This is a genomic window from Streptomyces kronopolitis (assembly GCF_014646275.1).
Taxonomy (GTDB): Bacteria; Actinomycetota; Actinomycetes; order Streptomycetales; family Streptomycetaceae; genus Streptomyces; species Streptomyces kronopolitis.
In genome coordinates, this window is record NZ_BMND01000042.1 from 1 (window position 1) to 48638 (window position 48638).

Below are 48638 nucleotides of genomic sequence, written 5' to 3' on the forward strand. Positions count from 1 at the left end.
CCGGACCTTTTCTCCACCCCTCAACGGGAGGGGGCGGGCCGGAGGGGCCTGGTGTGTGGACGTAAAGCGAAGCAGTCCACACACCAGGCCCCGGAGGTCCGTCTCCGCACCCAACAGCCCCGCGCAGCGGCCCCCGCCCGCCGCAGGCGCAACGGCGAGAAGCCACCACGGCGGGCCAGCCGACAACGTGGGAAGCCAGCCAAGCGCAGCGGAGACGCACCGCGAAGCGGGCGACACACGGCGAGCAACCACCACGGCGGGGATGCCAAAAACGTGGGAAGAAATTCCTCGGTAAGAAAGATCCACGTGACCCCCTCCACGCACCGTCCGCCGAGAACAGCCGTATGCGTGTCGCCCTCGTCACCGAATCCTTCCCGCCCGATGTCAACGGCGTTGCCCACTGCGCCCTGGAGACCGCCCGGCACCTCGTCCGGCGCGGTCATGATCCGCTCGTCATCGCACCGCTCGGTGGCGCCGCGCCGGCCTCCGGTTCGCAGGAGAGCCCTTGTCCCGTCGTGCGGGTGCCGTCGATGCCGCTGCCCGGCTATCCGCAGGTGCGGATCGCGCTTCCGGGGCGGCGGCTGTCCGCCGCGCTCGCCGAGCACCGGCCCGATCTGGTGCACCTCGCCAGCCCCTTCGTCCTCGGTGCCCGCGCGATGGCGGCCGCCGCCCGGCTGCGGGTGCCCGCGGTCGCCGTCTACCAGACCGATCTGGGGCGTTATGCCCGTACCTACCTCGGTGGCGGCGGGGCCGCGGCCTGGCGGCGCATCAAGGCGGTGCACGCCGCGGCCGACCGCACCCTCGCGCCGTCCAGCGCCGCCCTGCGGGATCTGACCGAGCACGGGGTGCCGCGGGTCCATCTGTGGCCGCGCGGTGTCGACTCCGAACGGTTCCACCCCGGGCGGCGCGACTCGGTGCTGCGCAGCTCGCTGGTCGCGGGGCGGGAGCTGCTGGTGGGGTACGTGGGACGGCTCGCGCCCGAGAAGGACGTCCGGCTGCTGGCCGAGACCTCGCGGCTGCCGGGCGTCCGCACCGTCGTCGTCGGCGACGGCCCCAGCGCCGCCGGGCTGCGCACGGCGCTGCCGGAGGTCCGCTTCATGGGCCGCCGCACCGGCGACGAACTCGCCCGGATCTACGCCTCGTTGGACGTCTTCGTGCACACCGGGCCGTACGAGACCTTCTGCCAGACCGTGCAGGAGGCGATGGCCTCCGGGGTGCCGGTGGTCGCGCCGCGAGCGGGCGGGCCGGTGGACCTGGTGGACCACGGCCGTACGGGGCTGCTGGTGACGCCGGGCGACGGCGCCGCCTTCCGGGACGCGGTGCGCTTCCTGGGGGGCAGTGCCGAGCTGCGCGCCCGGTACGGTGCCGCGGCCCGCGGCGCCGTCGCGGAGCGCACCTGGGCGGCGGTGGGCGATCTGCTGCTCGGCCATTACGAGGCCGTGCTCGGCGACCGGACGGCGGTGGCGGCATGACCGCGCGGCACGGCACCACGACGGGCCTGCGCATCGTCCGGATCGCCAACTTCGTCACTCCGGCCTCCGGCGGGCTGCGCACCGCGCTGCGCGAACTCGGGGCGGGCTACCGGGCCGCCGGGCACGAGCCGGTCCTCATCGTGCCCGGGCCGCCGCGGCCGGACGGCTCGGCCGCGATCCGCGACGAGAGCACCCCGCAGGGCCGGGTGATCACCCTGCCGGGGCCCGAGCTGCCGGGCAGCGGCGGCTACCGCATGCTCACCGACCGCCCCCGGCTCCAGCGGCTGCTGCACGCGCTGGCGCCCGACCGGCTGGAGGTCTCCGACCGTACGACGCTGCGCTGGACCGGGGAGTGGGCGCGCCGGGCCCGGGTTCCCGCGGTGATGGTCTCGCACGAGAGCGTGGACGGGGTGCTGCGTACCTGGGGCGTCCCGCAGCCGCTCGCCCGTGCCGCCGCGGACCGGCTCAACACCCGTACGGCGCACGCCTACAGCCGGGTCGTGTGCACCACGGAGTGGGCGGCGGCGGAGTTCACCCGGGTCGGTGCGCGCAATGTGGTGCGCGCGCCGCTCGGTGTCGATCTCGACGCCTGGCACCCGGACTGCCGCAGCGCCGCGCTGCGCCGGCGCAGCGCGGGCCGGGCGGAGGTCCTGCTGCTGCTCTGCTCCCGGCTGTCGCAGGAGAAGCGGCCCGGACGGGCCCTGGACGCCCTGGACCGGCTGCGCCGGCGTGGGGTCGACGCGGCCCTGGTGGTGGTCGGCGACGGGCCGCTGCGCTCCCGTCTGGAGGCCCGGGCGCGCGACGAGCGGCTGCCCGCCGCGTTCCTCGGGCACCTCACCGACCGCTCCCGCCTCGCCGCGTTGCAGGCCGCAGCCGATGTGGCGCTGGCGCCCGGACCGGCCGAGACGTTCGGGCTGGCCGCCCTGGAGGCGCTCGCCTGCGGGACGCCGGTGGTCGCCAGCGCGGCCTCGGCGCTGGCCGGTCTGGTCGGCAGCGGCGGCGACACCGCCCTGGACGACGGGCCCTCGTTCGCCGACGCGGTCCAGCGGGTGCTGGCCCGGCCCGAACCCGCCCGGCGCGCGGCCGCCCGCCGCCGGGCCGAGGGCTTCGGCTGGCGGCCCGCGGTCGACGCCTTCCTGGCGGCGCACGACGTGCCCGCGCCGCCGGTCCGTCCGCTCGCCGCCCCGGCCGGGGCGCGCCGGGCCGGTCCGTGGGGCGGGTGATGACGGTGCGGTCCGAGGGGACGGCGGCACCGGCCGCGGGCGGCGGCAGCCTGCCGGCCCCGGTCCGCTTCGTGGCGCTCGGGGACTCGCTGACCGAGGGGCTCGGCGACCCCGTGGCGGGCGGCGGCTGGCGCGGCTGGGCCGCCCTGCTGGCTGGGGCCTTGGGGGAGCGGCCGGACGCGGTGGAGCTGGTGAACCTGGCGCGCAGCGGCGCGCAGACGGCGGACGTGGCCGAGCGGCAGCTGCCCGTGGCCCGGGAGCTGCGGCCGCGGTTCGCCTCACTGGTCGTCGGGGCCAACGACACCCTGCGTGCCGCCTTCGCCATCGAGCGGGTCGCGGCCGCGCTGGACGGGGCGCACGGCGCGCTGAGCGCCGACGGGGCCGTGGTGCTGACGGCCTGTCTGCCCGACCCCGGCCGGATGCTGGGGCTGCCCGGGCCGCTGGCCCGCCCGCTCGCCCGGCGGATGCGCGCGGTGAACACCGTGGTCCATGAGGTCTCCGCCCGCTACCGGGGCGTGCATCTGCACCTCGCCGACCACCCCTGGGTCACCGAGCGCGCCTCGTGGAGCGTGGACCGGCTGCATCCCGCAGAGCGCGGCCACCGGCTGCTGGCCCACGGCTTCCATGCGGCGCTCGCCGGCGCCGGGCTGCCCGTCGGGTCGCCGCCCGCGCTGACCCTGGACGGACCGCCGCCGACCCGCGCCGGATCGGCCGTGTGGATGGCGACCCGCGGCACCCGCTGGGTCGCCGACCGGTGCACGGATCTGCTGCCCGGCCTGCTCGCCCTGGCCCTCCAGGAGTGCCGGCACGGGATCACCGGCTCCGGCCGGCTGCTGGACGCCGCGGCCGAGCGCGCCACCCGCACCGCGCTGGCCGCCCTGCCCGAGCCGGGCGGCGGCGCGCTGTGGAAAACCTCCGGGTCGGCGAAGGGCGCTGTGACAATGGCGGGATGACCGGACGCTGGGAGTTCTGGATCGACCGCGGCGGCACGTTCACGGACGTCGTCGGCAGGCGGCCGGACGGTCGGCTGGTCACGGGCAAGCTGCTCTCGCACCACCCCGAGCGCTATCGGGACGCCGCGGTGGCCGGCATCCGGATGATGCTGGGGCTCGGTCCGGACGAGCCGGTGCCCGCCGAGAGGGTCGCCGTCGTCAAGATGGGCACCACCGTCGCCACCAACGCCCTGTTGGAGCGCACGGGCGAGCCGACCGTCCTGCTGACCACCGAGGGCTTCCGGGACGCTCTGCGGATCGCCTACCAGAACCGTCCGCGAATCTTCGACCGGCACATCGTGCTGCCCGAGGCGCTCTACGAGCGGGTGATCGAGGTACCGGAGCGGATCGGCGCGCACGGCGAACTCGTCCGGCCGCTGGACGCCGAGCCCGTCCGCCGGGCGCTGATCCGGGCCCGCGCGGACGGCCTGCGCAGCGCCGCCGTCGTGCTGCTGCACGGCTACCGCCACACCGACCACGAGCGGGCCGTCGCCGAACTCGCCAGGAGCGCCGGGTTCACCCAGGTCAGCTGCTCGCACGAGGTCAGCCCGCTGATGAAGCTGGTGCCGCGCGGGGACACCACCGTCGTCGACGCCTACCTCTCCCCGATCCTGGGCCGGTACGTCGACGAGATCGCCGCCGAACTCCCCGGCATCCGGCTGATGTTCCTGCAGTCCAACGGCGGGCTGCGGCAGGCCGCACACTTCCGCGGCAAGGACGCGGTGCTGTCCGGACCGGCCGGCGGTGTCGTCGGCATGGCCCGCAGCGCCGCCGAGGCCGGCGGGCACGACCGGGTGATCGGCTTCGACATGGGCGGCACCTCCACCGATGTCTCCCACTACGCGGGCGAGTTCGAGCGGGTCTTCGGCAACGAGGTCGCGGGCGTACGGATGCGCGCCCCGATGATGAACATCCACACCGTCGCGGCCGGCGGCGGCTCCGTCCTCCACTTCGACGGCCGCCGCTACCGTGTCGGCCCCGACTCCGCCGGCGCGGACCCGGGACCGGCCTGCTACCGCCGCGGCGGACCGCTCACCGTCACCGACGCCCAGGTGATGCTCGGGCGCATCCAGCCCGACCACTTCCCCGCCGTGTTCGGGCCGGACGGCGACCAGCCGCTGGACGCCGAGGTGGTCCGTACGCGCTTCGCCGAACTCGCCGCGCGGGCCGCCGCCGCGACCGGGGACGAGAGGGGCCCGGAGGAGGTCGCGGCCGGCTTCCTCGACATCGCCGTGCTCCACATGGCCAACGCCGTCAAGAAGATCTCCGTCCAGCGCGGCCGCGACATCACCCGCTACGTCCTCACCAGCTTCGGCGGCGCCGGCGGCCAGCACGCCTGCGCGGTCGCCGACGCCCTGGGCATCGACACGGTGCTGGTCCCCCCGCTGGCCGGGGTGCTCTCCGCGTACGGCATCGGGGTCGCCGACGCCACCGCGATGCGCGAACAGGCCGTCGAAGCGGAGCTGACGGACCCCGAAGGCCTGCGCCGCCTGCGCGAGGCCTGCGACGCGCTCGCCCGGCAGACCCGGGGCGAACTCCTCGACGACGGGGTCCCGGAGGCGTCGGTCAGCACGCACGCCCGGGTGCTGGTCCGCTACGCCGGGACCGACTCCACCCTGAGCGTCCCGCTCGCCGACGCCGACACCATGACCGCCGAGTTCGTCCGGGCGCACCGCGCGCGCTACGCCTTCACCATGGACCAGCCGCTGGTGGCCGAGGCGGTCTCGGTCGAGGCCCGCGGCACGGCCGGCGGCGCCCGGGGGTACGAGAGCGGATCCGGCGGCCGGGAGGGCGCGTTGCGGCCGGCCGCGACGGTCCGGATGTACACGGCCGGACGGTGGCGGGACACCGCCCTCCACCGCCGCGGCGACCTGCTCCCGGGCGATGTCCTCACCGGCCCGGCGATCGTCGCCGAGCAGGACGCGACCACGGTCCTGGACCCCGGCTGGCAGGCCGCGATGGGCGAGGGCGGCCACCTCCTGCTGACCCGGACCCGGCCCCGCACCGACCGGGTCGCGGCCGGCACACAGGCCGATCCGGTGATGCTGGAGGTCTTCAACAGCCTCTTCATGGCCATCGCCGAGCAGATGGGCGTCCGCCTGGAGAACACCGCCCACTCCGTCAACATCAAGGAGCGGCTCGACTTCTCCTGCGCCCTCTTCGACGCCGACGGCAATCTGATCGCCAACGCCCCGCACATCCCGGTGCATCTGGGGTCGATGGGGGAGTCCATCAAGGAGGTGCTCCGCCGCCGCGGCGGGGAGATGCGGCCGGGCGACGTGTACGCGGTCAACGACCCGTACCACGGGGGCACCCACCTCCCCGACATCACCGTCGTCACCCCCGTGTTCGCGCAGGACGCCCCGGACGGCCCCGTCGGCACCCCTCCCGAGCTGCTCTTCCTGGTCGCCTCCCGCGGCCATCATGCCGAGATCGGCGGCATCACCCCCGGTTCGATGCCCGCCTTCAGCAGCACCATCGAGGAGGAGGGCGTCCTCTTCGACAACTGGCTGCTGGTCCGCGACGGCGAACTGCGCGAACGCGCCACCCGCGAGCTGCTCACCTCCGGCCGCTACCCCTCCCGCGCCCCGGACGCCAACCTCGCCGACCTCCGCGCCCAGATCGCCGCCAACGAGAAGGGCATCGAGGAACTGCGGCGCATGACCGACCAGTTCGGGCTGGATGTCGTCCGGGCGTACATGGGGCACGTCCAGGACAACGCCGAGGAATCGGTGCGGCGGATCATCGCGCGGCTGTCGGACGGCAGCTGCCGCTACGAGACCGACAGCGGGGCGGAGATCCGCGTCGCGCTCACCGTCGACCGCGCCGCCCGCAGCGCCGTGCTCGACTTCGCCGGCACCTCACCCCAGCAGCCCGGCAACGCCAACGCGCCCACCTCGGTGGTGATGGCGGCCGTGCTGTACGTCTTCCGCACCCTGGTCGCCGACGACATCCCGCTCAACAGCGGCTGCCTCAAACCCGTACGGGTCCGCATCCCGGAGGGCTCGATGCTCGCCCCGGTCTTCCCGGCGGCCACCGTCGCGGGCAATGTGGAGACCTCCCAGGCGGTCACGGGCGCCCTCTACGCCGCCCTCGGCGTCCAGGCCGAGGGCTCGGGCACCATGAACAACCTCACCTTCGGCAACGACCGGGTGCAGTATTACGAGACCGTCGCCAGCGGATCGGGCGCCGGCGACGGCTTCCACGGCGCGGACGCGGTCCAGACCCATATGACCAACTCCCGGCTGACCGACCCCGAGGTCCTGGAGTGGCGCTACCCCGTACGCGTCGACGCCTTCACCATCCGCGCCGGCAGCGGCGGCCGCGGCCGCTGGCACGGCGGCTGCGGCGTCGAACGCCGACTGCGCTTCCTGGAACCGATGACCGTCGCGCTGCTGACCAACCACCGCCGAATCGCCCCGTACGGCATGGCCGGCGGCGCCCCAGGGGCACTGGGCGCCAACTCCGTCGAACGGGCCGACGGTTCACACGAGGACCTGGCGGGCTGCGACACGGCGGACGTCGGGGTGAACGACGTGCTGGTGATGCGCACACCGGGCGGGGGCGGGTACGGGGCGCCGGAGGAGGGGTGACCGCGGCGGGCCGGGCACGGACGGTGTCACCACCGACGGCGTTACGAGGACGAGGCAGGACCGGTCGCTGATCCCCGACCGCCTCGCCCAGCTTCTGCGCGCTCATGGATTGGCGGAGTCGCCCCGCCTGGTGCTGGAGCCGAAGCTCACTGACCTCTGTTTCAACCGCTGCTGCCGAAGGAGGATATATCAGGTCATCGAGGAGGTTCATTTGCCTTCAGTGACTTGTGTACATACTGTGCTCTTCGCAGCTACGGGGGGCTGACCAGGCGGTTTGGTAGTTGTGCTGACGCTTTTTCACCCCGCGTGGCGTAAGGCAGAGGGATTGGACCTCTGCGGCTATGTGAATGGAGTATCGGGGAAATGCGTACCAGCGCGAGACGTCTTGCCGCTATAGCCATCGGCGGAGCTTTCCTGGTCGGGATCGCACCTGCACAGGCGGCTCAGCTCTCGGCTTCCACCTATGGGTCTTCCGGCTGGGTGAACCAGAATCACGCCTATGCCTACGCGAAGGACACCAAGGCGGACGGTGATTCCGTCTACAGCCAGTACGGCCGAGAAAACGCCGGAGACTACTACCTGCACAACAAGAGCGGCAGCGGAACCACCACTCAGAGTGGTTCGGGGAAGTACATTTACACCCTGACCAGCTGCGTCTCGCTGGACTGGCAGCCCGACACGTGCTCGTCATCGCTCTAATCCTCCCCGTACGGTCCTGATGGGCCGTTGATCGGGAGCTCACCCTTCTGACGGCCCGGCGGCTCAGTAGTGCTGCCGGGCCGTTGCAGTATCTAGCGAGGCAGATCAGCATGGTTCATCCGAATGTCGACGCCCACCCGGTTCTGAGGCTCAACGGCCTGAGCTACAGCATCGGCGAGCGCCGGCTGCTCAACGGCGTCACCTTGGACTTGGCCTCGGGGGAGGCCGTTGCGGTGACGGGGCCGAGCGGCAGTGGGAAGAGCACCCTGCTGTCGTTGATTCTGGGCCTCATCACCCCCAACAGGGATCAGGTGTGGGTGGCCGGCAGCGACATGTCCGCGCTGCGGGGAAAGCGATTGGCGCGGCATCGCGCTCAGCACCTCAGCATGGTCTTCCAGTTCGGCGAGCTGCTTCCCGAACTGACACCCGTGGAGAATGTGGCACTTGCGGGCCTGCTGGCCGGGGAACCCGGTCGGTCGGCATATGAGCGGGCCGCCGGTCTGCTCCGTGAGGTCGGCGTTACCGGTACCACGGCCACCACAGGGGAGCTGTCGGGCGGTGAGCGGCAACGCACCGCCCTGGCACGTGCCTTGATGAACCGGCCCTCGCTGATCCTGGCCGATGAGCCCACCGGCTCACTCGACACCGCCGCTCGCAGCTCGGTGGCCGATCTGCTGTTCTCGCTGCCGCAGCGGTGGGGATGCGGGCTGCTGGTGGTCACCCACGATCCGAGCATCGCTGCTCGCGCCCACCGGCACTTCAGCCTCCGCGAGGGGCTTCTGCACGACGAGCAGGTGGCCGCATGACCAGGGCACCGCGCAGAGCTGGGCTTGGGGCCCGGTGGCACATGCTGCGGATCGGCCGGGCCGCCCGTCGGGGTACGGCAGGGAGCGGTACCCGCTGGATGGCCCTGCTGTTCGCCACAGCGGTCCTGTGCCTGGCCTTCACCGCGCTGGTGGCGGTATACGCCGGCTATGCGGGAACGCAGGAGCGCACGGGGGCTCGCAGTCCGGAGCGGGTGACAGACGGCCACACCACCACTCGGGCCCGCTACTTGCTCAAACACGACACCCTGGACGATGCACGCTCCTACACCGTCGCGTTCGTGGAGCCTGTGGATGCCGCGGTTGCCCCGCCCCCCGGCCTTACCTCGTGGCCCGCTCCTGGCCAAGCGGTGCTCTCGCCCGCCCTGCTCAAGGCGGGAGCTGGTCAACACATCGCCGACCGCTACGGCACGTTGGCAGGGACGATAGGCCCGCAGGGGCTGGCATCTCCCAGCGAGCGCTTCGCCTACGTCCGGCCCGCGCACACCATGCGGGGAATGACGGAGGCACGCCCCATCCACGGCTTTGGTGCCGCGCCGGAGTGGGGCAACGGGGACTTCACCAATCAGCGGCCCATCTGGAATCTGCTGCTCACCGTCTGTGGCTTTCTGCTGTTGCCGGCAGCAGCCTGTGTGGTGCTGGCAGCCCGCATCGGCGCTGACGAGCGGGACCGGCGTACCGCCCTCGTCTCGGCTCTGGGCGCACTGCCGTCGCACCGTCGGCTCATCGTCATCGGTGAAGCGGCCCTACCCGTGGTGGTGGGAGCGGTGGTCGGGGCAGTGCCGGCTGCCGTCGGCTGTCTGATCGACGTGCCCGTTCCCGTTGTGGACTTCACTCTCCATGCACCGGATCTGGCTGCGTACGCTCTGTGGCTTGTCGGCATGGCGGTGCTGTCAGTGGTCGTGATGCTCACAGCGGTCACCGTTCTGCACCGACGGCGACGCCCGGGCGCATCGACACGCCCCCGAGCCTCCCGACCGGCCCTGACCAGGTTCGCCTGCTGGGCTTGTCCGTTGTTCCTGCTGGCAGCCTCGTACGGACCGGGGCTCGCCCCGTCGCCCACCCTGCGCGTGCTGCTGCAGGTAGTGGGCACTCTCGGCGGATTTGCCACCCTGCCCTCGCTCCTCGCAGCAGCCTGCAAGGCGGCCGGTTCCGCCTTGGCCGAACTCTCTCGCCGTCGGGCCGGGCCGTCCGCTCTCATCGCGGGACGCTGGATGGCGGCTCATGCCGCGACCACCGCACGGCTGGTGTGTTCGGTGGTGATCGCCATCGGGCTCACGGGGGAGACGCAGTTGTGGATGTCTCGTATGGCCGAGCCGGTCCGACAGGCCACGGCCGTGCACGCGATGGTCGGTGAGAGCCTGCTGAGGGTGAGCAGCCCCCGGCGCATCACACCGGCGTTCGTGGAGTCGCTGCCTGAGCAGGCCGTCCTGCTGTCCCTGGAGGAGGACAAGGGAGCCATCACTGTCCTCGGTACGTGCTCCGACCTCAAGGCTGTCCGCCTCCCCTGCCGATCCACCGCTGTCACGCCTGCGGACGGGGCCGACGAACGCCTGCGATACGCCCTCGGGCGCGGCACCGACCTCAACACCGCTGTCATCGCGCAGGCGTCCGCCCACACCGGCAGGGCAGCGCTCGTGCTCTCCCGCGGTGGGACCGCGCTCGATGTCGCCGGGATCAAGCAGACAGCCAACCGCACACTCGCGCCCGGAACCGACGTCAGCACACTGGGCACCGAGTGGATCAGTGGCGGAATGGTGCTCAGGGACCAGTCAGGGTGGCTGCTCTTCTTCGGCCTCTTGGGTACCTCCGTCCTGGCGGTGGGGTTCGCGCTCAATACGCAGGCCGAGTTCTTGCGCCAGGGGCGGGCTGCCGCACCCCTGGCAGTGCTCTGCGGCCGTCGCAGGGTCTTTTACGGACTCAGCGGATGGAGCCTGCTCGCTCCGCTCCTCGCTTCCGGGGCCGTGGGAGTCCTCATCTACTCCTGGCTCGCCGGCCCCCTCATCGCGGACGGATACGCGCAGACCTCACCGACTTTGATGTCTGTCAGCCTGGGAGTGAGCGCTGCGCTGGGCCTCGTGCTCTGGGTGTGCGGCGGAACCAGCGCCGCCCGGATCTCCGGCCGCTGGCGCCCCAACGGTGACTGACCGCACGGGCCGTTGACCGCGGTCGAGTCCGCTCGGGCCCGTCGGCGAGCGGTGGAAGCCGCTACGACAGGACCACTGGCGGGCAGCCGCCACCTCGCATCGCCCCTGATGCGGGTGTGGCATGCGAAGACCGGACCTAGCGCATCCGCACGAACCGGACCGCCGTCCCCGGGGCCGCCTGGGCTGCCGGGGCCAGGAAGCGTTCGGGGACCACGCCGATGACCGGGTAGCCGCCGGTGGTCGGGTGGTCGTGGAGGAAGAGGACCGGCAGGCCGTTCGGGGGGACCTGGAGGGCGCCCAGCGGCATGCCCTCGCTGGGGAGTTCGCCGGGGCGGGCGCGCTCCAGGGGCGGGCCCTCGGTGTGCAGACCGATGCGGTTGCCGGCCGGGGAGACCCGGAACCGGCCGGTGACCAGGGTGCGCAGACCGGCGTCGGTGAACCAGTCGTCGCGCGGGCCGGGCAGGAACGGCAGCAGCAGTTCGGCCACCGGGCCCGGGTGCGGCACGGCGTCCGCGGTGGACGGCGGGCCGTGCGGAGTGCCCAGGGGGAGTACCGCGTCCTCGGCGAGCGGGTCGGGGCCGAGGCCGGAGAGGAGATCGGCGGCGCGGCTGCCGAGGACCGGCTCGGTAGTGATGCCGCCGGCGAAGGCGAGGTAGGAGCGCAGCCCGTGGGTGGCCGGGCCCGCGTCCAGGACGGCGCCGGCCGGGACGCGTACCGGGGCGCCCCAGGGGGCGGGGCGGCCGTCGACGGTCACCGGGCAGGGCGCGCCGGTGACCGCGGCGGTGGTGGCCGTGCGGACCCGTACGGCGCAGCCCGTGAGGGTGGTCTCCAGGGTGGCGGCGGAACCGGGGTTGCCGACCAGGCGGTTGGCCAGGCGGTGCGCGGGCGCGTCCAGGGCGCCGGCGCGCGGCACCCCGAGGTGGGCGTGGCCGGGCCTGCCGAGGTCCTGGACGGTGGTGAGCGCACCGGCCCGGACGACCGAGAAGGCGCGGTCGGTCATCGGGTGGTCTCCTGCGGGACGAAGCGGACGCGGGTGCCGGGGGCGAGCAGCGCGGCCGGCTCCCGGCGCGGGTCCCACAGCACGGTGTCGGTGGTGCCGATGAGCTGCCAGCCACCGGGGGAGGAGCGGGGGTAGACGCCGGTGTACGGGCCGGCGAGGGCGACCGAGCCGACCGGGACCTTGGTGCGGGGGGTGTCCCGGCGCGGGACGTGCAGCGGTTCGGGCAGCCCGGTCAGATAGCCGAAGCCGGGGGCGAAACCGCAGAAGGCGACGTGGAACTCGGTGGCGGAGTGCAGCCGGACGACCTCCTCGGGGGTGACGTCCCACAGGGCGGCGACGTCGGCGAGGTCGGGGCCGTCGTAGCGGACCGGGATCCGTATGGCCGGGCGGTCGGCCGCGGTCGGCGGCGGTATGTGCCAGGAGGCGATGTCGGCGAGCAGGCCGCGGGGGTCGTCGAGGCCGTCGAGGAAGACCGTGCGGGCGGCCGGCACGATCTCGCGCGGCGGCGGCAGGGCGCCGCCGGCGACCCGGCGCAGCAGCTCGGCGTGCAGTGCCTCGACCTCCTCCGCGGTGTCCAGCTCGATCAGCAGGCCGTGTTCACCGACCGGCAGGGGCTTCATACGAAGCTCCGTACCTGGACGCCGGACGCGGTGAGTTCGGACCGCACGCGCCGGGCGAGGCCGGCGGCGCCGGGGGTGTCGCCGTGCAGGCACAGGGAGCGGGCGGTCAGGGCGACGCGGGTGCCGTCGCGGGAGGTGACGGCGTGGTCGCGGGCCATGCCGAGGGCGCGCTTGACGACCTCGTCCGGGTCGTGGATCACCGCGTCCGGTTCACGGCGGGGCACGAGGGTGCCCTCGGCGGTGTAGGCGCGGTCGGCGAACGCCTCGCCGACGACGGGCAGTTGCGCCGCGCGGGCCGCCTCGTGCAGCCGGGAGCCGGGCAGGCCGAGGACCGGCAGGGCGCCGCCCGCGGCGCGGACGCCGGCGATGACGGCGTGGGCCTGCTCCGCGTCGTGGACGCAGCGGTTGTAGAGCGCACCGTGCGGTTTGACGTAGCCGACGCGGGCGCCGGCGGCGCGGGCGAAGACCTCCAGCGCGCCGATCTGGTAGGTGATCTCGTCGGCGAGTTCGTCCGGCGGCACGTCCATCGCCCGGCGGCCGAAGCCGGCCAGATCGCGGTAGGAGACCTGGGCGCCGATCACGACGCCGTTCGCGGCGGCGAGTTCGCACACCCGGCGCATCGTGGACGGATCGCCGGCGTGGAACCCGCAGGCCACGTTGGCGCTGGTGACGACGGAGAGCAGGGCCTCGTCGTCGGTGAGCTGCCAGCGGCCGAAGCCCTCACCGAGGTCGGCGTTGAGGTCGATCACGCAAGGAGCCGCCGGGTCGCTCATGTCTGTCCGTTCCAGGGTGGTCGATGCCGGTGGGACGCGGGCGCGGGCGGCTCGTCGGCGGGTGGCGGCGGGCGGTGCTGTTGCCCGGCCGGCCCGGATCCGCGGTGACTCTCCCTGAGGGCACGTGAGCCGACCGGCGTCGGGGACAACGTAGGGGATCGTTGAACGATCCGACAAGAGGTGTGCGGTATCCGAGGGCAGGTGCGTTGTTTCGTCCTCCGGTCTGGGATTGACTTCCGCTCATACGACCCCGGGGCGGCACGCAGGCCGCCCCGGTACGGCACGAGAGCGGGGAGCGGCATGACCGGCGAGGCGGCGAGGAACGATCAGGGGCGGCTCACCGAGGTCACGGGCCTGGAGCGGGACCGCGACCGGCTGGGGCGCGCCAGCACCGCCGAGCGGGTCGCCGACATCCTGCGCGACCGGATCGCCGAGGGGTACTTCCCGCCCGGCGCCCGGCTCTCGGAGGAGAGCATCGGCGGCGCGCTGGGCGTCTCGCGCAACACCCTGCGGGAGGCCTTCCGGCTGCTGACCCATGAGCGGCTGCTGGTGCACGAGCTGAACCGCGGGGTGTTCGTGCGGGTGGTGACGGTCGAGGACCTGAACGACATCTACCGGGTGCGCACCCTCGTGGAGTGCGCGGCGGTGCGGAGCCTGGGGAGGGGGCCCTACGGCGCCGCGGCGACCGCGGCCATCGCGGCGATCGAGGCCGCCGTGCGGGCCGGTGAGGCCGCCTCCGAGGCCCGGGCATGGCAGGACCTTTCGACCGCAAATATCCGTTTTCATCAGGGCATCGTGGCCCTGGCCGGCAGCCCGCGCACCGAGGAGCTGATGCGGGGGGTGCTGGCCGAGCTGCGCCTGGTCTTCCACGTCATGGCCGACCCCCGGCGCTTCTACGCGCCCTACCTGACCCGCAACCGCCAGATCGTCGAGGTCCTCCAGGCCGGCGACGCCCCGGAGGCCGAGCGGCTGCTGCACGCCTACCTGGAGGACGCGCGCAGCCAGCTCTCGGGCGCCTATGCCCAGCGCATCGCGGAGAGCTGAGGCCCGGCCGGGCGGGGCCCCGACGGGGGCGTCCGGGGGGCCCGCCGGAGATCCGTTGAACATTCGTTCCCGCAGACCCCTTGTCGGATCGTTGAACAATCGCCTAACGTCCGCTGCAATCTTCTCCTCATCAACGGACTCCCGGACTCCTGCAGTCCCCGTACGCGGAAGGCGGATCCATGATCGTGCTCCTCGGCGTGCTCGTGGTCGTGATCGGCTTCGCCACGAAGCGCAACCCCCTCCTGGTCGTGGGGGTGGCCGGCATCGCCACCGGCCTGCTCGGCGGACTCTCGCCGGGCAAGGTGCTCGCCGCCTTCGGCAACGGCTTCGCCGGCAGCCGGGCCGTGACCATCTTCGCGATCACCCTCCCGGTCATCGGCCTCCTGGAGCGCTACGGCCTCCAGGAGCAGGCCCGCAACCTCATCGCCCGCTTCGCCCGGCTCACCACCGGCCGCTTCCTCGCGCTCTACCTGGGCCTGCGCCAGATCGGCGCCGCGGTCGGGCTCACCAATGTCTTCGGGCACGCCCAGACCGTCCGCCCGCTGGCCGTCCCGATGGCCGAGGGCGCGGCGGAGCGCAAGTTCGGTGAACTCCCGGAGCGGACCCGGGAGAAGGTCAGGTCGTTCTCCGCCAGCGCGGACAACGTCGGACTGTTCTTCGGGGAGGACGTCTTTCTCGCCGTCGGCTCGATCCTGCTGATCACCGGCTTCGTCAACACCACCTACGGCACCCATCTGGAACCGCTTCAGCTCGCGCTGTGGGCGATCCCCACCGCGGTGTGCGCCTTCGTGGTCCACGGCTGGCGGCTGCTGCGCCTGGACCGGCAGCTGGAACGCGAGCTGCTCACCGCCAACGTCCCGGACACCGCAGTAGTGGAGGCCGCCAAGTGATCAAGGCAGAGTGGTTCTACTGGCTGGTGGGCCTCAGCTTCCTGGTGATGGCCGCCCGGATGGTCACCGACCGCAGCAACCCCAAGCGCCTGGGCACCGGCGCCTTCTGGGGACTGATCGGCGCCGGCTTCATCTACAGCAGCTGGGTCGTCACCAAGCAGGCGCCGGCCGAGCCGCTGGGCGTCGCGGTGCTGGTGATGGCCGTGCTGGCCGGCTTCGGCTTCACCGGGCGCGGCACCCCGCGCACCACCACCCCCGAGGAGCGCACCGCCTCCGCCGCCCGCCTCGGCAACAAGCTCTTCGTCCCCGCGCTCACCATCCCGTTCGTGGCCATGGCCTGTGCGATCGGCGTCAAGCACCTCTCGTTCGGAGGGGAGCCGGTGCTCCAGGAGGGCAGCGAGACGATCCTGGGCCTGGGCATCGCCGCCGTCGTCGCGCTCGCCGTCGGCATGGTCATGCTCCGGGAGAAGCGGATCTCCGTGCCCGTGGAGTCCGGGCGCTCGATGCTGGAGACGATGGGCTGGGCCATGCTGCTGCCGCAGATGCTGGCCACGCTGGGCGCCATCTTCCAGGTCTCCGGCGTCGGCGACCAGGTCGGCAAGCTCACCACCTCGATACTGCCCAAGGACTCGCTCTACATCGCCGTCGTCGTCTACTGCGTGGGCATGTTCGTGTTCACCATGATCATGGGCAACGCGTTCGCCGCCTTCCCCGTGATGACCGCCGCGGTCGGCTGGCCGGTCCTGATCGGCCACTTCGACGGCAACCCCGCCGCCGTCCTGGCGCTCGGCATGCTCGCCGGATTCAGCGGGACGCTGGTGACGCCGATGGCCGCCAACTTCAACATCGTTCCCGCGGCCCTGCTGGAACTGAAGGACCAATACGGGCCCATCAAGGCGCAGCTGCCCACCGCGGGCATGCTGCTCGGCTGCAACATCCTGATCATGGCGCTGTTCGCCTTCTGAGCCGCCGCCCGCCCCCGCCGCACCCTCCCGCACGGTGGCCCCGGCCACCGCACCGCCCCCGCCGCCGGACGCACCGCCGGACGCACCGCACCGAGGAAGACCGCATGACCCGGGTACTGCTGACCGGATTCGCCCCGTTCGACGGCGAATCCACCAATCCCTCCTGGCAGGCGGTGCGCGCCGCCGCGGCGGCACCGCCGGACGGCATCGAGATGTCCGCCGTCGAGCTGCCCTGCGTCTACGGAGCCTCGATCGCGGTGCTGCGCGCCGCGATCGAGGAGACCCGGCCCGAGATCGTGGTGTGCGCCGGCCAGGCGGGCGGCCGCCCCGACATCACCGTCGAACGCGTCGCGCTCAACCTCGACGACGCCCGCATCCCCGACGCCTCGGGCGCCGAACCCATCGACGAGCCGATCGTGCCCGGCGGCCCCGCCGCGTACTTCTCCACGCTGCCGGTCAAGGCCTGCGTGGCCGCGGTCCGCGCCGCCGGGCTGCCCGCCTCGGTCTCCCACACCGCCGGCACCTTCGTCTGCAACCACGTCTTCTACGGCCTCGCCCACCTCATCGCCACCGAACTGCCCCACTTGCGCGGCGGCTTCGTCCACGTCCCCTACGCGCCGGAGCAGGTCGTCGACCGCGCCCTGCCCTCGCTCCCGGTCACCGCCGCCGCCCGGGCGCTGAGCGAGATCGCCGTCACCGCCGCCCGCACCCGCACCGACATCCGCGCCGCCGGCGGCACCACCCACTGAGTCGCGGCCCGGGGCGCAGGACCTGGCGGCGGGCCGCGGCGGGGCGCGTCGTAAACTTGCGCGTCGGCTGCGTCGGCTGGCGGGTGCCCCGTCAACGGATCCACCAGCGGTTCCACCCATGCACGGATCCGCGCCGTTTCGTCCGTTGTCAGTGCGAGCGCCTACTCTGTGCGACGTGACTTTTTCCGCCCCGGGGGCCGCTGCGCCCCAGCTCAACGGCCCTCAGCGGCCCGCGCCGGGCCCGGCCGCCGACGAGGGCCTGGCCCGCCGGCTGCGCGCCCTGGCGTGCACCGCGCCGCTGCACGACCTCGATGTGCGCAAGGCCAACCTCGCGGGCGAATTCGGCGTCTACGCCATGGCGGAGGTGGCGCTCGCCGTCATCGATCTCGTCACCCTCAACATGGACTTCGACACCGGCGCCGACCACGAGGAAATAGTGGCGAAGGTGCTCCCGCGGGTCGCGGCGCAGGCCCCCCGGCGCCCGACGGGCGAGCACGAGCGGGTGGCCCGCTGGGTGCTGGAGAACCTCATCAACGTCGGCAGTGTGGACCGCGGCTTCCGCGCCGTCTACGGCACCTTCACCACCGACGGCGCATACGTCCGCCGCGACTACGACTTCAAGCTCATCGAGGAAGTCCCCGGCACGGGCGGCACGGTCTATCTGCGCGCCACCGACGAAGCGGTCAACGTCCTGGTCGGCGCGCTCGACACGGACGTCACCAGCGCCCAGATCGCCGCCGAGGTCAAGCTGGAGGTGCTGATCAACCGGGGCCGGCTGGCCGACGCCCAGCTCGCCGCCGAACAGGCCCGCTACCGCACCGTGCAGTACGCCGAGACGCTCCGCCGGACCCTGGACGCCACCCGCCGCAACGTCCGCGCGGTCGACTGGCTGGAAACCGTCCCCGACATGATCAGCGAGGCACTGGACCACGTCGCGGACCGCTACCGCCACGAGAACGCCATCCTCACCAACATCCGCAAGGCCCGCGACGAGACCGAGGAGCCCGAGCACAAGCGCCGCGCCGCCGAACTCGTCGACATCGTCAAGGACTGCATCCGCCGCCACACCCAGCTCCAGTCCCGGCTGCTGGAGGCCGGCCCGCTCTTCCGCGCCGAACAGGACCGGCAGGCGTTCGCCACCCCGATCGCCCGCTCCGGACTCGATCTGTACGGCCAGCTCGTCGCCCCCGTGCTGCCGCTCCCCGCCGAGCAGGCCATCCGGGTCACCGACGCCTTCTTCACCCACGGCACGGGCCTGCGCACGCCCTCCGCCGTCCGCGTCGGCGACCTCGTCGAGGTGCTGCTCACCCCGCCCGTGGAGCGCGAGCACCTCGGCGCCGAGATGCCCGAGCCCGACCTGGTGGCGACCCCCGACGACAGCCGCTTCAGCGAGGCCCAGCTCGACGCCGCGATGGCGCTGCTCACGCTGCCCGCCGACGCCCCGCGCAGGCTCTCCGGCCTCCTCGCCGAGGCCCGCCGCAGCGATCCCGAACTCCCCTACCTCGTCGCCCTGCTGGCGGTGCACGCCGCCAGTCCGCCGGTCGGCACGGCCTACCGCCAGGGCGAACAGCAGCTGCTCTTCGCGGTCGACGACGGCGAGGAGCTGACCGATCCCGAATTCGGCGGCGCCGACCTCATCGTGGGCACGGCGCTGCTGGACGCCGCCGGTATGGCCGCGGACCGCTCGGAGGTGGCGTGATGGCCCGCGCCCGGGACGCCCGCCGGGCCGACGGCGCCGCGTGCCGGGCCGAGGCCACCGCCCCGCCGGTCCGGCGCGCCCCGGGCGGCGCCCCGCCCTCGCGCCGCCCCGAGATGTCCCAGACCGTCCCCCGCAAGGAGCTTGTCCCGTGACCCAGTACGACGACGCGCCGCAGCCGGACCCGGTGTCCGGGGCCGGTGAGCCGGGCGGGGCGCCCCCCGCCGACGCCGCGCCGCCCGCCGCGGCCGGCCCCGCGCCCGTCACCCCCGCCGACGCCGCGGACGCCGCCCGGCTGGTCTCCTTCGGCCTCCAGCCCAAGCTGCTGCCCGCCCGCGACGCCGAATACGGCGAACTCCTGCGCCGCTACCGCGACGAGCCCGCCTTCGCCCGCCTCGCCGACGCCGTCGCCACCGGCCTCGGCCTGGTCGTCCTGGAGGTCTCCACCCGCGCCGGGATGGCCGTCACCGCGTCCGAGGACTCCGTCTTCGCCGTCCGCATGGGCGAGTACGCCCGCCGCGCCTCGGCCGACTCCGCCGACCGCTTCCTGCACGGCCTGGCCCATCTCGCCGTCGCCGCGCTGGCCTTCCCCCGCCCCGAGGACCTCGCCGACGACGGCTACATCGGCCGGATCACGGTCAACGGCGTGGACGCCTTCGTCCGGCAGGCCTGCCGCCGCCTGGAGGAGCGCGCCGAGCAGGAGGGCGAGAACACCGACCCGGCCACCGACGCCCCCGGCCTGGAGTCCGCCTGGCGGATCTACGCGCGGCGCAGCGCGACCGGCGCCACCAAGGACGCCAGGCGGCTGGCCGGTTCGACCACCGGGATCATCGCCAAGGCCGTCACCTTCCTCGTCGACTCCGGTTTCCTCCAGCGCACCGGCGACGACTCCGGCGGCGCCTACCGCACCACCGCCCGCTACCAGCTCCAGGTCCGCGACATGGCCGGCAGCGCCGCCATGGCCGAACTCCTGGAGCTGGGCATCGTCCCCGTCGCCGACGGCAGCGCCGCGCTGCTGCCGGGCGAGGACACCGAGGACCTCGACCTGGTCTCCGACGCCGGTCTGCCCTTCCACTCCGGCTGACCACCGCCCCCGACCGCGGCCGCTGCCCCGCCGCCCACCACCGCCCGTGCCGACCACCCGCATTCCGACACGACAACGAGAGTCCGCCATGTACGAGCTGTCCCGGGTCCGCCTCTACTCCATCGGGCCCGCCGGTGCGCGCTACGCCGACACCGTGCTGGACCTGCGCGGAGTCGGCGCGCCCGTGCCCCGACCGGCCCCGGCGCAGGCGGACTTCTTCGAGGACGACCCGGTCGGCCCGCCGCGCCGCCCGGCCCCCGCCGGCGTGCTGTTCCTGGAGAACGGCGGCGGCAAGTCCGTCCTGCTCAAGCTGATCTTCTCGGTGATGCTGCCCGGCCACCGCAACACCCTCGGCGGCGCCAGCTCCGGCGTGCTGCGCAAGTTCCTGCTCGCCGACGACTGCGGCCATGTCGCCCTGGAGTGGCAGCACGTCCTCACCGGCGAGAGCGTGGTCGTCGGCAAGGTCAGCGAATGGCGCGGCCGGCAGGTCTCCAACGACCCCCGCAAGTTCGCCGAGGCCTGGTACAGCTTCCGGCCCGGCCCCGGCATGAGCCTGGACTCGCTCCCCGTCGCCGAGGCCACCGTCATCCGCCCCCGGCAGGGCGAGGGCGAGGGCAGCTCCGGCGCCCAGGGCCGCCGCCGGACGATGAAGGGCTTCCGCGACGTCCTCACCGAGGCCGGGAAGAACTACCCCAACCTCGACGTCGTCTGGGAGGAGATCCACGAGCGCTGGAACGAACACCTCGGCGACCTGGGCCTGGACCCCGAACTCTTCCGCTACCAGCGCGAGATGAACGCCGACGAGGGCGAGGCCGCCGGCCTCTTCGCGGTCAAGAACGACTCGGACTTCACCGACCTGCTGCTGCGCGCCGTCACCGACACCCGGGACACCGACGGCCTCGCCGACCTGGTGCACGGCTTCGCCCACAAACTCGGCCGGCGCGCCGAACTCACCGCCGAACGCGACTTCACCGCCGGCTCCCTCGACCTGCTCTCCCGCATCGCCGGCGCCGCCGAGCAGCGGGAGCGCGCCCGCGAGGTGCATGCCGGCGCCGAGCGCCGCACCCGCGCCCTGGCCCAGCGGCTGCACGCCCGCGGCACCGAGGAGCGCGGCCGCGCCGCCGAGCTGGCCGAACAGGTCGCCACCGCGGCGCACCGCGTCACCGACGCCGAGCGGATCCGCGAGCGCCGCTCCCTGGTCTCCGCCGAACTCGCCTACCGGCACGCCTCGCTGGCCCTGGCCGCGGCCGAGAAGGGCGCCGCCGCCCAGCGCCGTGAGCTGAACGACGCCCGTACGCTGCACAGCGCCTGGCAGGCCGCCGAGACCGCGCTGCGCCACCGCGCCGCCGCCGACCGCTCGGCGCGGGTCGCCGCCGCCATCCGCGAGGCCGAGCGGGACGCCGCCCCCGCGCTCGCCGCCCGCGCCACCGCCGCCGCCGACCTCGTGCGCGCCCTGCACACGGCGGCGGAGGCCGGCGAGCGGATCGCCAACGAGGAGGAGGAGCGCTCCGCCGCCCTCCAGGAGGCCGGCGAGTCCGCGCACCGCGACGCCACCTCGGCCGCCACCCACGCCCAGCGCGCCCGCAGCGAGGCCGAGCACCTCAAGCAGCGGCTGGCCGAGGTCGCCGAGGAGACCGCCGAGGCCGTCCGGGCCGGCTGGCTGGACGACAGCGCCCCCGACGCCGACCCGGCCCGCGCCGCGCTCGCCGCCTCGGACGCCGAGAAGACCGCCGTCGAGGCCTGGGACTCGGCCCGGGAGGCCGCCCGCCAGGCCACCGACCGCGCCCGCGAGGCCGCAGCGAGGCACTCCGCCGCCGAACTCGCCGCGGCCCGCGCCGAGGACGCCGCCGAGGCCGCCGGGCGGGCCCATGACGCCGAGCGCCGGGCCGCCGAGTCCATCGGCGCCGAGCAGCGGCTCGCCGACCTCCTCGGGCTCCCGCAGTCCGAGGCGAAGGCCGTCGGTGTGCCCGCGCCCCGTACGGCGGGGCCCGACGGGTCCGGTGCGGACCAGGGCGCCGCGCGCCGCCCCGCCGCCGGCCCCCTGACCGCCGAGGAGCTCGACCGCAACGCCGACGGGCTGCACGAACTCCTGGAGGAGGGCGTCGCGGCCGCCGAACGGCAGCTGTTCGACCTGCGCACGGCCGCCGCCGACGACGCCCGCATCCTCGGCGCGCTGGGTGACGGCGGTCTGCTGCCGCCGGGCCCCGATGTGCTGGCGGCCGTGGAGTATCTCGGCGAGCACGGCGTACCCGCGCTGCCCGGCTGGCGCTACCTCGCCCAGTCCGTCGACCCCGCCGACCACACCCGGGTGCTCGCCACCCGCCCCGAGCTGGTCGACGGCGTGATCATCACGGACCCGGAGACCCACGCCCGGGCCCGCGAGGTGCTCGCCGAGGCCGCGCTGCTGCCCCGTTCGGCCGTCGCCGTCGGCACCGCCGCCGCGCTGCTCGCGCCCGCGCCCGCCTCCGAGGAGGGGGACGCCGCCGGCAGCCACGTCTTCCTCGTCCCGCCGAACCCGGCGATGCACGACGAGTCCGCCGCGGACGAGGAGCGCCAGGCGCTGCGGGCGCGCGCCATAGAGCGGGACGAGGAGATCCGCGCGCTGGCCGCCCGGCTCTCCGGGGACCGTGCGCTGGCCGCCCGGCTCGGCTCGTGGCGCACCGGCTGCCCGGCCGGCCGCCTCGCCGAACTGGCCGCGGCGGCGCAGGAGACCCGCCGGGCCGCCGACGAGGCCGCCGCCGAGCTGGCCGAGGCCCGCACGGCCCGGGACGGGACCGACGAGGTCGCGGCCGAGGCCACCCGGGTGCGCGACGAGCGCCAGGAGACCGCCCAGCGCGCCCGCCGCGCCGCCGATCTGCTGGCCGGGCTCGCCCACCGGCTGCGCGAACGGGCCTCCTGGCAGTCCCGGATGCGCGAACTCGTCGACGAGGCAGCCGAGTTCGAGGCCCGCGCGGAGGAGTGTGTGGACCGCGCCCGGGCCGCCGACGAGGACCGCCGGGCCGCCCAGCGGGCCGCCGACGACGCCCGCCGCACCGCCCGCGCGCTGCGTGCCGAGCGCGCCGAGATCGCCGGCGTCCCGGACGACCTCGGCGAGGCTCCCGACGGGGCGAGCGCCTCGCTGCCCGCCCTGCGCGAGGCCTACCGCGCCGCCTCCCAGCTCTACGAGAAGGTCGGCGTCGGCGCCGACCTGCGCGCCGAACAGGCCCGCGCGGAGGGCGACGAGAGCGCCGCGCTCGCCGAACTCAACCGCCTGACCAACAAGGTCCGCACCCGCGCCGAGGCCCTCCTGGAGAGCCCGGACGCCGCCGACGGCCCGTCCCGGCAGGCCGCCGCCTCCCGCGCCGAGGCCCTGGTGCACATGCTGGAGACGCGCGCCTCGGCCGCCAGTGAGCAGCTCGGCCGGCTGCGCGGCGAGGCCGAGCGCCTCGCCCCCACCGACGGCGAGGCGCACACCGAGCTGCCCGAGGAGCTGGTGCCCGCCGACGCCGACCGTGCCAAGGAGCTGCTGCGCACCGCCTCCGGTGAACTCGCCACCGCCAGCGAGGCACTGGACGGCGCCCGCGGGCAGCACGAGGAGCTGCTGCGTGCCCACCGCGCGGCCGAGGACGCGGCCGGCGGCTTCGACGAGACCGCGGCCCTGCTGCGCGATCTGCTGCGGGACAACAGTGACCCCGAGGACGCGGCGGACGACCCGATCGAGCCGTACGACGGCGCGCTGCCGCAGGCCCGGCAGGCCGCCGCCGAGTCCCGCCGCTCGCTGCGCGGCTGCGCCACCGATCTGTCCACCGCCGACTCCGCGGTGCGCGAGGCCAGCGACATCCTCGTCCGGCACGCCAACTCCACCCGCTACGAGCAGGTCCGCACCCCCGCCCGCCAGCAGATCCGCGAACTGCCCGCCTCGGCCCTCCCGGAGCACGCCGCCAAGTGGGCGGACGCCTTCGCCCCGCGGCTGCGGGTGCTCACCGACGAACTGGCGCAGCTGGAGCGCAACCGCGACTCCATCGTCGACCGGCTCCGCGGGCTGGTCGAGTCCTCGCTGACGACGCTGCGCTCCGCCCAGCGGCTGTCCCGGCTGCCCGAGGGGCTGGGGGAGTGGTCCGGCCAGGAGTTCCTGCGGATCCGCTTCGAGGACCCCGATCAGGCCACGCTCGCCGAGCGGTTGGGCGAGGTCATCGACGAGGCGACCCGTGCGGCCGTGAAGAAGAACAGCGATCTGCGGCGGGACGGGATGTCCCTGCTGCTGCGCGGGGTCGGCGCGGCGCTCCAGCCGCGCGGGGTGGCCGTGGAGATCCTCAAGCCGGACGCGGTGCTGCGCGCCGAGCGGGTGCCGGTCGGGCAGATGGGCGATGTGTTCTCCGGCGGCCAGCTGCTGACCGCGGCCATCGCGCTGTACTGCACGATGGCGGCGCTGCGCAGCAACGACCGGGGCCGCGACAAGCAGCGGCACGCCGGCACCCTGTTCCTGGACAACCCCATCGGCCGCGCCAACGCGACCTATCTGCTGGAGCTCCAGCGGGCGGTCGCCGACGCGCTCGGCGTCCAGCTGCTGTACACCACCGGTCTCTTCGACACCACCGCGCTCGCGGAGTTCCCGCTGGTCATCCGGCTGCGCAACGACGCCGACCTGCGGGCCGGCCTGAAGTACATCAGCGTCGAGGAGCACTTGCGCCCGGGCCTGCCGCAGCCGGACCCGTCCGGCGAGGCGGTGCACGGCCAGATCACGGCGACCCGGATGTACCGCCGCCCCGAGGAGTCCGCCGCCGGGGAGGAGGCGGCGGACACCACGGGGTGAGGCGGGGCGCGGGGGCCCGGCGGACGGTCACACCACGACGACCGACCGCAGGACCTCCCCGCGCCGCATCCTGGCGAAGGCCGCTTCGAGGTCGTCGAGCGCGATGGTCTCGCTGATGAACCGCTCCAGATCGAGTTTGCCGCTCAGGAACAGGTCGATGAGGACGGGGAAGTCGCGGCTGGGCAGGCAGTCGCCGTACCAGGACGACTTCAGCGCGCCGCCGCGGGAGAAGAGATCGAGCAGCGGCAGGTCGATGCGCATGTCCGGGTCGGGCACCCCGACCTGGACCAGCGTGCCCGCCAGATCGCGCATGTAGAACGCCTGCCGGTAGGTCTCCGGGCGGCCCACCGCGTCGATCACCACGTCGGCGCCGTGCCCGCCGGTGAGCGCCCGGACCGCCTCGACCGGGTCCGTGCCGCGGGAGTTGACGGTGTCGGTGGCGCCGAACCGCTCGGCGGCGTCCAGCTTGCCGTCGTCGAGATCCACGGCGATGACGCGTCGGGCGCCGGCCCGGGAGGCGCCCGCGATGGCGGCGTTGCCGACCCCGCCGCAGCCGATGACCGCGACGGTGTCCCCGCTGCCCACCCCCGCGGTGTGCACGGCGGCGCCGTACCCGGCCATCACCCCGCAGCCGATCAGGCCCGCGGCCTCCGGGCGGGCCGACGGGTCGACCTTCACCGCCTGCCCGGCGGCGACCAGGGTCTTCTCCGCGAACGCGCCGATGCCCAGCGCCGCGGTCAGCTTCGTGCCCGCCGCGGTCCTCGTCCCCGAGGCGTCCCCGAGCAGGGTCATGGGGCGGCCGGCGTTGCGCGAGGCGAAGCAGTACCAGGGACGGGCGCGGCGGCAGGAGCGGCACTGTCCGCAGGGCGCCCGCCAGGCGAGCACCACATAGTCGCCGGGCGCCAGGTCCGTGACGCCCGGGCCGACCTCCTCGATCACCCCGGCCGCCTCATGGCCGAGCAGATACGGGAAGTCGTCGCCGATCGCGCCGTCGCGGTAGTGCAGATCGGTGTGGCACACCCCGCAGGCCTGGACCGCCACGAGCACGTCGCCCGGACCGGGATCGGGTACGAGGATCGGCAGCACCTCGACGGGGGCGCCCTTCTCCAGGGCGACGACGGCGCGGGCTTCGTGCGGCATGTCTCACTCCTAGGACAGCGCCTGCGGTGGCGGCAGGGGCGGGTAGCACGCGTGGGGTGGCACGGATGCCGGTGGGGGGAGTGGTGCGCGGTGAGCGGGGAGGGGCCGGCGGGTGGCCTCACCCCCGGCTCCGTGTTGCCTATAGCGCGATGGGTTGCGCTATGGGAGACATGCTGGAAGTCCGCGAGGGATCCGTCAAGGGGTGGTTTTCCGCAAGCCGCCTCAGCCCGCGAACCCCATGCGGCGGGAGAGGTCGGCGGCTGCCTTCGCGGACCGCTCCGCCAGCCCGGGCAGCAGCTCATGCTCCATCCGGTACGCCGGGCCCGAGAGGCCGATCGCCCCGATCACCGCACCGTCGTGCGCCCGCACCGGCGCCGCCACGGCGTTGAGCCCGATCTCCAACTCCTCGCTGGTGCAGGCGAATCCGTCGGCGAGCACGGCGGTCAGCTGGGCGCGCAGCGCGGCCGCGGTGGTCAGGGTGTGTTCGGTGAACCGCGGCAGCTTGCGGGTCACCAGGGCCTCCCGGCGCTGCGCGGGCAGATGCGCCAGCAGCACCTTGCCGCTGGCGGTGGCGTGCAGCGGGGTGCGGCGGCCCAGCCAGTTGTAGGCGGTGACCGCGGCGGAGCCCCTGGCCTGCATGATGTTGACCGCCGCGTCGCCGTCCAGCACCGCGATGTTGGCGGTCTCCCCGGTGTCCTCGGCGAGCGCCCGGCACACCGGCTGGGCCTCCTGCGAGATGTCCAGCCGGATGGCCGCGGCGCCGGCCAGCCGCAGCACCCCGGCGCCCAGGTAGTACTTGCCGCGCTCCTTCTCCTGCTCCACCAGACCGCGGTGCTCCAGCACCCCCAGGATCCGGAACGCGGTCGACTTGTGGACGCCCAGCTCCTCCGCGATCTCGGTGACCCCGGCCTCGCCCAGCTTGGCCAGGATCTCCAGCACGCTCACCGCGCGGTCCACGGACTGGACGGAGCCCGCCCCGCCGCGCCGTTCCTCGGACCGGTCGTCCGCCGCATCGCTCGTGTTCGCCATGGGTCTTCGAGTCACCACCCGGTGGCCCCGCGGGGCACGTCTGAAGGCATCTGCCGGCACGCCGTGGACGGCTCTGGGCCCGGCTCGGATTCTGTTGCGCTGAATTCTGTTGCGCATCGTGCTCTGCGATGCGTTATTCAGAACACATGATACCGATCGGCGCGCGCGGGGCCAGATGGTTCCCCTCCGCCGCACCGCGGACCTGCCGAGGGCGCAGCCGCACGGACCGCGAGCGGTGACGCGGGTTCACGCTGCCGCGCGCGGGCTGTGCGACGGGCCCTCCCGCGACTCCCGGCGCCGCTGCCGCCGCGCGCGCCGCCGCTCACGGCGCAGCTCCCGGGCCGTCGAGCTGGGCTGCGACTGCACCCCGTTGCGCTGCACCCACACCTGGCGGGTGACCCAGACGTCCAGCACCGCCCAGGTGGCGACCACGGTGCTGGCGACCGTGCAGAGCACCGCGGGGAACGCGAACCAGGAAGCCGCGAGCGTGCACAGGAAGGCCACCATGGCCTGAATCAGGGTGAGGGCCACGATGATGACGGCGCGCACCGCGGCGGTGCGCACCGGGTCCGCCATCCGGGGCCGGGCTGCCGGCTCCTCCTGCCACAGCGGCCGTCTGCCGGTGTCCATGAACGTGTCAGCCTCCCCGCACCTGCCCCGCGTGTCCGACTCCTCAGTAACTGCCCGTATTTCGCCCGGTACATTCCACTGAGGCCGCACCTGATCCCCCTCCATGGTCACGTACCGGAGCCGCATCGGGTTACCCGGGGTAGAGGAAAACCGGCCAACGCTCCGGTACGCCGTCGGCCGCCGCTGCGCCGGCGCGCTCCGTCGCACGTGGGGCGGGTTGTCCGGGAATCGGCGGACAACTCGGGACGATCCCGCGCGGCTCCGCTTACCGACGTCATGAGAGGCCTTCGGCTACGTCACCCGACAGTAGTAGGCTCGCGCCGTTTGCTGACGGAACACCACCCCCGTGCGCCGGGGTTGACGTAGGGGAGGCCATGCGCTTTCGCGGGAAGTCGGTCCGCCGGAAGATCGTGGCGTTGCTGCTCGTACCGCTGCTGTCCCTGACGTCCTTGTGGGCGTTCACGACCTATCTCACCGGTCGTGAGGCCAATCAGCTGCTGGACGTCGGCAACGTCGTACAGCACCTGGGCTATCCGGTGGAGAACGTCATCCTGGCCCTCCAGGACGAGCGCCGGCAGAGTCTGCTGTACCTCGCCGACCGGCGCGACGCCGACGCCCTGGACGCGCTCCGCCGGCGCACCCGCGCCACCGACGAGGCCGTCACCGCGCTGCGCGCCGACACCGACACCCGCGACACCCGCGAGGACCTGACCGGTGAGGCCGGCGACCGGATGCGCGGCGTCCTGAAGAACCTGACCTCGCTCACCTCGCTGCGCACCCAGGTCCAAGACAACACCGTCACCCGCGACGAGGCCCTGGAGAGCTACAACTCCCTGGTCGACCCCGGCTATGACTTCCTCTCCGCGCTCCACGCCCTGGAGAATGTGGAGATGGACAAGCAGGCCCGGGCGCTGGTCACCGTCACCCGCGCCCGTGAGGCCCTCTCCCGCGAGGACGCCCTGATGTCCGCGGTGCTGGCCTCCGGCAGCATGAGCGGCCGCGATCTGCGGTCGGTGTCCGACCGCGTCGCCGAGCGCCGGGTCCTCTACCGCACCGGCCTGTCCGCCCTGCCCGCCCACGACCGCGCCACCTACCAGGACTACTGGCACTCGGCCAAGGCGCGCGAACTGACCTCGTACGAGGACCGGGTGATCGCCGCCGGGGCGAAGGGCGGACCGCACGCGGTCAACGCCGAGCGCTGGCACACCGCAGCACAGCGGGTGCTCGGCGACCTCCAGCGGATGGGCAAGGACGCCGCCGAGCGCTACCGGGGCCGGGTGGCACCGGTCGCCGCCCACGTGCTGCTCAAGGCGGCCGTCGCGGGCGTCCTCGGCTTCGTCGCACTGCTGGTCTCGGTCGTCGTCTCGCTGCGCATCGGCCGCCGCCACGTCCGGGACCTGATCCGACTGCGCAAGACCGCCCACGAGGTGTCCGGCGTGCGGCTGCCGAGCGTGATGCGCCGGCTGGCGGCCGGCGAGCAGGTCGATGTGGAGACCGAGGCGCCCCGGCTCGAATTCGGCCCGGACGAGACCGGCCAGGTCGGCCAGGCGCTCCACACCCTCCAGCGGGCCGCGATCGAGGCCGCCGTCAAGCAGGCCGAGATGCGCCGCGGCGTCTCCGAGGTCTTCGTCAACCTCGCCCGCCGCAGCCAGGTTCTGCTGCACCGCCAGCTGACCCTGCTGGACGCCATGGAACGCCGCACCGAGGACACCGAGGAACTGGCCGACCTCTTCCGGATCGACCATCTGACCACCCGCATGCGGCGGCACGCGGAGGGCCTGGTCATCCTCTCCGGTGCGGCCCCCTCCCGGCAGTGGCGCAAACCCATCCAGCTGATGGACGTGGTGCGCGCGGCGGTCGCCGAGGTGGAGGACTACGAGCGGATCGAGGTGCGCCGGCTGCCGCGGCTCGCGGTGGAGGGCCCCGCGGTGTCCGACCTCACGCACCTGATAGCCGAACTCCTGGAGAACGCCACGGTCTTCTCCCCGCCGCACACCGCCGTGCAGGTGCTGGGCGAGCGGGTCGCCAACGGCTTCACCCTGGAGATCCACGACCGCGGCCTGGGCATGGCCCCCGATCTGCTCCTGGAGGCCAACCTCCGGCTCGCCGAGACCCCCGAGTTCGAGCTGTCCGACACCGACCGGCTCGGGCTGTTCGTGGTCAGCCGGCGCGCCCAGCGGCAGAACGTACGGGTCTCCCTCCAGCCCTCGCCGTACGGCGGCACCACCGCCGTGGTCTTCCTCCCGAACGTGCTGCTGACCGAGCACGCCCGGTCCGACGACGAGGGCACCCCCGACGGGCTGCCCGGCGGCCCGGTCGGCAACGAACTGGAGCACGCGGCGGGCAAGTTGGCCGCCCTCTCCCAGGCGCCGCTGCCCCGGCGGGAGCGGCGCACACCGGCCGTCATCGACGGACCGGTCGAACTGGAGGCGCCGCTCGGCCCGGACGAGCAGGCCCCCGCCGACGACGACAGCCTCTTCCGGAAGCGGGAGCGCGGCCGCGACCGCAAGGCCCCGTCAGCCGGCCCCCGCGGCATCGCACCGGTGGCGCCCGTCCCCGACGGCGAGCAGCACCAGCAGACCCGCGACCAGGCGCCCGGCGGCGGCCTGGCACCCCTGCCGCGCCGCCACCGTCCGCCGGTGTTGGTGTCCGACCACGGCAGAACGGTCGACGACCGCGACGCGACGGGCAAGCGCGACGGCGAACGGCCCGGCCAGCGGCCCACCGAACGGCCCGGCCCCGAACGCGCCCGCTCCGGCGGCCGCGACGAGGGCCGCTCCGGTAGCCCGGAGCCGTCCGGCGCGCCGCGGGACCCCGCACCGGCCGGGCCGCGGTCCGTCGGGGACCGTGCGGCGTCCGGGCCCACCACCCCGCAGGGCCTGCCCCGCCGGGTGCGGCAGGCCAGCCTCGCACCGCAGTTGAAGAAGGACCCGGCGGCGGAGGCCGCGCCGGCACCGGCCGCGGACGACCGCGACGCCGAGGCGGTCCGCGCCCGGATGGCCTCGCTCCAGCGCGGCTGGCAGCGCGGCCGCCGCGACAACGCCGAGGACCCGCGCGAGAGCGCGCCAGCACCGTCCGCGGACCCCGCGGACACGACTCCGGACGCCGCAGTTCCGGACCCCACAGACGCCGGCGACCGTGACGCCACCAGGCACGACGGCGACGGCACGGGCACCACCGCACCACCAGGAACCACATCGGGAGGGGACGGTCCATGACCGCACCGAAGGCAGCAGCTACCACCGCACCGGTCTCGGCGAGGGGATCCGGTGAGCTGAACTGGCTCCTGGACGAACTGGTCGAGCGGGTCGGCTCCATCCGCAAGGCACTCGTGCTGTCCAGCGACGGGCTGGCCACCGGCGCGTCGAAGGACCTGACCCGCGAGGACGGCGAGCATCTGGCCGCCGTCGCCTCCGGCTTCCACAGCCTGGCCAAGGGCGTCGGCCGGCATTTCGACGCCGGACAGGTCCGCCAGACCATGGTCGAGCTGGACGAGGCGTTCCTGTTCGTCAGCGCGGCCGGCGACGGCAGCTGCCTGGCCGTGCTCGCCGACGCCGACTCCGATGTGGGCCTGGTCGCCTACGAGATGACCCTGCTGGTCAAGCGCGTGGGCACGCACCTGGGCACCGCGCCCCGGTCCGTACCGTCCACCTGAGCGCGACGACGGTGACGCCATGAGCGAGCGCAGCGGGCTCCTCCTGCGGCGGTGCGCGCCCGGCGGGCGCGGGGCCGGGCGCGGCGAGGTTCCGGCATGAGCGAGCAGGACGGCCGGGCGGCGCGGGACCGGGAGGCGGCCCGCTGGTTCGACGACGACGCGGGCCCTGTCGTCCGGCCGTACGCGATGACCCGCGGCCGCACCCGTACGGCTGCCGAGGGCCGCCTCGATCTGATCGCGCTGGTGATCGCCGAGAGCCGCGCGGACGAGGCGGCCTGCGACCAGATGCTCTCACCCGAGCATGTGGAGATCGTCGAGCGGTGCCGGCAGGAGCCGCTGTCGGTCGCCGAGCTGGCGGCCGGCCTCGATCTGCCGGTCGGCGTCGTACGGGTCCTCATCGGCGATCTGCTGGACGCGGACCTGGTCCATGTCAGCCGGCCGGTACCGCCGGCCGAGCTGCCGGACGAGAAGGTGCTGCGCGAGGTGATCGACGGCCTGCGCGCGCTGTGACGCCCCGCCGCGCGGCCCCCGCCGGGCCGGGCGGCGGCCCGGCGGACCTCCGCTCTCCCGGGCGGGAGGGGCGCATGTCCGCGTGGCCGGGGCTTCGTTGAGCGCGGTTCCACGCCGGGGTACGGTGCCTGTTGAGCAACAGTCAACAGGAGGAGAGGCATCACCATGCCGACGGACGAGACCCCGGCCCCCTTCGAACGCCTGGAGATCCAGGTCGGCCCGCACACCTACGACGCACTGGCCTGCGGGCCCGCCGACGGGGAATTCGTCCTGCTGCTGCACGGCTGGCCCGAGTTCGCCGACTCCTGGAGCGAGGTGCTGCCGGCCCTGGGCACGGCCGGCTACCGCGCCGTCGCCGTCGACCAGCGCGGCTACTCCCCGCGCGCCCGCCCGCCCCGGATCGCCGACTACGCCGTCCCCGAACTCGTCGCCGACGCCCTGGCCTTCGCCGACTCCCAGGGCGCGGACCGCTTCCACCTCGTCTCCCACGACTGGGGCGGCATGGTCGCCTGGGCGCTGGCCGGCGCCCACCCCGAGCGGCTGAAGTCCCTGACGGTGCTGGCCACTCCGCACCCGGACGCCCTCAACCGCGCCGCCGACACGGACTCCACCCAGCACCACCGGCTCGACTACGTCCGCTTCTTCCGCCGCGACGACGCCGCCGCGGAGGGCGCCCTGCTCGCCGACGACGCCGCCCGGCTGCGGGCCGTCTACGCCGGCAAGGTCCCCGAGGCCCTCGTGGACGGCAACGTCCGCCGGCTCACCGCACCGGGCGCGCTCACCGCCACCCTGAACTGGTACCGCGCCCCCGAGTCGGTCATCTCCATCCCGGCCGGCCGGATCACCGTCCCCACCCTCTTCCTGTGGGGCAGCGAGGACACCGCCCTGGGCCGCGGCGCGGCCGAGTCGACGGGGGAGTGGGTCGACGGCCCCTACCGCTTCGAGGCCCTGGAGGGCGCCAGCCACTGGCTGCCCGAGGAGGTCCCCGAGGTGGTCGCGCCCAAGATCCTGGACCATCTCGCGCAGTACGTCTGAGGCCGCAACGGGCCGGGACCGCACGGCGGTTCCGGCCCGCCGCCGTAAACTGCGGGCATGTCCGGCAAGCGCAGCACCCGACTCACCCCCGACCAGCGCAGGGAGCAACTGGTCGGCATCGGGCTGCAGATGCTCGCCGACCGCTCCCTCGACGAGCTGTCCACCGACGAGGTCGCCCGGCGGGCCGGGATCTCCCGCGGGCTGCTCTTCCACTACTTCGACTCCAAGCGCGACTTCTACCGCGCGGTGGTCCGCGCCGCGTGCGACCGCTTCACGGCCGCGACCGAACCGGACGGCTCCCTGGAGCCGGTCGCCTGGATGCGCGCCTTCATCGCGGGCTTCGTGGCGTACGTCCTGGAGCACCGGCAGGTGTATCTCGCCCTGGTCCGGGGCGCCGCCGGCAGCCACCCCACGGTCAGCGACATCGTCGGCGCCACCCGCGAGACCGTCGCCCGCCGGGTGCACGACGGCCGGCGGCGGCTCGGCATGCCGGACGCCCCGCAGGCCGAACTCGCCACCCGCGCCTGGATGGCGTTCGCGGAGGAGGCGGTGACCACCTGGCCGGCGGAGCAGCCCGGCGCCCGGGACGAGCTGTGCGCCTTCATCGAATCCAGCCTGGTGAACCTGCTGGGGCTGCTCGACCGGCCCCGGGTCCTCACCCCGCGCTGAGCGCCCGCGGGGCCCCGGCAGGCACCGCCCGGCACCTTTTCGGGCGCAATGGGGGCCTTGGGGCCTGCGGTGTGACCGGGGCGTGACACAACTCAAGTGGGCGCCGTGCCGACCACGTTGTACCGTTCCCTTGCAGCTGTCGCCTCGTGCGCCGACGCGCGGGGACCAGGCGCGATGTCCCCTCGCACACCCGGCAATTCAGGAGAAGAATCCCATGGCCTTTGGGCGTTCCGACCGCCGCCGCCGGTCCGCCGCCGTCGCGCCGATGACGCTGAAGATCCTGGTCGCGGGCGGCTTCGGGGTCGGCAAGACCACCCTGGTCGGTGCCGTCAGCGAGATCCAGCCGCTGCGCACCGAGGAACGGCTGACCGAGGCGGGCCGCCCGGTCGACGACCTCGACGGCGTGGAGGCCAAGACCACCACCACCGTCGCGATGGACTTCGGGCGGATCACCGTCAACGAGGGCCTGGTCCTCTACCTGTTCGGCACCCCCGGCCAGGACCGCTTCTGGTTCCTCTGGGACGAGCTGGCGCGCGGCGCCCTCGGCGCGGTGGTGCTCGCCGACACCCGCCGGCTCGCCGACAGCTTCTCCGCCATCGACTACTTCGAGCGCCGCGGCCTGCCCTTCACGGTCGCCGTCAACTGCTTCGACGGCGCCGACCGCTACCCGCCGCAGGCCGTACGGGACGCCCTGGACCTGGCCCCCGAGGTCCCGGTGGTGCTGTGCGACGCCCGGAGCAAGGACGACGCCCGCGATGTGCTGATCTCCGTCGTCGAGCACGCCCGGGAGACCGGCGCCGGCCGGCGCGAGCCCGCGCTGTCCTGACGGGGCTCATCCGGGCACGGCCCGTACCCCGCCGTCCGGGGTACGGGCCGTACGTCTTCAAGGGGCGCGTCGGCGACGTCGCGTCGTCAGGCCGCCAGGCGGGACTTTGCGGACACGACCTAGGCCTGCTGCGCCGACCCGTCCTCCGCCAGCCAGCCGAAGCTGCGCTCCACCGCCTTGCGCCACTGGGCGAACCCGCGGTCCCGGGTCGGCCCGTCCATCCGGGGTGTCCACTCCTGGTCGCGCTGCCAGTGGGTGCGCAGCTCGTCCAGGTCCTGCCAGACGCCGGTCGCCAGCCCGGCCGCGTACGCCGCGCCCAGACACGTGGTCTCCGAGATCACCGGGCGGATCACCGGTACGCCCAGCACATCCGCCTGATGCTGCATCAGCAGATTGTTCGCGGTCATCCCGCCGTCGACCTTGAGCCGGGTGATCCGCACCCCCGAGTCCTGGAACATGGCGTCCACCACCTCGCGGGTCTGCCAGCTGGTCGCCTCCAGCACGGCGCGGGCCAGATGCGCCTTGGTGACGAAACCGGTCAGACCGGTGATCACGCCGCGGGCGTCGGGGCGCCAATAGGGCGCGAAGAGACCGGAGAACGCCGGGACGATACAGGCTCCGCCGGTGTCGGGGACGCTCGCCGCCAGCGGCTCGATCTCGTCGGCCGAGGCGATGATGCCGAGCTGGTCGCGGAACCACTGCACCAGGGCGCCGGTGATGGCGATCGACCCCTCCAGGCAGTAGACCGGGGCCTCCCCGCCGAGCTGGTAGCCCATGGTCGTCAGCAGCCCGTTCTTGGACGGCACCGGGCGGTTGCCCGTATTGAGCAGCAGGAACGAGCCGGTGCCGTAGGTGTTCTTGGCCTCGCCGACGCCGTAGCAGGTCTGGCCGAAGACGGCCGCCTGCTGATCGCCGAGTGCGGCGGCCACCGGCACGCCGTGCAGCTGTCCCACCGCCGTGCCGTACACCTCGGCCGACGACCGGATCTCCGGCAGCATCGCGGCCGGCACGTTCATCGCCGACAGGATCGCCGGATCCCACTGGAGGGTGCCGAGGTTCATCAGCATGGTGCGGCTCGCGTTGGTCACATCCGTGACGTGCACCCCGCCGTCGGTGCCGCCGGTCAGATTCCAGATCAGCCAGGAGTCGATGGTGCCGAACGCGATCTCGCCGCGCTCGGCACGGGCCCGCAGCCCGGGCACCTCGTCCAGCAGCCAGGCTGCCTTGGGCCCGGAGAAGTAGCTGGCCAGCGGCAGCCCGGTGGCCTCCCGGAAGCGGTCCTGGCCGTCCGTGCCGCCCAGTTCCGCGCATACCTGGGCGGTCCGGGTGTCCTGCCAGACGATCGCGTGGTGCACCGGCCGCCCGGTGGCGCGGTCCCACAGGACCGTGGTCTCCCGCTGGTTGGTGATGCCCAGCGCGCTGAGCTGGTCAGCGCGCAGCCCCGCCTTGGTCAGCGCGCCCGCCACCACGGCCTGCACCTTGGACCAGATCTCGGCCGCGTCGTGCTCCACCCAGCCCGGCCGGGGGAAGAGCTGGCGGTGCTCACGCTGGTCGACGGCGACGATCGCCCCGCCGTGGTCGAAGATGATGCAGCGGCTGGAGGTGGTGCCCTGGTCGATCGCGGCTACGTAGGTCTCGGTCTTCCCGGTGTGCTCCGTCATGCCGTCACGCCTCCTGGCGTCCTGGTGGGTGGGTGCAGCGGGGCCGGTCCGTGCGGCGGAACGACGAGCGACGCGATCAGAACGCCAGCCGGTAGACCAGGCCGGACAGCACCGCGCCGAGCAGCGGTCCGGCCACCGGTATCCAGGCGTAACCCCAGTCGGAGGAACCCTTGTTGGGTATCGGCAGCACGGCGTGCACCAGACGCGGACCGAGGTCCCGCGCCGGGTTGATCGCATAGCCGGTCGGCCCGCCCAGCGACAGCCCGATACCGACCACCAGCAGCGCGACCAGCAGCACGTTGATGCCCGAGCCGTAGACCCCCGCCCGCGCGCCGGGGACCTGGCCGATGCCGATGCCCTGGTTCTGACCGAAGCACAGCAGCGGCAGCACCAGCCCGGCGGTGGCGATGACCTCGGTGACGAGATTGGCGGCCGGCTTGCGGATCTCCGGGCCGGTGGAGAAGATCCCCAGCGTCGGCTGGGCGAGCTCCCGCTCCGCGTTGGCGGCGAACTGCGCGTAGTACAGCGCCCAGGCCAGTATGGCCCCGATCGCCGCGCCGATCATCTGCGCCAGGACGTACAGCGGCACCTTCGACCACGGGGTGCCGCCCGCGATGGCGGAGCCGACGGTCACCGCGGGGTTGAGGTGCCCGCCGGACAGCGGCGCCGCGGTGTAGGCGCCGGCCAGGACGCCCATGCCCCAGCCGAAGGCGATCACGACCCAGCCGGCGCCCTTCGCCTTCGAGTGGTGCAGGGTGACGGCGGCGCACACACCGGCGCCGAAGAGAATGAGTATCGCGGTGCCGATCACTTCACCGACGACGATGTCCCCATTGGAAAACATGGCGGCTCCTAGGCCCTCGCCCGGGGACGTCCCCCGGTCCTCCGTGCAGGGTGCGTGCCACCGGCGGGCAGCGGGCAGCGCTGCCACCGGGCCGGGGTGCCTTGGTACGGCAGTGCCGACCGGCAACCGGAAGTGTTCACCGGTGCTGAGGGGGCGTCAAGGTCGCGCACGGCAGAGGATTGCGCCGCCGCGATCCGGCCGGCGTGCGGCGGCTCACCGCACCGCCACCACCGCTGACCCGTGCCCGAACAGCCCCTGGTTGGCGGTGATGCCCACCCGGGCACCGGCCACCTGGCGGCCGCCCGCCCGCCCCCGCAGCTGCCAGGTCAGCTCGCAGACCTGGGCGATGGCCTGGGCCGGCACCGCCTCGCCGAACGAGCTCAGACCGCCGCTGGTGTTCACCGGCAGCCGCCCGCCCAGCACGGTCACCCCGTCCCGCAGCAGCCCGGCCCCCTCACCCGGGCCGCACAGCCCCAGATCCTCGTACCACTCCAACTCCAGCGCGGTGGACAGGTCGTAGACCTCGGCCAGCGAGAGGTCCTCGGGGCCGATCCCCGCCTCCTCGTAGGCGGTGCGTGCGATCGACGCCCGGAAGCCGGTGCCGGGCTCCGCCACGGCCGCCGCGGAGTCGGTGGCGATGTCCGGCAGGTCCAGCACGGTCCGCGGGTAGTGCGGGGTGGCCGTGGCGACCGCGCGGATCCGCACCGGATCCGCCACGCCGTGCCGCCGCGCGAAGTCCATGCTGGTCAGCACGAGTGCGGCGGCGCCGTCGGAGGTCGCGCAGATGTCCAGCAGCCGCAGCGGATCGGCGACCACGGCGGAGGCCGCGACCTGCTCGGCGGTGACCGGGGTGCGGTAGCGGGCGTACGGATTGGCCGCGCCGGCCGCCGCGTTCTTCACCTTCACCTGTGCGAAGTCGTCGGCCGTATCGCCGTACAGCGCCATCCGGCGGCGGGCGTAGAGCCCGAAGTACGCGGGGTTGGTGGCGCCCAGCACCCGGAACCGCAGCCAGTCCGGATCGTCGGGCCGCGCACCGCCCGCCGGGGCGAAGAAGCCCTTGGGTGCCGCGTCGGCGCCGACCACCAGGGCCACGTCCGCCAGGCCCGCGAGGATCTGGGCCCGGGCGGCGCCGATGGCCTGGGCGCCGGAGGCACAGGCCGCGTAGACGCTGGTCACCCGGGCGCCCTGCCACCCCAGGGCCTTGGCGAAGGTCGCGCCCGCCACATACCCGGGGTAGCCGCCGCGGACCGTGTCCGCCCCGACCACGCTCTGCACGTCCCGCCAGTCGATCCCGGCATCCGCGAGCGCCGCCCTGGCCGCCTTCGTGCCGTACTCGACGAAGCTGCGGCCCCACTTGCCCCAGGGGTGCATACCGGCGCCCAGGACGGCCACGTCGTTGGTTGTGGGGGTTGCGGGGGTCGGCTCCGGCCGTTCTGGAGGGGGCGTTTTCGGGCCGGATGGTTTTTCCCCGCCGCCCACCCCCCTTCGGGGGGTGGGCGGGTGAGGAGGTGAGGTTCCGGCCTCCCCCCCGCCCCCGGCCCCCGCCCCCACCGGCCGCCAGTGCCACGTCGTCCAGACCTGCGCGTCGTCCTCGTCCAGGACCCCGGGCACCAGCTCGACCGGGGTCCCCACGGCGAGGTCCGCCGCACCGACGCCCGGCGCGGCCTGCCCGAGGACCACCATCCGCTCCGCCGCCAGCTCCACGGCCACCAGCGCGTACGGCTGCCACTCGGCGTCCGGGTCGGAGACGTACGGGGCGGGCGGGCGATAGCGCGCGTCGGTGTACGACCAGACGGTGCCGTGCCGTGACAGCGGCACCTCCACCAGCTCGTCACCACCGCATACGGGGTTGCGGCAGAAGGTGTCCTCCCGGGGGAAGAACACCGCGCCGCAGTCCCGGCACCGGGTACCCAGCAGCCGGAAGTCCGCCGCGTCCTGATCGAACCACCCCGGCACCGCCGGCTTCCGTACACGTGTCACGGGCCCTCCCCGGGCGACGACCGGACGCCGCAGACCCGGAATCGGCGCTCCGGGAACAGCGGTCCGGCAACGGCAGTCCGGAGTCGGCAGTCCGGGAGGTCGGACCGGAGCGACGGCGGAGGCGGCAGGCGCACGACGCGAGCCGACACCGGCGGGCGGACCGGCGGCCGGCAATCCCGGAGAACCCCAGAACTGACGGAACGTCAGAAGTGTGGCACGGCACCGCCGGGCACGGAACCCCGGCACGGAGCCCGGTACGGCCCCGGGGCGATCACGTCGTCCCTGTGGTTCATGTCGTCCTGTCGTTCACGAGGAGCACCCGGGCGACGTCCCCCTCCGCGGGTCAACCGGACCCGACCGGCCCGCGTCCCTCTCAGCAGGGTCCGGGCACGGGATCCACGGGGGTGGTTCCGTGCCCGGACCGCACCGACCCCGGGCGGCTGCACGGCACCCCGCCGCTCACCCGACCGGAAAGTCGAAGTACGTGTCCGGGAAGGTCTCCGGGGTGAAGGTGAAGTGCCACCACTCCTCGGGGAGGTTCACGAAGCCGGCCCGCTCCAGCCCATGCTTGAGCAGCAGCCGGTTCGCCCGCTGGCGCCCGTGGACGCGCGGGTCGAGGGTGTGCGCGAGCGTGTCGAAGCAGTCGAAGCCGGTCCCCATGTCGAGGGAGTTGTCCGGGAACCGTGCGTCCTTCGGCCCGTAACAGGGCGCCAGCGGCTCGCCCGGCACATACGGGCGGGTGGGCAGCGCCGGCAGCCGTACCAGCGTCACATCGAGCGTACTTCCCCTGCTGTGACCGGACCGGGCCGCGATATAGCCGTCGTCGAACAGCTTCGACTTGTCCTCCCGCGGGTAGAACTCGCCCTTCATCCGCTGGTCGCCGAGGTCCTTGCCCCACCGCACGAAGTGGTCCACGGCGCGCTGCGGCCGGTAGCAGTCGTAGACCTTGAGCGACAGCCCGCGCCGCAGGAAGGAGCGCTGGGCCCGGTGCAGGGCCCGTGCGGCGTCCCGCGTCAGCAGGCACACCGGCCTGCGGTAGCCGTCCACCGGCACACCCGTGAAGTTGTGCACGGTGGGGTAGCGCATCTCCTGGAGGATCGTGGGGTCCACCTCGCGCAGCGCGACGAACTCCTTCGGCATCGACGGCGGTCCCGACGGCGGTCCCGGTTGCCGTCCCGACGGCGGCACCGGCCGGTGGGCGGCCCCCGCGGCGGCCGCCGACGGCAGCACGGTGACGGTCATCAGGGCGGCGGCAGCGACGGCCAGGCCGCGCAGCGCGGCAGCGAGTCTCGGCATGGTCCTCCGTCTACCAGGACCACCGGCCGGAGGGGAAGCCCCACGCACGCCTCACCCGCACCCGGCGGATGACCGGCGTCGACGCCCGTACGCGCACTAACCGCCCGTCAACCCCCGTACTCGCACCGGGTATCCCACCGCCTCCCCGTCCCGCCGCTCCACGACCACCCGGTCGCCCTCCCACCGCGAGACGAAGCGCTCCACGTCCGGCCGCTGCCAGCCGTCCCCGGCGTCCGGCACCACCAGCCCGCTGCCGCCGCGCCCGGTCGGCGGAGCCCACACCTCCAGCTCCGTCCCGCCGTCCGCCCCCGCCACCGGCACCACCGCACCGGCCCGCGCCAGCACCGGTATCCGCGACAGCGGCGCCTCCACCCACACCTGACCGGGCCCCTCGTACGCCCGGCCGGTCGCGGTGTCGTACCACCGGCCACGCGGCAGCCGCACCGGCCGACGGGTCACCCCGGCCGCCAGCGCGGGCGCCACCAGCAGCGCGTCCCCCAGCAGAAAGGCGTCCTCGCAGTCCCGCAGCGCCCGGTCGCGCGGCGCGTTCCACCACAGCGGCCGGACGTACGGCGCCCCGGTCAGCCGCGCCAACTGGCCCAGCGTCCCGAAGTAGGGCAGCAGCCGCGCCCGTTCACACAGCGCCGTACGGGCGTGCTCCAGCACCTCGGCCCCGAACTCCCACGGCTCCCGCCGCCCCGCCCCCCACGCCGAGTGCGTACGGAACAGCGGCAGGAAGGCGCCCAGCTGGAACCACCGCAGATACAGCTCCGGGGACGGCTGCCCGGAGAACCCGCCGATATCGGGACCGCTGTACGGCACCCCGCACAGCCCCAGCCCCAGCACCAGCGACAGCGAGGCCCGCAGCCCCGGCCAGTCCGTCGCCACCGCGCCCGACCAGCTGCCGCCGTAGCGCTGCAACCCCGCCCAGCCCGAGCGGGAGAACAGGAACGGCCGCTCGTCCGGGCGCAGTTCGCTCAGTCCGTCGAAACCGGCCCGCGCCATCGCCAGGCCGTAGACGTTGTGCGCCTCCCGATGGTCGCCGCCCCGCCCCTCCAGCGCGTGCCGCGCCGAACGCGGCAGCGTCCGCTCCCCGAACGCCGCAAAGGAGACCGGCTCGTTCATGTCGTGCCAGAAGCCCGCGAAGCCCTGCGCCAGCCGCTCCGCGTACAGCCCGCCCCACCACTTGCGCACCCGCGCGTCGGTGAAGTCCGGGTACACCGACTCGCCCGGCCACACCTCCCCGCGCACCTCCCGCCCCCGCGCGTCCCGCACGAACGCGTCCGCCGCCGCCCCGCCCTCGTACACCGCGTCCCCCGGCTCCGCCCGCACCCCGGGATCGACGACCGAGACCAGCCGCACCCCCTGCGCCCGCAACTCCCTTGCCAGACCCGGCAGATCCGGATAGCGCTCCGGGTCGACGGTGAAGACCCGGTGGCGGTCGTAGTGATCGATGTCCAGATGGACGGCGGACAGCGGAAGCCCCCGCTCCGCGTAGCCGGCGGCCACCTCGCGCACCTCGTCCTGGCCCGCGAACCCCCACCGGGCGTGCTGCGGGCCCAGCGCCCACAACGGCGGCAGCGCGGGCGCCCCGGTCAAAGCCGTCCAGCCCTGGAGCACCCGGGCCGGAGTGCCGACCAGCACCCAGTAACGCAGCGGCCCGCCGTCCATCCGCAGCTCACAGGCGCCCGGCCGGTCATGGCCCGAGCCCGCCCCCTCCACGCCCTCGCGCAGCGTCACCCGGCCGTCCCAGGAGTTGTCGTGGAACACCAGATGGGTACCGGCGTCCGCCACCACCAGCTGCACCGGCATCGTCAGCGACAGCGGATCGTCCCCCGGTGCGAACGCGCCGCCCGGGTCGGTGTTCCACAGCCGGTAGACCCCGTCCCGCAGCCGGGGCCCGTGCGCCCGGCCGCCCAGCCCGAAGAACCGGGCATCGGCCGCGACCTCCGCACGCTGCACCCAGCGCGCGGCACCCCCGCCCCCGGACCGGCCCGCCGCGGTGTCCGTGCCGCTCGCGTCCGCCTCCTCCCACCAGCGCGGCGGCAACTCCCGCCGCAGCACCGCCCCGCCGGGCGTGCGCACCTCCACCGCGCCGTGCCGGGAGACCACCACCAGCACCCGCTCGGAGACCACCCGCCAGCCGCCCTCCGTATCGGGCTCCAGCACCGCCCGCGCGTCCACTTCGGGGCACGGGCCCGCCAGCGCGTACGACGGCTCCGGCGCGGCGCCGTCCCAGCCGCAGAACACCGCCCCGCCCGCGGCCACCCGCACCCGCAGCGACGACCGCGCGAAATGGATCACCCCGCCGCCCGGCTGCGGCTCCGCGCCGGTCGCCGGCCCCGGCACCCGCGCCCGCTCCGCCCCGCGCCGCGGCAGCGCCAGCGCGTCCGCCCGCCGCGCCCGCCACGCCGCGCGCACGGACCGCAGCCCCTGCGCCGGCCCGACCGTCTTGATCATCCGTACCGACCGCACCAGATCCCGCCCGTCCATGCCGGTCAGCCTGCCATTGACGGCGGGGTGCGCGCGCACCGTTCAACTGCCGTTCACCTGCACCGGGTCACGCTCGGCCACCTTCAGGCCCGTGGCTCGCCCCGCCCTGGCCGGATCCCGACGCGCGCCCCGGCACCTACCGGCCGGACCACCTCCGCCACCCGGCGAATGTGAGCAGTCCACCCTGGTGCCGGAGTCGATCACATGGCATCGTCCAGGCACACCGTGTCGTGCGCACACGGCGGAGTGGGGGAGACCCACCGCCGTGCGCGCCCGACGCACACGACGCGTATCGTCCGGGAGCCGATGATGACCACCGCACCGCAGTCCGCCCCACAGCCGGAGCCCCTCTGGCAGCCCGGCCCGGACCGCATCGCCGGCGCACAGGTCACCCGCTTCCACAGCTGGGCGGCCGCCCACCACGGAGCCCCGGCCCCCACCCCCGGCGACCCCGCGACGAGCTACGCCGACCTGCACCGCTGGTCCGTCGACGACCTCCCCGCCTTCTGGCAGGCCACCGCCGAGTGGTTCGACGTCCGCTTCGCCACGCCGTACGAGACGGTGCTCGCCGACCCCGCGATGCCCGGCGCCCGCTGGTTCCCCGGCGCCACCCTCAACTACGCCGAGCACGCCCTGCGCGCCGCCACGGACCCCGCCCGCGCCGACGCCCCCGCCCTGCTCCATGTCGACGAGACCCATGAGCCCGCGCCCGTGACCTGGCGGGAGCTGCGGGCCCAGGTCGGCTCGCTGGCCGCCGAACTCCGCCGGCTCGGCGTCCGCCCCGGCGACCGCGTCAGCGCCTACGTCCCCAACATCCCGCAGGCCGTCGTCGCGCTGCTGGCCAGCGCCGCGGTCGGCGCGGTGTGGACGTCCTGCGCCCCCGACTTCGGCGCCCGCAGCGTGCTGGACCGCTTCCAGCAGATCGAACCGGTCGTCCTGTTCACCGTCGACGGCTACCGCTACGGCGGCAAGGAGCACGACCGCCGGGACACCGTCGCCGAACTCCGCGCCGAACTGCCCACCCTCCGGGCCGTCGTCCACATCCCGCTGCTCGGCACCCCCGCCCCCGAAGGCGCCCTGAACTGGTCGGACCTGACCTCGCAGGACACCGAACCGGTCTTCGAACAGGTCCCGTTCGACCATCCCCTGTGGGTCCTGTACTCCTCCGGCACCACCGGCCTGCCCAAGGCCATCGTCCAGTCCCAGGGCGGCATCCTGCTCGAACACCTCAAGCAGACCGGACTGCACTGCGACCTCGGCCCCGACGACCGGTTCTTCTGGTACACCTCCACCGGCTGGATGATGTGGAACTTCCTCGTCGCCGGCCTCCTGGTGGGTTCCACGATCGTGCTCTACGACGGCAGCCCCGGCCACCCCGACGTCTCCGCCCAGTGGCGGGTCGCCGAAGCCACCCGCGCCACCGTCTTCGGCACCTCCGCCGCCTACGTCATGGCCTGCCGCAAGGCTGGCATCCACCCGGCCCGCGACCTCGACCTCTCCGCGATCACCTGCGTCGCCACCACCGGCTCCCCGCTCCCGCCGGACGGTTTCCGCTGGCTGCACGACTCCTTCGCGGAGAGCGGCGCCGACCTCTGGACGGCCTCGGTCAGCGGCGGCACCGACGTCTGCAGCTGCTTCGCCGGCGCCGTCCCCACCCTCCCCGTCCACATCGGCGAACTCCAGGCCGCCTGCCTGGGCACCGACCTCCAGGCCTGGGACCCCCAGGGCGAGCCGGTCACCGGCGAGGTCGGCGAACTCGTCGTCACCAAGCCCATGCCGTCGATGCCCACCCGCTTCTGGAACGACCCCGACGGCACCCGCTACCACGACAGCTACTTCGACATGTACCCCGGCGTCTGGCGGCACGGCGACTGGATCACCGTCACCTCCCGCGGCAGCGTCGTCATCCACGGCCGCTCCGACTCCACCCTCAACCGCCAGGGTGTCCGGATGGGCTCCGCCGACATCTACGAGGCCGTCGAACGGCTCCCCGAGATCCGCGAATCCCTCGTCATCGGCCTGGAACTCCCCGACGGCGGCTACTGGATGCCGCTGTTCGTGCACCTCGCCCCCGGCGTCACCCTCGACGACGGCCTCCGCGACCGCATCAAGCGCACCATCCGCACCGAGCTCTCCCCGCGGCACGTCCCGGACGACATCATCGAGGCCCCCGGCGTCCCGCACACCCTCACCGGCAAGCGCATCGAGGTCCCCGTCAAGCGCCTCCTCCAGGGCACCCCGCTCGACAAGGCCGTCAACCCCGGCTCTGTCGACAACCTCGAACTGCTCCACTTCTACGAGCGGGTGGCCCGCGACCGCGCCGCCGACAACGCCTCGTAGGCCGCTCACAGGCGACGCTCAGGCAGGCGGGCACGCAGGACCGCCCGGCGCCGGACGCCCGGAACCCCGGTGCGCTCCGGCGCCGCAGGCCCGTTGTCAGACCCCCCGATTACTCTCAGTGACGAGTGGGATGCGACCGACGCACCCACCCGCACACCCAGGGGGAGTCATGACCTTCACATCCCGGCCCACCGACCGGTCCGCCGCCCGCCGCGGCCTGCGCCGCGAAGTCCCCAGCACCGCCGCCATCCTGGCCGACGAGCAGGACTTCACGGCCATGCGCCGCTACCGCACCTTCCCGTTCGACGACCACGACAGCTACCTCCGCCAGATGGAGACCCTGCTGCGGGGGCTCACCGCCCAGGGCGTGGTCACCACCGTCGGCCTCTTCGACCCGGTCGCCTACGAGAAATACTGCGCCCGGCTCACCCTGGACCCGGACCGCCCCGACAGCCGCAGCCGCTACACGGCCGAAGCCGCCCGCACCGGCACCACCCTGCTCTACGAGGGCGGGCCGCTGACCCGGCTGCTCCCCCTCCTCCTCGAAGACGCCGACCGCCGGGCGCACGCGGACCGCGCCTCCGCCCTGCTGGCCCGCGCCGGCACCTGCCAGGAGTGCGGCGACGACCTCGCCCGCACCGCCTTCACCCGCGCCACCCACGCCGTCCGGCAGCTCCTGACCGCCCTCGGCGAAGGCACCCACCACCTCGTCTGCTCCCTCGCCGCCGGCGAGCCGCCCCTCCTGGCGGTGCTCCACTCCACCGCCGCCGACGGCGCCGGCCTCCAACTCGCCGAACACGAGACCCTCGTCTTCTGCACGGTCCTGGCGGCCGGCTTCGCCCTGCGCACCCCCGGCGGCATCGTCTCCCGCACCACCACTGGCCCCGACAGCACCGAAGGCACGGACCGCGCCACGTCCCGGGACACGGTCCGCGGCTGGTCCCTGCGGGAATCCTGGCTCCGCCCGCTGAGCGCGGCCGAGGTCTTCACCGCCTACTGCACCGACGCCGACACCGGCGAACCCATCCCACCCGAGCACGGCGTCGACTACGCCTCCGGCCTCCCCCTGACCCCGCCCCCGGAGCCCCACGACCACCGCTGAAGCCGGACCACTACACCCGCACACGCCGACGGCCGCCCCGCCACAAAGGGCGGGACGGCCGTCAAGGCTCCTGCGGCACACCGCCGCCCGGGATCACTCCCCGGAGAGCACCGCCTGCGCGGCAGCCCGCGCGTCCTCGGCGGTGTCCGCGGCACGCGCCGCGGCAGCCGCGCGCTCGCATTGCGCCAGCGTGTGCTTCGACAGCGTCGCCCGCACATACGGAATCGACGCCGCACCCATCGACAGGCTGGTGACCCCGAGCCCCGTCAGCACGCACGCCAACAGCGGATCGGAGGCCGCCTCACCACAGACACCACAGCTCTTGCCCTCGGCCTTCGCCGCCTCGGCCGACAGCGCCACGAGGTCCAGCAGCGCCGGCTGCCAGGGGTCCTGCAGCCGCGAGACGGCACCCACCTGGCGGTCCGCCGCGAAGGTGTACTGCGCCAGGTCGTTGGTACCCAGCGAAAGGAACTCCACCTCCTGCAGAATCGACCGCGCCCGCAGAGCCGCCGACGGAATCTCCACCATCGCGCCGAACTTCGCCCGCAGCCCGGCCTCCCGGCAGGCGTCCGCGAACGCCTTGGCGTCGGTCCGGTCCGCCACCATCGGCGCCATGACCTCGAGGTAGACCGGCAGCCCCTCGGCCGCCGTCGCCAGCGCCGCAAGCTGGGTGCGCAGCACCTCGGGGTGATCGAGCAGCGTCCGCAGCCCCCGCACCCCCAGCGCGGGGTTCGGCTCGTCGGCCGGCGTCAGGAACTCCAGCGGCTTGTCGGCACCGGCGTCGAGTACCCGCACCACCACCCGCCCCTCGGGGAACGCCTCCAGCACCGTGCGATAGGCCTGGACCTGCTTCTCCGCGGACGGCGCCTGCTTGCTGTCGTCCAGGAACAGGAACTCGGTCCGGAAGAGACCGACCCCCTCCGCCCCGGCCTCGACCGCCGCGGGGACGTCACCGGGACCGCCGACATTCGCCAGCAGCGGCACCTTGTGCCCGTCGGAGGTGGCACCGGGCCCGGACGAGGCGGCCAGCGCCGCCTTCCGCTCCGCGGCCGCCCGCTCCATCTCCGCCCGCTTCTCGGCACTCGGCTCGACGAAGATCTCCCCGGTGCTGCCGTCGACGGCGATGACCGTGCCCTCGACCAGCTCACCGGCGCCCGGCAGCGCGACGACCGCCGGCACTCCCAGCGCCCGCGCGAGAATCGCACTGTGGCTGGTCGGCCCGCCCTCCTCGGTCACGAAGCCGAGCACGAGCGTCGGGTCCAGCAGCGCGGTGTCGGCCGGCGCCAGATCCCGCGCGATCAGCACATAGGGCTCGTCGCTGTCCGGCACACCCGGCATCGGCACACCCAGCAGCCGCGCGACGATGCGGTTGCGCACGTCGTCCAGGTCGGCCACCCGGCCCGCGAGGTACTCACCGGCACCGGCCAGCAGCGCCCGGTAGGCCGCGAACGCGTCGTACACGGCGCGCTCGGCGGTGCTCCCGACCGCGATCCGCCGCTCGACATCGGCCATCAGCTCGGGGTCCTGGGCCATCAGTGCCTGTGCCTCCAGCACGGCCTGCGCCTCACCCCCCGCCAGGTTCCCCCGCGCTATCAGGTCCGCGGCAACAGCTTCCACGGCCTGGCGGGCACGCCCCTGTTCGCGCTCCGCCTCGTCCGCCGGAATCTGCTTGGCCGGCGGCTCGAGGACCGCCGTCCCCATATGCCGCACCTCGCCGATCGCCACACCGTGGCTCACGCCGACGCCTCGCAGCGTTGTCTCCATTGCACCCGCTCCGGTTTTGATGCGGCGGGCCCGGCCGCCGCGGTGGATGTCGTACCTGCCGTACGGGACGGCGCCCGGCCTACTGCCAGGAGAAGAGCTGGTCGCCGGCCTTGACGTCGCCGTCCTCGCGGACCTCACCGAGCGAGTCGGCGGTGGCCTCCAGCGCGACGACCGGGCACACCGGCGACTTGCCGGCCTGCTCGACGGCGGCGGGGTTCCAGCGCACGACCTCCTGACCGCGGGTCACGGTGTCGCCCTTGTTCACGAGCAGCTCGAAGCCCTCGCCATTGAGCTGAACGGTGTCGATCCCGAGGTGGGTGAGTACGCCGTGCCCCTCGGCATCGACGACGACGAACGCGTGCGGGTGCAGCGAGACGAGAACGCCGTCCACGGGCGAAACCGCCGCGGACGGTTCACGAACGGGGTCGATGGCGGTACCGGGACCCACCATCGCTCCGGAGAAGACCGGGTCGGGCACGGCCGCGAGTCCGATGGCGCGTCCGGCAAGAGGGGACGTCACGGTGGTCATGGGAAGCCTCCCAGGGGTGGAGATTCATCAGGCCGCCGTCACTACCTGTACTGGACGGCGCACCGTTCAGAAGCGTAAGTCATAAGAACTGACGGTTCCGCACGAGAGACGCCGAGTGCCGACCGCGCGCCCCGCCGAATCGATTTGCCTCGCCCCCGGCCGAGCTGTACTGTCTGAGATCTGCCCCGGACGGCCACGACGCAATGAACCGCGTCAGGCTGAGGCGGGCGGCACTCCCAGCGTCTTGATCGCGACTCAAGAATTGCGCGCTTCTGCATGCCTGCAGAAAAGCAGCGGTTCGAAAGCCGGAAAAGGCCTGATAGAGTGTGAAACACCGAAGGGAAGCGCCCGGAGGAAACCCGAGAGGGAATCCAAAGGAAGCGTCCGTTCCTTGAGAACTCAACAGCGTGCCAAAAGTCAACGCCAGATATGTTGATACCCCGTCCACATCGGTGGATGAGGTTCCTTTGAAAGTCCATCGGCACCCATGTGGTGCGGATGGCACACACAGCGAGGACGCTGTGAACGACCGGACCTATTCCGTCTGGTTGTTCCGCTCTCGTGTGTGTTTC

36 protein-coding genes and 1 pseudogene are annotated in these 48638 nt (G+C 73.9%); 23 read left to right on the plus strand and 14 right to left on the minus strand.

Annotated features, from left to right (window positions below; all coding sequences use genetic code 11):
- Positions 1-344 precede the first annotated feature (344 nt).
- The 7 genes from IEY78_RS29585 (at position 345) to IEY78_RS29615 (ending at position 10950) form a co-directional block, all read left to right on the plus strand.
- Positions 345-1472, plus strand: a complete 1128-nt coding sequence (locus IEY78_RS29585) for a glycosyltransferase family 4 protein (RefSeq protein ID WP_189103474.1) — start codon at positions 345-347, stop codon at positions 1470-1472.
- On the plus strand, positions 1469-2695 hold the full coding sequence (locus tag IEY78_RS29590) for a glycosyltransferase (protein WP_189103476.1): 1227 nt from the start codon (positions 1469-1471) through the stop codon (positions 2693-2695). The genes IEY78_RS29585 and IEY78_RS29590 overlap by 4 nt, the downstream gene beginning before the upstream one ends.
- Positions 2695-3648, plus strand: coding sequence for an SGNH/GDSL hydrolase family protein (locus tag IEY78_RS29595; RefSeq protein WP_189103477.1), 954 nt, complete (start codon positions 2695-2697; stop codon positions 3646-3648). Before IEY78_RS29590 ends, IEY78_RS29595 begins: the two co-directional genes overlap by 1 nt.
- Entirely contained in the window at positions 3645-7280 is a 3636-nt protein-coding gene (locus IEY78_RS29600; RefSeq protein ID WP_189103480.1) for a hydantoinase B/oxoprolinase family protein, read from the plus strand. Before IEY78_RS29595 ends, IEY78_RS29600 begins: the two co-directional genes overlap by 4 nt.
- A gap of 363 nt (positions 7281-7643) precedes the next feature.
- Entirely contained in the window at positions 7644-7979 is a 336-nt protein-coding gene (locus IEY78_RS29605) for a hypothetical protein (RefSeq protein ID WP_189103482.1), read from the plus strand.
- A gap of 110 nt (positions 7980-8089) precedes the next feature.
- Positions 8090-8785 carry an ABC transporter ATP-binding protein gene (locus IEY78_RS29610; protein ID WP_189103484.1) on the plus strand — a complete coding sequence of 232 codons (696 nt, stop codon included), beginning with the start codon at positions 8090-8092 and terminating at the stop codon, positions 8783-8785.
- Between the two features lie 98 nt (positions 8786-8883).
- Positions 8884-10950 carry an FtsX-like permease family protein gene (locus IEY78_RS29615; RefSeq protein WP_189103486.1) on the plus strand — a complete coding sequence of 689 codons (2067 nt, stop codon included), beginning with the start codon at positions 8884-8886 and terminating at the stop codon, positions 10948-10950.
- A 136-nt stretch (positions 10951-11086) separates the two neighbouring features.
- On the opposite strand, the gene IEY78_RS29620 is transcribed toward IEY78_RS29615, so the two are convergent.
- Genes IEY78_RS29620 through IEY78_RS29630 form a run of 3 tightly spaced genes read right to left on the minus strand, consistent with a single transcriptional unit; the run spans position 11087 to position 13343 of the window.
- Entirely contained in the window at positions 11087-11950 is an 864-nt protein-coding gene (locus IEY78_RS29620; protein WP_189103488.1) for a 5-oxoprolinase subunit C family protein, read from the minus strand.
- On the minus strand, positions 11947-12570 hold the full coding sequence (gene pxpB, locus IEY78_RS29625) for a 5-oxoprolinase subunit PxpB (RefSeq protein WP_189103490.1): 624 nt from the start codon (positions 12568-12570) through the stop codon (positions 11947-11949). Before pxpB ends, IEY78_RS29620 begins: the two co-directional genes overlap by 4 nt.
- Positions 12567-13343 (minus strand): LamB/YcsF family protein, encoded by a 777-nt coding sequence (locus IEY78_RS29630; protein ID WP_189103491.1) that lies wholly within the window; start codon positions 13341-13343, stop codon positions 12567-12569. The genes pxpB and IEY78_RS29630 overlap by 4 nt, the downstream gene beginning before the upstream one ends.
- 300 nt (positions 13344-13643) lie before the next feature.
- Between IEY78_RS29630 and IEY78_RS29635 the strand changes: the two genes are divergently transcribed.
- The 8 genes from IEY78_RS29635 (at position 13644) to IEY78_RS29670 (ending at position 24563) form a co-directional block, all read left to right on the plus strand.
- Positions 13644-14387, plus strand: a complete 744-nt coding sequence (locus tag IEY78_RS29635; RefSeq protein ID WP_189103493.1) for a GntR family transcriptional regulator — start codon at positions 13644-13646, stop codon at positions 14385-14387.
- A 179-nt stretch (positions 14388-14566) separates the two neighbouring features.
- Positions 14567-15277, plus strand: a complete 711-nt coding sequence (locus IEY78_RS29640; protein ID WP_189103495.1) for a DUF969 domain-containing protein — start codon at positions 14567-14569, stop codon at positions 15275-15277.
- Positions 15274-16242: a DUF979 domain-containing protein gene (locus IEY78_RS29645; protein WP_189103497.1), complete on the plus strand. Its 969-nt coding sequence runs from the start codon at positions 15274-15276 to the stop codon at positions 16240-16242. Before IEY78_RS29640 ends, IEY78_RS29645 begins: the two co-directional genes overlap by 4 nt.
- Before the next feature lie 104 nt (positions 16243-16346).
- Positions 16347-16991, plus strand: a complete 645-nt coding sequence (gene pcp / locus IEY78_RS29650) for a pyroglutamyl-peptidase I (RefSeq protein ID WP_189103499.1) — start codon at positions 16347-16349, stop codon at positions 16989-16991.
- Positions 16992-17166: 175 nt separating this feature from the next.
- Positions 17167-18690, plus strand: a complete 1524-nt coding sequence (locus tag IEY78_RS29655; protein WP_189103501.1) for a hypothetical protein — start codon at positions 17167-17169, stop codon at positions 18688-18690.
- A complete protein-coding gene (locus tag IEY78_RS29660) occupies positions 18690-18842 on the plus strand; it encodes a hypothetical protein (RefSeq protein ID WP_189103503.1) in 153 nt (50 codons plus the stop codon). The genes IEY78_RS29655 and IEY78_RS29660 overlap by 1 nt, the downstream gene beginning before the upstream one ends.
- A gap of 32 nt (positions 18843-18874) precedes the next feature.
- Entirely contained in the window at positions 18875-19771 is an 897-nt protein-coding gene (locus IEY78_RS29665) for a hypothetical protein (protein WP_189103536.1), read from the plus strand.
- A gap of 88 nt (positions 19772-19859) precedes the next feature.
- Positions 19860-24563: a coiled-coil domain-containing protein gene (locus IEY78_RS29670; RefSeq protein ID WP_189103504.1), complete on the plus strand. Its 4704-nt coding sequence runs from the start codon at positions 19860-19862 to the stop codon at positions 24561-24563.
- Positions 24564-24590: 27 nt separating this feature from the next.
- Here IEY78_RS29670 and IEY78_RS29675 read toward each other — a convergent pair whose 3' ends face one another.
- The 3 genes from IEY78_RS29675 to IEY78_RS29685 form a co-directional block, all read right to left on the minus strand.
- Entirely contained in the window at positions 24591-25703 is a 1113-nt protein-coding gene (locus tag IEY78_RS29675) for an S-(hydroxymethyl)mycothiol dehydrogenase (RefSeq protein WP_189103506.1), read from the minus strand.
- Positions 25704-25925: 222 nt separating this feature from the next.
- Positions 25926-26732: an IclR family transcriptional regulator gene (locus IEY78_RS29680; RefSeq protein WP_189103508.1), complete on the minus strand. Its 807-nt coding sequence runs from the start codon at positions 26730-26732 to the stop codon at positions 25926-25928.
- Between the two features lie 246 nt (positions 26733-26978).
- Positions 26979-27467, minus strand: a complete 489-nt coding sequence (locus IEY78_RS29685; protein WP_372508998.1) for a hypothetical protein — start codon at positions 27465-27467, stop codon at positions 26979-26981.
- A gap of 269 nt (positions 27468-27736) precedes the next feature.
- Between IEY78_RS29685 and IEY78_RS29690 the strand changes: the two genes are divergently transcribed.
- The 6 genes from IEY78_RS29690 (at position 27737) to IEY78_RS29715 (ending at position 34057) form a co-directional block, all read left to right on the plus strand.
- Positions 27737-30580, plus strand: a complete 2844-nt coding sequence (locus IEY78_RS29690; RefSeq protein WP_189103512.1) for a sensor histidine kinase — start codon at positions 27737-27739, stop codon at positions 30578-30580.
- Positions 30577-31017, plus strand: a complete 441-nt coding sequence (locus IEY78_RS29695) for a roadblock/LC7 domain-containing protein (protein WP_189103513.1) — start codon at positions 30577-30579, stop codon at positions 31015-31017. Before IEY78_RS29690 ends, IEY78_RS29695 begins: the two co-directional genes overlap by 4 nt.
- Before the next feature lie 96 nt (positions 31018-31113).
- On the plus strand, positions 31114-31527 hold the full coding sequence (locus IEY78_RS29700) for a DUF742 domain-containing protein (RefSeq protein ID WP_189103515.1): 414 nt from the start codon (positions 31114-31116) through the stop codon (positions 31525-31527).
- A 165-nt stretch (positions 31528-31692) separates the two neighbouring features.
- The gene (locus tag IEY78_RS29705; protein ID WP_189103517.1) at positions 31693-32562 is read left to right on the plus strand and encodes an alpha/beta fold hydrolase; all 870 of its coding nucleotides are present in this window, start codon (positions 31693-31695) and stop codon (positions 32560-32562) included.
- Between the two features lie 57 nt (positions 32563-32619).
- Positions 32620-33231: a TetR/AcrR family transcriptional regulator gene (locus IEY78_RS29710; RefSeq protein ID WP_189103519.1), complete on the plus strand. Its 612-nt coding sequence runs from the start codon at positions 32620-32622 to the stop codon at positions 33229-33231.
- Between the two features lie 214 nt (positions 33232-33445).
- Entirely contained in the window at positions 33446-34057 is a 612-nt protein-coding gene (locus IEY78_RS29715; RefSeq protein WP_189103521.1) for a GTP-binding protein, read from the plus strand.
- A 119-nt stretch (positions 34058-34176) separates the two neighbouring features.
- Here the strand turns inward: IEY78_RS29715 and glpK are convergent, their stop codons facing one another.
- The 6 genes and pseudogenes from glpK to IEY78_RS29740 form a co-directional block, all read right to left on the minus strand.
- On the minus strand, positions 34177-35718 hold the full coding sequence (gene glpK / locus IEY78_RS29720) for a glycerol kinase GlpK (RefSeq protein ID WP_189103523.1): 1542 nt from the start codon (positions 35716-35718) through the stop codon (positions 34177-34179).
- Positions 35719-35794: 76 nt separating this feature from the next.
- The gene (locus IEY78_RS29725) at positions 35795-36562 is read right to left on the minus strand and encodes an MIP/aquaporin family protein (RefSeq protein WP_189103525.1); all 768 of its coding nucleotides are present in this window, start codon (positions 36560-36562) and stop codon (positions 35795-35797) included.
- A gap of 213 nt (positions 36563-36775) precedes the next feature.
- Positions 36776-37954: a lipid-transfer protein gene (locus IEY78_RS29730; protein WP_268240353.1), complete on the minus strand. Its 1179-nt coding sequence runs from the start codon at positions 37952-37954 to the stop codon at positions 36776-36778.
- Between the two features lie 144 nt (positions 37955-38098).
- Positions 38099-38542 (minus strand): annotated as a pseudogene (locus tag IEY78_RS34690) (Zn-ribbon domain-containing OB-fold protein); the annotation flags it as partial.
- A gap of 459 nt (positions 38543-39001) precedes the next feature.
- Positions 39002-39838, minus strand: coding sequence for a M15 family metallopeptidase (locus IEY78_RS29735; RefSeq protein WP_189103529.1), 837 nt, complete (start codon positions 39836-39838; stop codon positions 39002-39004).
- A gap of 96 nt (positions 39839-39934) precedes the next feature.
- On the minus strand, positions 39935-42331 hold the full coding sequence (locus IEY78_RS29740; protein ID WP_189103538.1) for a glycoside hydrolase family 31 protein: 2397 nt from the start codon (positions 42329-42331) through the stop codon (positions 39935-39937).
- A 309-nt stretch (positions 42332-42640) separates the two neighbouring features.
- Here IEY78_RS29740 and IEY78_RS29745 point away from each other — a divergent pair, with 309 nt between their 5' ends.
- Both IEY78_RS29745 and IEY78_RS29750 read left to right on the plus strand, forming a co-directional pair.
- Complete coding sequence (locus IEY78_RS29745; RefSeq protein ID WP_189103540.1) at positions 42641-44671, plus strand: acetoacetate--CoA ligase; 2031 nt, start codon at positions 42641-42643, stop codon at positions 44669-44671.
- A 169-nt stretch (positions 44672-44840) separates the two neighbouring features.
- Complete coding sequence (locus IEY78_RS29750; RefSeq protein ID WP_189103530.1) at positions 44841-45773, plus strand: DUF8829 domain-containing protein; 933 nt, start codon at positions 44841-44843, stop codon at positions 45771-45773.
- Positions 45774-45866: 93 nt separating this feature from the next.
- On the opposite strand, the gene ptsP is transcribed toward IEY78_RS29750, so the two are convergent.
- On the minus strand, positions 45867-47537 hold the full coding sequence (gene ptsP, locus IEY78_RS29755) for a phosphoenolpyruvate--protein phosphotransferase (RefSeq protein ID WP_189103532.1): 1671 nt from the start codon (positions 47535-47537) through the stop codon (positions 45867-45869).
- A gap of 79 nt (positions 47538-47616) precedes the next feature.
- Positions 47617-48066: a PTS sugar transporter subunit IIA gene (locus IEY78_RS29760; protein WP_189103534.1), complete on the minus strand. Its 450-nt coding sequence runs from the start codon at positions 48064-48066 to the stop codon at positions 47617-47619.
- Between the last annotated feature and the right edge of the window lie 572 nt (positions 48067-48638).

Excerpts from the sequence above, each read along its gene's own strand:
- IEY78_RS29745 (WP_189103540.1), top strand. The coding sequence starts at position 42,641 with ATGACCACCGCACCGCAGTCCGCCCCACAGCCGGAGCCCCTCTGGCAG.
- IEY78_RS29670 (WP_189103504.1), top strand. The coding sequence starts at position 19,860 with ATGTACGAGCTGTCCCGGGTCCGCCTCTACTCCATCGGGCCCGCCGGT.
- IEY78_RS29590 (WP_189103476.1), top strand. The coding sequence starts at position 1,469 with ATGACCGCGCGGCACGGCACCACGACGGGCCTGCGCATCGTCCGGATC.
- IEY78_RS29735 (WP_189103529.1), bottom strand. The coding sequence starts at position 39,838 with ATGCCGAGACTCGCTGCCGCGCTGCGCGGCCTGGCCGTCGCTGCCGCC.
- glpK (WP_189103523.1), bottom strand. The coding sequence starts at position 35,718 with ATGACGGAGCACACCGGGAAGACCGAGACCTACGTAGCCGCGATCGAC.
- IEY78_RS29705 (WP_189103517.1), top strand. The coding sequence starts at position 31,693 with ATGCCGACGGACGAGACCCCGGCCCCCTTCGAACGCCTGGAGATCCAG.
- IEY78_RS29750 (WP_189103530.1), top strand. The coding sequence starts at position 44,841 with ATGACCTTCACATCCCGGCCCACCGACCGGTCCGCCGCCCGCCGCGGC.
- IEY78_RS29605 (WP_189103482.1), top strand. The coding sequence starts at position 7,644 with ATGCGTACCAGCGCGAGACGTCTTGCCGCTATAGCCATCGGCGGAGCT.
- IEY78_RS29740 (WP_189103538.1), bottom strand. The coding sequence starts at position 42,331 with ATGGACGGGCGGGATCTGGTGCGGTCGGTACGGATGATCAAGACGGTC.
- IEY78_RS29660 (WP_189103503.1), top strand. The coding sequence starts at position 18,690 with ATGGCCCGCGCCCGGGACGCCCGCCGGGCCGACGGCGCCGCGTGCCGG.
- IEY78_RS29620 (WP_189103488.1), bottom strand. The coding sequence starts at position 11,950 with ATGACCGACCGCGCCTTCTCGGTCGTCCGGGCCGGTGCGCTCACCACC.
- pcp (WP_189103499.1), top strand. The coding sequence starts at position 16,347 with ATGACCCGGGTACTGCTGACCGGATTCGCCCCGTTCGACGGCGAATCC.
- IEY78_RS29760 (WP_189103534.1), bottom strand. The coding sequence starts at position 48,066 with ATGACCACCGTGACGTCCCCTCTTGCCGGACGCGCCATCGGACTCGCG.
- IEY78_RS29615 (WP_189103486.1), top strand. The coding sequence starts at position 8,884 with ATGGCCCTGCTGTTCGCCACAGCGGTCCTGTGCCTGGCCTTCACCGCG.
- IEY78_RS29725 (WP_189103525.1), bottom strand. The coding sequence starts at position 36,562 with ATGTTTTCCAATGGGGACATCGTCGTCGGTGAAGTGATCGGCACCGCG.
- IEY78_RS29700 (WP_189103515.1), top strand. The coding sequence starts at position 31,114 with ATGAGCGAGCAGGACGGCCGGGCGGCGCGGGACCGGGAGGCGGCCCGC.
- ptsP (WP_189103532.1), bottom strand. The coding sequence starts at position 47,537 with ATGGAGACAACGCTGCGAGGCGTCGGCGTGAGCCACGGTGTGGCGATC.
- IEY78_RS29695 (WP_189103513.1), top strand. The coding sequence starts at position 30,577 with ATGACCGCACCGAAGGCAGCAGCTACCACCGCACCGGTCTCGGCGAGG.
- IEY78_RS29610 (WP_189103484.1), top strand. The coding sequence starts at position 8,090 with ATGGTTCATCCGAATGTCGACGCCCACCCGGTTCTGAGGCTCAACGGC.
- IEY78_RS29600 (WP_189103480.1), top strand. The coding sequence starts at position 3,645 with ATGACCGGACGCTGGGAGTTCTGGATCGACCGCGGCGGCACGTTCACG.
- IEY78_RS29640 (WP_189103495.1), top strand. The coding sequence starts at position 14,567 with ATGATCGTGCTCCTCGGCGTGCTCGTGGTCGTGATCGGCTTCGCCACG.
- IEY78_RS29710 (WP_189103519.1), top strand. The coding sequence starts at position 32,620 with ATGTCCGGCAAGCGCAGCACCCGACTCACCCCCGACCAGCGCAGGGAG.
- IEY78_RS29630 (WP_189103491.1), bottom strand. The coding sequence starts at position 13,343 with ATGAGCGACCCGGCGGCTCCTTGCGTGATCGACCTCAACGCCGACCTC.
- IEY78_RS29685 (WP_372508998.1), bottom strand. The coding sequence starts at position 27,467 with ATGGAGGGGGATCAGGTGCGGCCTCAGTGGAATGTACCGGGCGAAATA.
- IEY78_RS29635 (WP_189103493.1), top strand. The coding sequence starts at position 13,644 with ATGACCGGCGAGGCGGCGAGGAACGATCAGGGGCGGCTCACCGAGGTC.
- IEY78_RS29675 (WP_189103506.1), bottom strand. The coding sequence starts at position 25,703 with ATGCCGCACGAAGCCCGCGCCGTCGTCGCCCTGGAGAAGGGCGCCCCC.
- IEY78_RS29680 (WP_189103508.1), bottom strand. The coding sequence starts at position 26,732 with ATGGCGAACACGAGCGATGCGGCGGACGACCGGTCCGAGGAACGGCGC.
- IEY78_RS29715 (WP_189103521.1), top strand. The coding sequence starts at position 33,446 with ATGGCCTTTGGGCGTTCCGACCGCCGCCGCCGGTCCGCCGCCGTCGCG.
- IEY78_RS29595 (WP_189103477.1), top strand. The coding sequence starts at position 2,695 with ATGACGGTGCGGTCCGAGGGGACGGCGGCACCGGCCGCGGGCGGCGGC.
- IEY78_RS29585 (WP_189103474.1), top strand. The coding sequence starts at position 345 with ATGCGTGTCGCCCTCGTCACCGAATCCTTCCCGCCCGATGTCAACGGC.
- IEY78_RS29690 (WP_189103512.1), top strand. The coding sequence starts at position 27,737 with ATGCGCTTTCGCGGGAAGTCGGTCCGCCGGAAGATCGTGGCGTTGCTG.
- pxpB (WP_189103490.1), bottom strand. The coding sequence starts at position 12,570 with ATGAAGCCCCTGCCGGTCGGTGAACACGGCCTGCTGATCGAGCTGGAC.